49 protein-coding genes and 1 pseudogene (1 of these 50 only partly in view) are annotated in these 57671 nt (G+C 44.7%); 18 read left to right on the top strand and 32 right to left on the bottom strand.

The genetic code is table 11. The annotated features are described in order from the left end of the window. On the top strand, nt 1-233 hold the end of the coding sequence (gene msrA / locus ACE04G_RS30465) for a peptide-methionine (S)-S-oxide reductase MsrA (protein WP_036614455.1). The gene continues 730 nt to the left of window position 1, outside the view; the window shows 233 of its 963 coding nt (coding positions 731-963); its start codon lies off the left edge, out of view; its stop codon occupies nt 231-233. Nucleotides 234-336: 103 nt separating this feature from the next. Here msrA and ACE04G_RS30460 read toward each other — a convergent pair whose 3' ends face one another. The 3 genes from ACE04G_RS30460 to ACE04G_RS30450 form a co-directional block, all read right to left on the bottom strand. Continuing rightward, the gene (locus tag ACE04G_RS30460; RefSeq protein ID WP_339304882.1) at nt 337-1572 is read right to left on the bottom strand and encodes an MFS transporter; all 1236 of its coding nucleotides are present in this window, start codon (nt 1570-1572) and stop codon (nt 337-339) included. 80 nt (nt 1573-1652) lie between these two features. After that, nucleotides 1653-2261 carry a TetR/AcrR family transcriptional regulator gene (locus ACE04G_RS30455; protein ID WP_339304884.1) on the bottom strand — a complete coding sequence of 203 codons (609 nt, stop codon included), beginning with the start codon at nt 2259-2261 and terminating at the stop codon, nt 1653-1655. Between the two features lie 136 nt (nt 2262-2397). Next, a complete protein-coding gene (locus tag ACE04G_RS30450) occupies nt 2398-3198 on the bottom strand; it encodes a lipid II flippase Amj family protein (protein WP_339304886.1) in 801 nt (266 codons plus the stop codon). Nucleotides 3199-3589: 391 nt separating this feature from the next. Here ACE04G_RS30450 and ACE04G_RS30445 point away from each other — a divergent pair, with 391 nt between their 5' ends. Then, entirely contained in the window at nt 3590-4060 is a 471-nt protein-coding gene (locus ACE04G_RS30445; RefSeq protein WP_339304888.1) for a DUF2188 domain-containing protein, read from the top strand. 125 nt (nt 4061-4185) lie between these two features. Here the strand turns inward: ACE04G_RS30445 and ACE04G_RS30440 are convergent, their stop codons facing one another. Beyond that, nucleotides 4186-4920, bottom strand: coding sequence for a YitT family protein (locus ACE04G_RS30440; protein ID WP_036614465.1), 735 nt, complete (start codon nt 4918-4920; stop codon nt 4186-4188). 952 nt (nt 4921-5872) lie between these two features. Between ACE04G_RS30440 and ACE04G_RS30435 the strand changes: the two genes are divergently transcribed. Then, nucleotides 5873-6910 carry a nucleotide-binding protein gene (locus ACE04G_RS30435; protein WP_051447360.1) on the top strand — a complete coding sequence of 346 codons (1038 nt, stop codon included), beginning with the start codon at nt 5873-5875 and terminating at the stop codon, nt 6908-6910. After that, complete coding sequence (locus ACE04G_RS30430; protein ID WP_017687536.1) at nt 6907-7140, top strand: hypothetical protein; 234 nt, start codon at nt 6907-6909, stop codon at nt 7138-7140. Before ACE04G_RS30435 ends, ACE04G_RS30430 begins: the two co-directional genes overlap by 4 nt. A gap of 555 nt (nt 7141-7695) precedes the next feature. Here the strand turns inward: ACE04G_RS30430 and ACE04G_RS30425 are convergent. Then, complete coding sequence (locus ACE04G_RS30425) at nt 7696-11259, bottom strand: S-layer homology domain-containing protein (protein ID WP_221822197.1); 3564 nt, start codon at nt 11257-11259, stop codon at nt 7696-7698. Between the two features lie 450 nt (nt 11260-11709). On the opposite strand from ACE04G_RS30425, the gene ACE04G_RS30420 reads away from it, so the two are divergent. Together ACE04G_RS30420 and cysK are read left to right on the top strand one after the other, a co-directional pair. Beyond that, entirely contained in the window at nt 11710-12099 is a 390-nt protein-coding gene (locus ACE04G_RS30420) for a YhjD family protein (RefSeq protein WP_221822199.1), read from the top strand. Between the two features lie 132 nt (nt 12100-12231). Then, the gene (gene cysK / locus ACE04G_RS30415; protein ID WP_221822201.1) at nt 12232-13188 is read left to right on the top strand and encodes a cysteine synthase A; all 957 of its coding nucleotides are present in this window, start codon (nt 12232-12234) and stop codon (nt 13186-13188) included. A 485-nt stretch (nt 13189-13673) separates the two neighbouring features. Here cysK and ACE04G_RS30410 read toward each other — a convergent pair whose 3' ends face one another. Continuing rightward, nucleotides 13674-15656 carry an ATP-dependent DNA helicase gene (locus ACE04G_RS30410; protein WP_221822202.1) on the bottom strand — a complete coding sequence of 661 codons (1983 nt, stop codon included), beginning with the start codon at nt 15654-15656 and terminating at the stop codon, nt 13674-13676. Nucleotides 15657-15845: 189 nt separating this feature from the next. Here ACE04G_RS30410 and ACE04G_RS30405 point away from each other — a divergent pair, with 189 nt between their 5' ends. Then, a complete protein-coding gene (locus ACE04G_RS30405) occupies nt 15846-17438 on the top strand; it encodes a catalase (protein ID WP_445252478.1) in 1593 nt (530 codons plus the stop codon). 560 nt (nt 17439-17998) lie between these two features. Then, complete coding sequence (locus tag ACE04G_RS30400) at nt 17999-19360, top strand: right-handed parallel beta-helix repeat-containing protein (protein WP_449005385.1); 1362 nt, start codon at nt 17999-18001, stop codon at nt 19358-19360. A gap of 142 nt (nt 19361-19502) precedes the next feature. On the opposite strand, the gene ACE04G_RS30395 is transcribed toward ACE04G_RS30400, so the two are convergent. From ACE04G_RS30395 to ACE04G_RS30380, 4 genes are all read right to left on the bottom strand, one after another. Further along, entirely contained in the window at nt 19503-19784 is a 282-nt protein-coding gene (locus ACE04G_RS30395) for a DUF6809 family protein (protein WP_421886212.1), read from the bottom strand. 267 nt (nt 19785-20051) lie between these two features. Next, nucleotides 20052-20789, bottom strand: coding sequence for a hypothetical protein (locus ACE04G_RS30390; RefSeq protein WP_449005384.1), 738 nt, complete (start codon nt 20787-20789; stop codon nt 20052-20054). Next, nucleotides 20786-21211 (bottom strand): hypothetical protein, encoded by a 426-nt coding sequence (locus ACE04G_RS30385; protein ID WP_192134064.1) that lies wholly within the window; start codon nt 21209-21211, stop codon nt 20786-20788. The genes ACE04G_RS30390 and ACE04G_RS30385 overlap by 4 nt, the downstream gene beginning before the upstream one ends. Next, on the bottom strand, nt 21195-22238 hold the full coding sequence (locus ACE04G_RS30380; RefSeq protein WP_076333288.1) for a ParA family protein: 1044 nt from the start codon (nt 22236-22238) through the stop codon (nt 21195-21197). Before ACE04G_RS30380 ends, ACE04G_RS30385 begins: the two co-directional genes overlap by 17 nt. A 252-nt stretch (nt 22239-22490) precedes the next feature. Here ACE04G_RS30380 and ACE04G_RS30375 point away from each other — a divergent pair, with 252 nt between their 5' ends. From ACE04G_RS30375 to ACE04G_RS30365, 3 genes are all read left to right on the top strand, one after another. Further along, complete coding sequence (locus ACE04G_RS30375) at nt 22491-23084, top strand: hypothetical protein (protein WP_449005383.1); 594 nt, start codon at nt 22491-22493, stop codon at nt 23082-23084. A gap of 890 nt (nt 23085-23974) precedes the next feature. Continuing rightward, complete coding sequence (locus ACE04G_RS30370; protein WP_449005382.1) at nt 23975-24496, top strand: GNAT family N-acetyltransferase; 522 nt, start codon at nt 23975-23977, stop codon at nt 24494-24496. Nucleotides 24497-25017: 521 nt separating this feature from the next. Next, nucleotides 25018-25581 (top strand): DUF4879 domain-containing protein, encoded by a 564-nt coding sequence (locus ACE04G_RS30365; protein ID WP_449005381.1) that lies wholly within the window; start codon nt 25018-25020, stop codon nt 25579-25581. A gap of 206 nt (nt 25582-25787) precedes the next feature. Here ACE04G_RS30365 and yaaA read toward each other — a convergent pair whose 3' ends face one another. The 6 genes from yaaA to ACE04G_RS30335 all read right to left on the bottom strand — a co-directional run bounded on the left by yaaA (nt 25788) and on the right by ACE04G_RS30335 (nt 29636). Then, on the bottom strand, nt 25788-26540 hold the full coding sequence (gene yaaA, locus ACE04G_RS30360; RefSeq protein WP_449005380.1) for a peroxide stress protein YaaA: 753 nt from the start codon (nt 26538-26540) through the stop codon (nt 25788-25790). Nucleotides 26541-26754: 214 nt separating this feature from the next. Next, a complete protein-coding gene (locus ACE04G_RS30355; RefSeq protein WP_449005379.1) occupies nt 26755-27633 on the bottom strand; it encodes a prohibitin family protein in 879 nt (292 codons plus the stop codon). After that, the gene (locus ACE04G_RS30350) at nt 27611-27769 is read right to left on the bottom strand and encodes a hypothetical protein (protein ID WP_486095458.1); all 159 of its coding nucleotides are present in this window, start codon (nt 27767-27769) and stop codon (nt 27611-27613) included. Before ACE04G_RS30350 ends, ACE04G_RS30355 begins: the two co-directional genes overlap by 23 nt. A gap of 160 nt (nt 27770-27929) precedes the next feature. Continuing rightward, entirely contained in the window at nt 27930-28370 is a 441-nt protein-coding gene (locus tag ACE04G_RS30345) for a hypothetical protein (protein WP_449005378.1), read from the bottom strand. 105 nt (nt 28371-28475) lie between these two features. Then, a complete protein-coding gene (locus ACE04G_RS30340) occupies nt 28476-28757 on the bottom strand; it encodes a hypothetical protein (protein ID WP_449005377.1) in 282 nt (93 codons plus the stop codon). Between the two features lie 204 nt (nt 28758-28961). Continuing rightward, nucleotides 28962-29636 carry a hypothetical protein gene (locus ACE04G_RS30335; RefSeq protein ID WP_449005376.1) on the bottom strand — a complete coding sequence of 225 codons (675 nt, stop codon included), beginning with the start codon at nt 29634-29636 and terminating at the stop codon, nt 28962-28964. Nucleotides 29637-30036: 400 nt separating this feature from the next. Here ACE04G_RS30335 and ACE04G_RS30330 point away from each other — a divergent pair, with 400 nt between their 5' ends. From ACE04G_RS30330 to ACE04G_RS30315, 4 genes and pseudogenes are all read left to right on the top strand, one after another. After that, nucleotides 30037-30807 carry a hypothetical protein gene (locus tag ACE04G_RS30330; protein ID WP_253501702.1) on the top strand — a complete coding sequence of 257 codons (771 nt, stop codon included), beginning with the start codon at nt 30037-30039 and terminating at the stop codon, nt 30805-30807. 321 nt (nt 30808-31128) lie between these two features. Beyond that, on the top strand, nt 31129-32064 hold the full coding sequence (locus tag ACE04G_RS30325) for a LytTR family transcriptional regulator DNA-binding domain-containing protein (RefSeq protein ID WP_449005375.1): 936 nt from the start codon (nt 31129-31131) through the stop codon (nt 32062-32064). 138 nt (nt 32065-32202) lie between these two features. Next, nucleotides 32203-33049: pseudogene (locus ACE04G_RS30320) on the top strand (ABC transporter ATP-binding protein). Beyond that, nucleotides 33046-33756, top strand: coding sequence for an ABC transporter permease (locus tag ACE04G_RS30315; RefSeq protein WP_449005374.1), 711 nt, complete (start codon nt 33046-33048; stop codon nt 33754-33756). Before ACE04G_RS30320 ends, ACE04G_RS30315 begins: the two are co-directional and overlap by 4 nt. A 122-nt stretch (nt 33757-33878) precedes the next feature. On the opposite strand, the gene ACE04G_RS30310 is transcribed toward ACE04G_RS30315, so the two are convergent. The 6 genes from ACE04G_RS30310 to ACE04G_RS30285 form a co-directional block, all read right to left on the bottom strand. Next, on the bottom strand, nt 33879-34766 hold the full coding sequence (locus tag ACE04G_RS30310; protein ID WP_336763640.1) for a cell wall hydrolase: 888 nt from the start codon (nt 34764-34766) through the stop codon (nt 33879-33881). 277 nt (nt 34767-35043) lie between these two features. Then, nucleotides 35044-36261, bottom strand: coding sequence for an MFS transporter (locus tag ACE04G_RS30305; RefSeq protein WP_036614537.1), 1218 nt, complete (start codon nt 36259-36261; stop codon nt 35044-35046). Between the two features lie 113 nt (nt 36262-36374). Further along, a complete protein-coding gene (locus ACE04G_RS30300; RefSeq protein ID WP_336763637.1) occupies nt 36375-37190 on the bottom strand; it encodes a carbohydrate ABC transporter permease in 816 nt (271 codons plus the stop codon). 49 nt (nt 37191-37239) lie between these two features. Then, nucleotides 37240-38112 (bottom strand): carbohydrate ABC transporter permease, encoded by an 873-nt coding sequence (locus tag ACE04G_RS30295; RefSeq protein ID WP_336763635.1) that lies wholly within the window; start codon nt 38110-38112, stop codon nt 37240-37242. 3 nt (nt 38113-38115) lie between these two features. After that, complete coding sequence (locus tag ACE04G_RS30290) at nt 38116-39390, bottom strand: ABC transporter substrate-binding protein (RefSeq protein ID WP_449005373.1); 1275 nt, start codon at nt 39388-39390, stop codon at nt 38116-38118. Between the two features lie 222 nt (nt 39391-39612). After that, complete coding sequence (locus ACE04G_RS30285; protein WP_449005372.1) at nt 39613-40797, bottom strand: LLM class flavin-dependent oxidoreductase; 1185 nt, start codon at nt 40795-40797, stop codon at nt 39613-39615. A gap of 551 nt (nt 40798-41348) precedes the next feature. Here ACE04G_RS30285 and ACE04G_RS30280 point away from each other — a divergent pair. Continuing rightward, entirely contained in the window at nt 41349-42221 is an 873-nt protein-coding gene (locus ACE04G_RS30280; protein WP_449005371.1) for a helix-turn-helix transcriptional regulator, read from the top strand. Between the two features lie 453 nt (nt 42222-42674). Here the strand turns inward: ACE04G_RS30280 and ACE04G_RS30275 are convergent, their stop codons facing one another. The 6 genes from ACE04G_RS30275 to ACE04G_RS30250 all read right to left on the bottom strand — a co-directional run bounded on the left by ACE04G_RS30275 (nt 42675) and on the right by ACE04G_RS30250 (nt 51042). Continuing rightward, a complete protein-coding gene (locus ACE04G_RS30275; protein WP_047843664.1) occupies nt 42675-43598 on the bottom strand; it encodes a hypothetical protein in 924 nt (307 codons plus the stop codon). Between the two features lie 8 nt (nt 43599-43606). Next, nucleotides 43607-44974, bottom strand: a complete 1368-nt coding sequence (locus ACE04G_RS30270; RefSeq protein ID WP_221825275.1) for a nucleotide sugar dehydrogenase — start codon at nt 44972-44974, stop codon at nt 43607-43609. 142 nt (nt 44975-45116) lie between these two features. Next, complete coding sequence (locus ACE04G_RS30265) at nt 45117-45920, bottom strand: response regulator transcription factor (RefSeq protein ID WP_307416816.1); 804 nt, start codon at nt 45918-45920, stop codon at nt 45117-45119. A gap of 238 nt (nt 45921-46158) precedes the next feature. Beyond that, nucleotides 46159-47559 carry a glycosyltransferase family 2 protein gene (locus ACE04G_RS30260; protein WP_017687480.1) on the bottom strand — a complete coding sequence of 467 codons (1401 nt, stop codon included), beginning with the start codon at nt 47557-47559 and terminating at the stop codon, nt 46159-46161. A 22-nt stretch (nt 47560-47581) separates the two neighbouring features. Next, nucleotides 47582-48790, bottom strand: a complete 1209-nt coding sequence (locus tag ACE04G_RS30255; protein WP_091018251.1) for a HEAT repeat domain-containing protein — start codon at nt 48788-48790, stop codon at nt 47582-47584. Between the two features lie 26 nt (nt 48791-48816). Then, nucleotides 48817-51042, bottom strand: coding sequence for a hypothetical protein (locus tag ACE04G_RS30250; RefSeq protein ID WP_449005370.1), 2226 nt, complete (start codon nt 51040-51042; stop codon nt 48817-48819). A gap of 864 nt (nt 51043-51906) precedes the next feature. Here ACE04G_RS30250 and ACE04G_RS30245 point away from each other — a divergent pair. Next, nucleotides 51907-53151: a DNA polymerase IV gene (locus ACE04G_RS30245; RefSeq protein WP_339177784.1), complete on the top strand. Its 1245-nt coding sequence runs from the start codon at nt 51907-51909 to the stop codon at nt 53149-53151. Continuing rightward, nucleotides 53148-53489 carry a YolD-like family protein gene (locus ACE04G_RS30240; RefSeq protein WP_339177785.1) on the top strand — a complete coding sequence of 114 codons (342 nt, stop codon included), beginning with the start codon at nt 53148-53150 and terminating at the stop codon, nt 53487-53489. The genes ACE04G_RS30245 and ACE04G_RS30240 overlap by 4 nt, the downstream gene beginning before the upstream one ends. Nucleotides 53490-53704: 215 nt before the next feature. On the opposite strand, the gene glsA is transcribed toward ACE04G_RS30240, so the two are convergent. The 4 genes from glsA to ACE04G_RS30220 all read right to left on the bottom strand — a co-directional run bounded on the left by glsA (nt 53705) and on the right by ACE04G_RS30220 (nt 57667). Continuing rightward, complete coding sequence (gene glsA / locus ACE04G_RS30235) at nt 53705-54646, bottom strand: glutaminase A (protein WP_221825291.1); 942 nt, start codon at nt 54644-54646, stop codon at nt 53705-53707. Nucleotides 54647-54706: 60 nt separating this feature from the next. After that, nucleotides 54707-55189: a GNAT family N-acetyltransferase gene (locus ACE04G_RS30230; RefSeq protein ID WP_339177788.1), complete on the bottom strand. Its 483-nt coding sequence runs from the start codon at nt 55187-55189 to the stop codon at nt 54707-54709. A gap of 261 nt (nt 55190-55450) precedes the next feature. Continuing rightward, nucleotides 55451-56686 (bottom strand): L-lactate MFS transporter, encoded by a 1236-nt coding sequence (locus ACE04G_RS30225; protein WP_036675050.1) that lies wholly within the window; start codon nt 56684-56686, stop codon nt 55451-55453. 180 nt (nt 56687-56866) lie between these two features. Further along, on the bottom strand, nt 56867-57667 hold the full coding sequence (locus tag ACE04G_RS30220) for a LytR/AlgR family response regulator transcription factor (RefSeq protein ID WP_221825295.1): 801 nt from the start codon (nt 57665-57667) through the stop codon (nt 56867-56869). Between the last annotated feature and the right edge of the window lie 4 nt (nt 57668-57671).

Raw genomic sequence — 57671 nt, 5'->3', positions numbered from 1 at the left:
CACGTCCATTGCGTGACCACAACGTGAAAGAAAAAACCGATCTCAGCCACTTCATGATTCGTACCGAAGTGAGAAGTCGTGAGGGCGATTCCCATCTAGGTCACCTGTTCAACGATGGTCCTGCCGAAGCAGGTGGAATGCGTTATTGCATCAACTCTGCGGCACTTCGTTTTGTACCCAAAGAAGACTTGCAAAAAGAAGGATACGGTGAGTACGCCGTCCTTTTCCAATAAAGTTATAATACTAATACAAAAAGCAGTGGGATGATCCCGCTGCTTTTTTGTTGTACATTCTTGTTTTTCATAGACGAACTATTGTTGCACGAGAATGCACTGGTTAGGTTTGGCTCGAAGAGATTTCCGAAGTCAAATGGCTGGCAGGAGCCGTCTGATCATTACGAAATTGAATACGCATCGCTGGAACAATACCCATGATCATCACGGTAACCGAAATTGCGTAGACAATAAAAATGGATGTGCTGTTCATCAGTACACCTGCCATGGAAGATCCAAGAAGCATGCTTCCTATGAATAAAGGTGTGATGGTGCCATTCACTCTTCCGATCAAGTGCTCATCTATCCGGGTGACCAGGTACGTGGAGATGATGACGTTGATAAATGCCAAACTGATTGAGCTCAAGAAGCTGATCAAAAGGGTCAGCCAGAACCAACTGGATAACACTTCCCCCATCGTGGCTACAGCCAGACACAGCACACCTACGATTAGAGTTAAAGTCTGATTCAACTTGCCACTTACAGCAGCCGCAATCCCTCCTCCAATCAATAAACCTAATCCGGACGCTCCAGAGAGGAACTGTAACGACGTTGCTTCAAGTCCCAGACGTTGGGTGATCAGAAATATTCCAAGTGGGCTGATGAGACCCGCAGAAAGCCCTATACAGATGAATACCAGACTAAGCATTTTTAACGAGCGAGATCGAGCAACATATTGCCAGCCCTCTTTGATATCCGCTAATAATGAGGTATTTGTTTCCCGCTGGGTGGCGTCTTTAGGCAGAAATGTGAGTAGAAGCGCAGAGGTAAGGAATAGAATGAGTAATGCGTACATGGATGCCTGAATTCCCATTGCAGTGTATATAAACGTTCCGACGATTGGTCCGAGAATTAAAAACAACGATTGACCACTCTGTGTAATCGCAATTGCAGATTGCAAATGTTCTCCCTTTACATTTCGCCTCACAATCTTTAGAGAGGATGGTTGAGAAAACTGGCTAACGACAGAGGATACAAACGTGGCTACGTATAGAATCTGCCAATACCCGGAAGATAAGACGGCAATAATCATGACAATGGACAACGCACTCAGAATATCCCCCAGTATCATCGTACGTTTGGGATTCCAGCGATCAGCAAGTGCACCGCCAATGATGGAGAAAACAAAAATCGGGGCATATTCAAGTACGGTAATCAGCGAGACGGCTATTGGACTTCCCTGAGTTTGATCCATCACATAATAGAGGATCGCCATATTCCGGATCCATATCGCCAGATTTTGCAACAAATCAGACCCTGTAACGATTAAAAAAGCTTTGTTCCTGAACAATGTGTTCATTCTCCATCTCCCCTTTTAAACCGACTGTCCGGTTTATTAATATTCAAAAGAAAAACTGACGTTACATCAGCTTTTCATGGTTAACGTTGATGAATGCCTGCCAGCAGACTGGCCATGCCTTTGTGGTAAATACGACGAATATCCGTCAGGTCCTTCTCGTAATAAAGTGTAGTCAATCCGCTAAACAGACCGTAGATAATGTGCATTACATCCTGTGGGTCATCCTGTTTTAACTCCCCATCTTCCATCCCTTTAGTAATAATGGACTCGTATGTCGCATACGGAATTCGGATCAGGGAAAGCATCTCATCAAGCATCTCTTGACTGACGACCTGACCCGAGACAAACTCGTTAATGGCGTGATTCAGCGGGTTAGCCAAATCATCCACGTAATGGTCAGCAAGTCCGTAAAGTTTGTCTATGGCGGTCTTATACCCTGATTCTTTGTCCAGCCAAGCATTCATCCAATCTTCATTGTTAAGCTTGATTAGATACATGAATAACTCTTCTTTGCTTTTGAAATGATAATAGATGCTGCCTTTACTCCGATTGTTAATCGTACATATGTCTTCCATGGAAGTTGCACTATATCCCTTTTGGGCAAACAGTTCCTTGGTATTACGTGCAATGTCTTTCTTTATCTGGGTAACATCTTTTCTTCGTTTGACTTCGATTGGAAAAACCTCCATAAAATAAACCGACTATTCGGTCTAATAGTATCACAGCACAAATAACCCGTCAATTCAATTTGCACAGGCACCCTCTCATTTGCTACTTCAAAAGATGTACAAGAGAGTGCCTGGCGACAATTCAGGAGAGAAGTCGTCACATCATACTTACGATCCAACCGATCCAATACGCAAATGGAATTAATAGCAACTGTGCCAACAGAGTACCAAACAAACGAGATACAAGCATGCAGCCATAAATCTGATTCATGCGATCCAAACGGATCTCGCCACGTAATGATTTGTCACTGAGCAGGGAAATCCGCGGATCAATCAGGATGGTTAGCAAAATAGTCGCTATTCCGTTAATTAGCCCGGTTGATTGAGATGCAGCTACAGCCTGCCCTGGGTAAAGATAAGCTGCGTACAAGCTGGACAGGACACCCGTGGTGTAGATTGCGGTTACCGCTACATTAAGCAGCATTAACCGTCTTGGCATCCCATGTTGTACCAATCGTTTGGCCATCTTCCAGGATGGCGGGGTGATGTAATACGTTACATTTCTAATCTTGCTTCGCTTCAGCATACCGCGAACCATCGCAGGGATAGAGCCGGCTGCTTCAAAATGTACTACCATTCTCGATGAGAGCTTCACCATGGTTGGAAAACACAATATGGCTAATGCCGTTCCTATTGTTGCCGCACCCATTAACCAGTGCAGCTGCGCTGCAAAGTGTGGATTGGCTCCACGTGTTGCGGTATCCACCAGATTACCTACCATCGGACCTTGGGCCATATTCGAGGTTCGAGAAACCAGCAGCAAGATACCTGCCAAAGAAATGGCCAGTGCAATTCTGCGGGTGCGTAAACCACCAAGGCGTAGCGCGTATGATAAGCTGTCTGCGGCATGAATCAGCATGGTGAACAGCATAGGGATTGCCAGGCTAAGACTAAACATATGTATGTACTCCTTTATATTCCTGTTATTGAACTTATTTCTTTCATGGACAGCATTATACTCCTCTGGCTTGCAAAAGTATAGGAACGAGATCCTTTTATATAAGTTGAAATAAATAATGTTTACACTGGACACTCCGATGACAGAACAACCTTCCGATCGCTGTTATCCCCAGATTTTTTTGATTCCTTTTATAAAGGGATAAATCCGGGGATAAAGGCGAACACTTCGTTTCTTCAGGTTTTTTCTGTCCTCTCCGTTTCGTGTAAATGTTTATTTCAATTTATATAGATCATCGGTAAATGCACTTACGGCCTCGGCTGTTCATCGTTTATCCCTCCCCTCAGAGGGTAATATACAACTAATCCATAATTCTACAGGAGGGGTTCATATGCCTTGGAACAAACATGACTATCCGGTATCCATGAAGAACCTGGAACCACGTGTCAGACACAAAGCAATTGAGATTGCCAATGCTCTGCTCGACGACGGGTATGAGGAAGGACGCTCGATTGCCATAGCGACAGCAAAGGCAGAAGAATGGGATGAAAATCATCCCGCACCGGAAAGTTCGAAATCGGACTCCACATCTTCTTCCGATAATTCCAACCCTAAAAAGTCGTCTTCCACGGATCGTCGTCATTCCGAGCCCGTTTCTTCGTCCAAAAGTCATGACAACATCCATGTCGTGCCTACCGACTCCGGTTGGGCGATCAAAGAAGAAGGAAAGTCTACCTATCTGTCCACATATGATACTAAGGCAGAAGCTGTAGATAAGGCCAAAGAACTGAGTGGCAAACAAAATATTCGAGCGATTATCCATAATCAGGATGGTCAGATTGCTTCTTCGATCAAACCCTGAATGAATCGGAAAACAATAAAATCCCTTTTGCTGCTGAAGAGCAGTCAAAAGGGATTTTGTATGAACTTTAACTATCAAGACCTGAATGTGATGTATACAGGTTATGGTTGTTCTGAAACGTATGGTTAATTGGATACCCCTCTAGCCACCGTAGTCCGTTGTGAAATAGCAGCAGCGTTAACTGCCTTGGCTGCAGCCGATGGCATCGGCAATTTCACAGCCGAAGTTGTAACCACGGTTCCGCGAGCCGGAACACTAACGACGTACGTAATGACTTTACTGGCAATCCATACGGCCAGAATCGTATATAAAGTTTCTTTTACCGGAAGAAAGAAAAGCGACAATCCCAATACAAAAGCATCACTGACAAAGAAAACTGTTCCCAGCTTCCATCCCTTCCAGCGGCTAACCAGTACGGCAAGAATGTCATCTCCGCCTGTCGCTCCACCGAATCGAAGCACAATCCCAGCGCCTACCCCTGTCAATATACCGGATAGAACTGCCGGAATCCACAGATTTCCGTTAAACGACAATACCAGTGTGGAGTATCGTTCAAAGCCGTCATAGAATAGGGAAAATGCACCGACGCCAAGCAATGCCTGAATCATGAATTTCCAGCCTTTGAGGAACCAAGCCAGGATCATGACCGGAATGTCCAGTAACAACATACCGATAGCAGGTGATAAGCCTGTTGCGTATTTTCCGAGCAGGGCCAGACCAACAAATCCGCCCTCCGATAAATGATTCTGAAAGTTAATGTGATAATAAGCAAAAGCTAAAATAAATGTACCGAGCAGCATAATGGCGAATTTGATCGCCTCTGTTTTAACGTGTTGTAAGGTTAACGATGTTCTCTTCATTCAGGTTCCCTCGCAGTTTGTAGGTTGGTTTTTTAGACCGACCGTACTCTGCAAAAGGTAAGCCTGGAAGAAATCATCGTGTACGTCCTTCGAATATTCATTCCAATCCCCTCTTTCGCAGAGTCAGCCGTTTTTTTGAAACCGGTTGGTGTACTCTACAAGGGGCGCTATGTGTATGAGAGATCGTAACGTTTCCAGATCGTCCTTGGGGAGATTGTCCTTCGGGAACTCATGGTATCCTGATCCTTTCTGTTCTGTTGTGGTTAGCTGTGCTCAGTTAAACTGAAAAATAACTACAATGCATAAGCTTGAACATTTAATTGTACACTTACACTTGGATTACAGTACCCTCTTTCGATCGCGGTTATCCCCGAATTTTTGGAATTCCATTTTTCCCTCTGGGGAAAATCCGGTGATAGCCTATGCTTCCGAAGCTGCTTTCATTCAAAAAGCTTTCAGGCGAACGCTTCGCTTCTACAGATGGGTTCTGCACTCTTCGTTCCTGTGTAAATTGTAAATCCAACTTACAGCCGTTGCAAGTTCATTCAGTTTAAACACCAAAGCTAACTTGCTTGTTCTTCTATTATATAACACCAACGTGACCGGGTCTAAACAGCAGACCCCTCAAAAACAGGCATAAAGCAGCCTTTGGACTGCTCCAGCAGTCATACGGCAACACCAGGATAAGCAATGCTTGCTAATGGTGCAACCTGCTCCTTTATTCTATGACCAAAGCTTCCAAAAATAACTGTCAGTCACCCAACTGTGACAAATTGGGGCCTTTTTTTATTTTCTTGCGCTTTTTAAAGGAATCATTTTCCTTTCACACATACACTATAGCAAAACGTAATCGGCTTATTCTTTGTCCAGTTCAGACGTTTCCAGACTTACTCTGCTGTTTATGGTATAATATAACAATTGAATCCCACTACCGTTTAAGCGAGGCGGATTGATGAAAACGTTAAAGCCAAGAGTCTTTATTGGCTGCTCGCTGGAAGCGAAGCCGATTGCAGCCGCAGTACACGAAAACTTACGTTTTTCAGCCGAAGTTACCCCTTGGTATTCCGGGGTTTTTAATCCAAGCAGCTATACCATGGACGATCTGGAAGTAGAGGTCCGCACGACTGACTTTGCCATTTTTATTTTTCATCCGGATGATATATCCAAAATTCGCGGAAAGTACTACGCGTCAGTCCGGGATAATACAATGCTGGAAATGGGTCTGTTTATGGGTCGTCTGGGACGAAAACGTATTTTTTTCATTCTTCCTGAGGATATTACAGACATCAAGGACACAACCAAGGTCGAAGGATTGCGTATGCCCACAGATCTGCTGGGGTTAAATCCACTCGTATATGAAATCCGTTCTGACGGAAAGTGGGCACCAGCCGTGTCCGTGGCATGTTCCAAAATCGCAGACAGTATTGAGGAACAAGGACGCTGGAGTGATCCAGAATTGGAGAACATCATTGAGAAGCATAAACGCACTGAGGGAGAAGCGAGGTTACAACTGCTTAAGTTGCTGCGGTTCTTTAGGGAATTGCTACGTACCCGCAAAGCAGATGCCAAGATGCTGGAGCGAATGAGCGATGCCTTGCGTACTGCCTTTGTCTCTCATCCTCCATTCGCTGTACGTGGCACAGCCATATACCGTACAGATGACAGTGGTTATATTGAGCAATTATGTGGTAATGTTGGAGAACCGGGGAGAAAGTATGACTTGTCCGCTAATGACGACAAACAACCGGATGATCCCAAGCGCATCCTGGTTATTGATTCTTACCGGGAGAATAAAATCAAGATCAACCTGTATGATGATTACCTTGAGAAAGAGTATCTGCTATGCTATCCTGTAGCCAAGAGGTATGTAATCACCGTTCACATTATTGGACATATTGAAGCGGATGAGGCGGTATTTCAGCAGATTGACCTACAGAATCGTCAACTGTTCAACGCCATCAACGATTTGTTAGGAGGCGAACCGGAATGAAACCGGAAACGAAAAAAATAAGCAAGCGCTGGGGCAGCGAAAAAAAGGTACGCCTCAGTTCTGCGCCCGAATCATCACGACCGGTTCCGGAACCCAAGGAAGAAGATCGTTTCCACAAGCCGGCCGTACCGCTAACTACCATTGGGCCCTCCCTGAAGGGCAAGGAAAGACCTTATAAGGTCATCCTTGAAAAAGAGGCGTTCTACGAAAAACCTCAATATCTTGCTTAATTTCTGAACACATCATCAAACCTGCCGTTGAATCGGCAGTATTCCATAGGCCCCGCCGCCCAAGGCAGGGGCTTTTTTGTTGCTCATTTTCGCTAAAATAAAGCTGCTTCCACTCGTTGACCTGGTGCCATCGTGTTAAGGCAAGGCATCCTTGAATCATTATTATTACAATTCATTGCAGTAATTCATTGCTTGTAATCACTTCTGTAGCAGACTGCATTGCATAAGGCTTATTTGGTTTATGGCCTTAGGTTTCCTGCAAAACCCATAAATTATACCTTATTTTGGAGCAGGCTTGTCCTGTTTGTTGCTTTCAGCAAACTAAAGAAAACGAGTAATGATCGTAATAGTTCACGTCTTTCCTACTACTTGCTATTTTCAATTATAATATAAGAACATATGTTCTGTAAATAAAAAAGAAAAATATATTTTGACCTATACGAATTTCAATAAAAGTTGAGTAGACTTTAATTTCATACACAAAAAAACAGGCAACGCATAACCTCGCGCTGCCTGTTTCATTAGTCATTATTTCGTACTATAAGTTGGAGATGTCTAAATCAGACCAGACTGTTGAAGCAATCTGCGTATAATCACAGCTGTTTCGGCACGGGTAATCAATTGATTCGGAGCAATGGTATCTTTTCCACGTCCGGACACCAGTCCAGTGGAGATGCTCGATGCTACTGCTTCCTTCGCCCAACTTGCTACTTGCTCAGCATCTGCGTAATCAGACCATTGCTGAACGTTCCCGGCAGACGCAGCTGGTTCCATTCCAGTCACTGTCATAGCCCGTGCTATGAGCGCCATCGCTTCCTGACGAGTAATCTGTGCCTGTGGACGGAATGTTCCATCTTCATATCCATCGATCAGGCCATAGCTGGACGCTGTGTTCACAGCACCCGCGTACCACTGGCTTCCACTTACGTCGTTAAAGGAGTTAAGCAGTTCTCCAGGTTTTAATCCTAATCCACGTACCAGGATAGCAGCGAACTCTGCACGTGTAACACCGCGGTTCGGTTCAAATGTGGTGTCCGTGATTCCCTCGATAACCATACGTGAACCCATATCATTCACTTCTGTCTTGGCCCAGTGTTGGGCTACATCAGTAAAGGTATGCGGGTGCCAAATAACGGCATACACACTGTTGGTCAAGCTGTTAATCTGCGCATGGTATACCCCATTAACCTGTGTAATTTTTGTGGGTACATGGCGCACAGTTCCTTCTGCATCCACTACAACACCTGTGGTGATCTGATTTGGATCAACGTTCGCTGCTAATGCAATCGTACGCGATACATAACTATTGAACTTATCCACGCTCACGGATTTGCCATCGAAGGTGGCTGTTACTTTGAAATCAACTGGTGATCCCAGAAGAGTATATCCATTTTGCTGAGCTGCTGATTGTGCTGTCTGTATGACTGCTTCTGTCGGCTGTGTAATTTCAATTTGCAGTTTGATGTTCTCCAAGGAATTGTCAGAATTCATACCCAGTTGTTGCACGAGCTTCTCAATATTAACCTGCTGTGCAGGTAACGTGTACGAAGCAATATCCGTTTGAAGCACCAATACGGCTTGTTTGTCAGCCATCAGTTTGACTGTCTGCCCCGTCAGTTCACCAATAACCAGATCTCCTTGGCCATTACCTGTCACAGGGATCGTCACAATGGCGTTGTTCCCCTCGGTTTGAAGTTTCTGTGCAATGAGAGCTGCGTCCACTGAAAGGGTTACAACCTTTCGTCCGTTCACTTCAGTAGTCGCTAAACTTCCAGCGTTCTCGGCTTTACCGTTCACAAGTACCTGAGCACCTGTGGATGGCGGAGTTACGATGGGATTAGTCACTGGTGCACCTGCACTACTTCCACCAGAACCGGAACCTCCGGAGTTTCCATTGCCAGCCGACCCGCCTGAACTATCAGTATTGCGCTTGATGTTCAGCGTATATGTTTTCTTGCTTACTCCATCCAATGCAGTCACTTCGATCGTAATTGTGTTCATACCACTGACTAATTGCAAGACTGTACTGTTACCGCTGATACCATTAATTTTCACTGTGGTTCCCGTTTGATCGGGTTTAACGCTAATTTCAGTCGTGCTAACGGAACTACTGACCGTCGCTTCATAAATTTCTACATCTGGATTGAATGTTGGAGTTAACGTGATCGACGGTAGAGTTATTTCACTCAGCTTGGCATTGGTGATGTCAATTCGATTGATGTTAAGTTTATAGTCGTTACTCGTACCGTCCTCCGCCTGAACATTAATCTTTACAAGGTTTGAGCCGTATACTAGATCCGTAACTGTGTATGTGTATATACCATCCGTCACGGTTTCATCTGTAACACCTGTTACCTGTACTACTTGTCCGTCATTTGCTTTGCCCAAGGACACGTTTAGACTTGTCACATCAGATTCCACATCTACGCGATAATCGAGTTCATCTGCAGAGAAATCAGGTGTCAACTGACCCGAACTCACTACCAGACTGGAAAGTGTTGCTGTCGATGATTTCCACTTCGCATACAGTGTAATATTTTGCGTCAGATTCGTATTGAAGTCAAAGGCTTGAAGCAGTTGGCTATCCTGATACCAGCCCGAGAACGTATATCCTGCTTTTTCCGGAATATCCGGATTTACTGCTGGGCTGTTATAGTCCACCTTTTGAGCAGCAACCTCCGATCCACCATTGGATTCAAAACCAATATTCACATAAAGCGGTTGCCACTGTGCATATAACGTAACGTCACTATCATTCATGGAGAATGTGTCTGCTGCGCTGTAGCTGGTTCCACTGCCGTCTGCGGATGTATTCCATCCGATGAACTGATAATCTTCCTTTTCAAGCACTCCTGTGTTATCTAGCACTGTCACCGCTGTATCTTTTTCATATTTCTGATTATCCACCGGAACACTACCCGTGATCGTACCATTGGCATTGTAAGTCACCGAATGTTCCGTAGAGAGTGTCATGACAGTCATTTTATTCCCTTGACTGCCATCCGCATAAGCAACATAAGGCATTCCATTCGGTCCAAAGGCAAGGGAAGATTCGTTAATCGAACCTGCGGAATACGGCTTTCCGCCAACAACATTCCATTGATTCCCGTCCAGCTTCATCATCACACCTTGTGGCTCCATGCTAAAATTAACAAGATTTTTAAAAGCCGTGTAAGGCACACCTTGTGGGTCAAAAGCTAAAGACATACTGTTGAGTGTTCCAGATGAGAATCCCGCAGTCCCTACCACTTCCCACTGGCTACCATTCAGTTTCATTACAGTTGCTTTATAACTCTTAGAACCGTCTTGAAATGCAACATAAGGTACATTGTTCGGACCAAACGCTAGGGACGGATAAGATGCTGAGTCTGCTGTAAATGCTGCATTTCCTACATTTTTCCATGAGCCACCTGCAAACTGCATGACAGTCAATTTATTATTTGTTGAATCTTTAAAAGCAAAATAAGGAATTCCGTTAGCGTCAAAAATAAGTTTGGACATCTCTAGTGCAACACCTGTCGTAAAGCCGGCCGTTCCAACGGTCTCCCACTGATTTCCATTCAATTTTTTCACCGTCACTTTAGTACTTGCAGCATGATCCCGGTAACCAACGTAAGGGGTATCATCAGGACTAAAAGCAAGTGTAACGTAAACTGCAGCTCCTGCAGAAAAACCAACACTACCCACAATCTCCCATTGTTCTCCGCTAAATTTCATAACTGTTGCTTTACTTCCATTATCACCATCCTGATAAGCTGCGTATGGAGTATTATGAGAATCAAATGCGAGCGATGAGGTGTTATGTATCTCGCCAGTAGAGAAACCTGCAGGACCTAAGGATTGCCATGCTCCAGAAACATATTTTAGAACCGTTGCTTTCCCGCCTTTGGTTCCATCCTTAAATACGGTATACGGCGTACCCTCCCGATCAAAAACCAACGTAATATTCTCCGCCTGCCCTAATGTTAAGCCAGCCTCTCCTACATTTGTCCACGTTCCACTTGCTGCATGGGCTTGTTCTACGCCCAACGTCTGAAATCCTGGAAATCCTCCAAATAATAAAGCAACCACAATTAACATCGTTATCAGTTTTTTAGGCTGCAGTAAGCGCTTGTTCATCACTATCATCCTTCCGTTCGTTCCTATTTAAATGCGATACTCTGCTTCATCCAGCTCGATTCCCGTCGCAACCTACATATCTATTTGAGAGCTAATCTACTACTTTGGTCGTATTTTCATCCAACGTACACTTGTTGAATATGTATTTTTTAAAATATTAGTACTCCTTTCAATGTGGTTTGAAATTTTAAAGATATTATAACGAGCTACTATAAACAAACTCTAAACATGGTGAGTAACTTCTCCTTCATGTTTTGCATTTCGATAATGTGAAATTGCGTATATTCCTTATCCCATAAGGGCTTTCAAATGATTCAAACTACCTTTAAGAGAGAATGTAAATATTTTCAGGTTGAAACCTGCATGGTTCAAGAATATGCTGACTATAATATAAACAGGAACATTTGTTCCGGAATAGAACGATATATTTATGTTTAAGGAAGTGAACATATGGCCTCCTCTTCCACTTCAGCCCCAACTCCTGCGGATGAAGATCATCGTCTGATCAAGGGGATGGTTGTGCGTACGCTTTTGCTGGATGTACTGGAACGGGATATTCGAACTCTGGATACCCTGCTTCTAAAAATGCCTGAGGTCTATATTCTGTCGCTCACCCGCATTCAGAACGAAGTACTTAAGGAGATGCTGGGACTACGCAAACAGATGAAAACCCGTGGAGTAAAAGTTCTGGAGGAAACGCGGGGAAAGGATGGCATCGAAACCGTTTATTTGTGCAGGGGATACATGCAACGGTTCTATATGCTCTGGACATTTGCACGCAATGAGGTCAAAAAAGAGCTGAGTCTCCATCTGCAGATGGATTTGACACAACAGGTTTGACAATTGAACGGGTTGACCACAGAAGGTTACGTTCATTAAGATGGAGAAGAGATATCCAACCATCCAATAAGGCATGAAATAATTCAAACTGGATATACTCTCAACGTCTTATCAATCAAGGAGCTGTACTTCATGGAATTGAATACACATTCGATTAAACAAACACCCGCACATACAGGCATTGCCGCAGATGTAACCGAACTGATCGGCCAGACACCTGCCGTTAAACTGAACAGACTCACAGGCAGCGACTCCGCTGACGTATACGTGAAACTGGAATACTTCAACCCGAGTGGCAGCGTCAAAGACCGTGCCGCCTACAACCTGATCGTTCAGGCTGAACGTGCGGGACACTTGCTCCCTGGTGCTACCATTATTGAACCGACGAGCGGCAATACCGGGATTGGTCTTGCGATGAATGCCGCCGCCAAAGGATATAAAGCCATTCTGATCATGCCGGACAATATGTCCAAGGAGCGCATCAACATTCTGAAAGCCTACGGCGCAGATGTGGTGCTCACCCCTGCTGCGGAACGGATGCCTGGTGCGATTCGCAAAGCGAAAGAACTTCAGGCAGATATTCCTGGAAGTTTCATTCCGCAGCAATTCGAGAATCAGGCGAACCCGGACATTCACCGGATCACAACGGCTCCCGAGATTATTCAGCAGATGGATGGCAAGCTGGACGCCTTCATCGCTACGGCGGGAACCGGCGGAACCATTACCGGGACGGGAGAAGAACTGCGCAAGCAGTTACCCGATATCCGCATCTATGCGGTGGAGCCCAAAGGCTCTCCGGTGTTGTCCGGTGGCGAGCCCGGACCACACAAGCTCGTCGGTACAAGTCCGGGGTTCATTCCGGACATCCTGAATACCGACGTGTGGGATGCCATCATCCAGGTGTCCGATGAGGACGCACTGGATACGATGCGGCAGCTTGCTGCCCGGGAAGGGCTGTTGCTCGGCCCTTCCTCTGGCGCTTCGGTGTGGGCCTCCCTTCGCATCGCGAAGGAACTGGGGCCGGGGCACCGGGTGCTCTGCATTGCGCCGGATACCGGGGAACGGTATCTGAGCATGGATATTTTTTAACACAGCAAACATCTATACACATCAAAAAGGGGCCTCCATGTCACATAAGTCATGAGCATGACAGAGGTCCTCCCTTATTAACGCTCCTTGGTCATTGGTTCTAGTGAACCTGACACACGCTATTCGCTCCTACTTGCGCAGGTCTGATGTGTAACGAATCACAGCGACGTTATTTCTCCAAATTCGGTCGATTTCCAGGCTTAAAAGCTATTTTCGGCGGGATAACGTTACTGAGATTCGTTAGAATTTACATCTCTTCATTATCAGCCTAATAAGATGCGCTAGGTTCGTTAGAATGTTGGAGCGATTGGGAGCGAGGGAAACCCCTCGAAAAAAAGGGGAAGAGAAGTACATTGAAGGAACCATCAAAATAAATAAATAAGCTCTTGCTCACATACGGATGGTGAATCCGCAGAGAACAAGAACTTATTATGGCAAGAAACCTTATCATCAAAAATAAAGCAAGAACATTTAACCTAAGCTGGTTAGTGTGTCAGGGTTGTCCATTTCACACCTTCGGGAAGCAGGGCCGCAATGCGGTCTTTAGCTTCCTTTTTGGTATACAGCGATTCATCGAGAATAACCGCGGAACCGGAATCCGTGCTTGTCCGAATCAGACGTCCGAGACCTTGCTTCACACGCAAGAGCATATACGGAAGATCAATCTCTTCGTATGGTGCTGCCGACGCACTGCGTTTTGCATTGAAGACAGGGTCCTGTGGTGGATACGGAAGCGACCAGATCATGACATTGGATAATGACGGACCTGGGACGTCCAGTCCTTCCCACAGATTAACGGAGCACAGTACACTCTCCTCATCCTGCTGGAACGCCGCGATCAGATCACTGATCTCCCGGTCGCCCTCATACATAAAGCGCAAACCTTCTGCTTCAGGTACATGAACGATGTCCTGTTTGAACGCGCGTAATTCTTCCATCGTACGGAACAGAATCAGCGCACGTCCTCCACTCTCCTGAAGTAACGACACCGCATCACGCAAGCGATTTTCGTTCTCCGGGTGACCCGGTATGGCTTCATCGGTAATCTTCATCTTCATTTTGTCCGCATAATCATACGGGGAAGCCACCGAGAATGATACAAAATCATCAATGCCCAGGCTGTCCGCTACATAGCGGAATGAACTGTCCACAGATAACGTGGCGGAGGAGAACACGATTGGAATGCCTGTGTTGAACACACGCTCGTTCAGCATTTCCTTCACGGTACGCGGCATGATCGATAAGGTCGTCTCATCCTCGCTCTCTTCCGCCCAACAGATGTAACCATCTTCCTTGCGGAACAAGGCAAGCGCAGACTGAATCATATCGAGATGTTCTTCCACGACACGCATCTGGTAACCATCCAGCGAGAACAATCCGCTCTCAAATACCAATTCTTCGCCGATCGCATCCAACACACTGGTCAGACGTTCAATCTCACGCAACAGTGGCGGCTCTACCCGAACTTCCTTCCGTTCCGATCCCGGAATCGCCACCGTGTAGGTATCCAGCAACGCAAACAGTCGCTCACTGCTCTCAATCGCTTCATCCACACGCTCCGCGAGGGACTCTCGAATCTCTCCTTCAAGCAGACGAGTCACGAGTTCCTCGAAGATACGGTGTTTCAGTTTGTAACTCAGTGCATTCAGGGCTGCTTCTTCCAGCAAATGACCTTCATCAAATACAACTGAGCTGTGATCAGGCAGCAGGGGCAATTGTCCCTCGCGTTTGCGCGCATCATAGGTCCACACATGCTCCATGTAGTAATCATGGGAACAGATGATGATGTCCTTGGAACGGCGGTAATGGTCACGCGACAGCGTTAGGCCGCAGCGTTGTCTTTTAGGACAAACGAAGCAATCCTGGAACGGGTCCCAGTTAATTTTGTTCCACTGGCGATCATTCAGATGCGGATATTGTTTGCGATCACCATACGGATGGAAAGCCTGAAGTGTACCCGGCGTATTCACAAAATCCGGAAGGCTCTCATGTACCTCTTCGATAACAGGGGCATCCTCATCCGCGAATCGCACCGCACTTAATTTGTTCAGACAGACGTATTGGTCGGGTGATTTGCCCAAACGTGCGTCCACTTCCAAGTCCAGATGTGCAGCCAGCTTCGCGATATCTCCGCCGGGCTTCACAAGTTGTTCAATCAAAGACTCATCGGCACAGGCGATCACTGCCGGTTTGCCCGTATAACGTGCATAACAGACCGCGTAGAGCAGATAGACTAACGTCTTGCCTGTTCCGACACCGGCCTCCGCCATAATGGTCTTTTTATCTCCATAGGCCCGTTCGAGCTGGTACGCCATAAAAATCTGTTCATCCCGTACCTCGAAGCCGAACTCTGGCAAAATATCGTAAAAAACATCAGCAACCCACTCTCCCAGACGGGATACAAAAGGTTCAGCCGGATCATATGCAAAAGGATAACGTTGTGTAGACAATCCTAGGTCAGCCTCCATTCTTAGACGCGGTCCTCTTTCATTTTTCCGTTCAAAAAAGGCCGCAGGGCAAAAGTTAATTATCTCACGCAGTAAGGTTCGTGACAAGCTTTTTTTTGTTAGGTTATTTGCGAGGTTGAATGTATAGAACCAATTTTCAGGGAAAATATATACAGGAATCTACTTTAAGGAAAGGCGGTGCTCCAACCCATGAATCATCAGTCTTCACAACCAGAGCATTCCTCAGACAAATCAGCTGAGACATTAACGGATCGACAAGGTCATCCGATCACGGACAATCAGAATGTACGAACCGTTGGCAGCCGCGGACCGACTACGCTGGAGAACTATCATTTTCTCGAAAAGATTACTCACTTCGACCGTGAACGTATTCCAGAACGGGTGGTTCATGCCCGCGGCGCTGGCGCTCATGGCGTATTTGAAGCGTATGGAACGGCCGGGGATGAACCGGTATCGAAGTACACACGTGCACGTCTGTTCCAGGAAAAAGGCAAACAAACGCCCGTATTTGTGCGCTTCTCCACCGTTATACATGGCGGACATTCACCGGAGACACTGCGGGACCCGCGCGGATTTGCTGTAAAATTCTATACCGAAGATGGCAACTGGGATCTGGTGGGTAACAATCTGAAAATCTTTTTCATTCGCGACCCGCTCAAATTCCCGGATATGGTACACGCCTTCAAACCCGACCCGTTAACCAATGCACAGGATATGGAGCGGTTTTTCGATTTTGTCTCGCTGAGCCCTGAAGCTACCCATATGGTGACATTCCTCTTCTCTCCATGGGGAATTCCGGCCAATTATCGGCAGATGCAAGGCTCGGGCGTTAATACATACAAATGGGTCAATCAGGAAGGCACGGGCGTGCTCATCAAATATCACTGGGAACCGCTCAATCAAGGGATACGCAACCTGCTGCAAAAAGACGCGACCGAGATTCAGGGACTGAACTTCAATCATGCGACGTTGGATCTCTATCACGCTATTGAACAAGGTGACTATCCCGAATGGGAACTGTGCGTTCAGGTGATGGAAGATGGCGAACATCCAGAGCTGGACTTTGACCCACTCGACCCAACCAAGTTGTGGCCGCAGGACCAGTTTCCTTTTCTACCTGTGGGCAAAATGACGTTGAACCGTAATCCCGAGGATTATTTCAATGAAGTGGAGCAAGCGGCGTTCGGGACAGGTGTCCTGGTGGACGGGCTGGATTTCTCAGATGACAAACTGCTGCAAGGGCGCACCTTCTCCTATTCAGATACCCAGCGTCACCGGGTGGGTGCAAACTACCTGCAATTGCCTGTGAATGCACCGAAGAACCGGGTAGCGACGAATCAGAGCGGTGGGCAGATGCAGTATCAAGTGGATCGTGCACCGGGTCAGAATCCGCATGTGAACTACGAACCTTCGTCGCTTGGTGGCTTAAAGGAAGCAACCCCTCGTGGCAAGGAACATGAACCATTGGTGGAAGGTCGACTTGTCCGCGAGAAGATTGAACGTACGAATGACTTTGGTCAGGCAGGAGATACGTACCGGGCATTCGAGGATTGGGAGCGGGATGAACTGATCAGCAATATGGTTGGCGCATTGGCGCAATGCAAACCGGATATCCGGGAGCGCATGATCTCTTACTTCACCCAAGCGGATGCGGATTACGGTCGGCGCGTCTCTGAAGGGTTAGCCTCTGTTCCAACCGATGATAGTGCAACGGTCCAACCGAAACATGAACCAAGTGTCGAGCAAGCAGAGAAACGCAGTCGTGAGACGGACGGTTATTAAGGTAGATTGACAGCGTTTAGACTGATGATTGATGAGTCTGACAACGTTAGTATATGTGAGTATTTTGGATATGCAGATTACGTTCTGGATTAAGCATAGCCCTGATCGTCAAGTTGCCGGTTGCAACTGCCATCAGGGCTTTTTCATGACTAGCTTGAGTGTAATCTCCACTTCAGGATGCATGCAGCTATGTATTTTAAATTAAAAGAAGTTCATATGAGTGGATCGAAGGTAAGACTTGTGCTCGTGGGATGGAAAAGTGTACTTCTATACGTTCATTTCAGATGATTCTTCGTTAAATGAGAGCTATCACCCAATGGAAAGATTACATAATTCACGTGATATTAAAGGCATTGGAAGCTTGCAGGCCTGACCTGCCTGCATGTACCTCCATCTGATCAGATGATTATTGATGATAACGCTTACAACATTTACCATAAAGCTGTGTCCTAGAGATTGCATCTAGCCAGCCGGCATGACCTATCTCATGGGTAACGGTCTGGTACACGGCTACCACATGATCTTCATTCTATTCCCAATTAACCAAGGAGGTTTGCGTAATGAAATTATTCCCATCTACATCCACTCATGCATCTGTACGATCCGAACGTTCTCTGAAATCGAAAATGGCCCAGATCTGTCTGAGTGCCGCGTTCCCTCTATTATTGATTGGTGGTGGATCGGCTGGTGCTGAAGAGCTGATCGAGAGCAGCTTGCAAAATCCCTCTGAATCGGTGGCGACTTCGAATCTCGCACTTGCTGCGGGTGATCTGTATGTGTCTCCTAACGGTTCGGCCAGCAATCCGGGTACGATCAACAGCCCTACGTCACTGGCTAACGCATTAACCCAGATCGCCCCAGGCAAGACCATCTATCTGCGCGGCGGTACTTACAGTTTCTCCGAAACCATTACCATTGAGCGTGGCAATAGCGGCACAACGAGCCAGCGCAAAAACCTGGTGGCGTATGGATCGGAAAAACCGGTATTTGATTTCTCAGCCCAGGCCTTCGCTTCCACCAATCGTGGACTGCAAATGTTCGGAGACTACTGGTTCGTCAAAGGGCTTGAGGTGAAGGGTGCTGGCGACAACGGCATCTTCATCGGAGGTAGTTACAACCGTCTGGAGCAGATTGAAGCTCATCACAACCGGGATACGGGTATTCAAATGGGACGTTATGCTTCCACAGCCGCCAAGAGTGAATGGCCTGCATATAATGAAGTGATTCGTTCCTACTCCCACAACAACTATGATCCGGATGACGGCGAGGATGCAGACGGTTTTGCGGCCAAACTGACCGTAGGTCCAGGCAACGTCTTCGACGGTTGTATTGCGGCCTATAACGTGGACGATGGCTGGGATCTGTATAGCAAAACAGATACAGGCGCCATCGGCCCGGTCACGATCCGCAACAGCATCGCCTATGCGAACGGGGCAACATCAGATGGCACCTCTACCTCCAACAGTGATGGCAACGGCTTCAAGCTCGGCGGCGAGAAGATTGCGGTGAATCACATTGTGGAGAACAGCATTGCGTTTAATAACAAAAAGCACGGCTTCACCTACAACAGCAATCCCGGTTCGATTCAGATGAAAAATAACACCTCCTGGAACAACGGGCAAAGCAACTTTGCCTTCGATAAAGGCACCCATATCTTCACCAACAACCTGTCCTTCCAAGGTGGCGCCAGTGACAAAACGAGCGGAACCGACGTCAGCAGCACCAACGTCTGGTGGAAGAACAAAAAAAGCGAGAACGCCAAAGGCCTGCTCGCCAGCGCAGCCGACTTTGTCTCCCTCGTGCCTTCGGTAACACGTAGCGCGGACGGAACACCTGTCTTGGGCAATTTTCTGAATCTTGCGGGTGGCAGTGATTTGGTAGGGTCCGGTACGCCAGCGGGTAAGAATATTGGGGCGCGGTAGGTGGTAAGTAATAAGATAAAAGAATAATTTAAAAGCAAAGTCCCCTCTCCCCATTCCAGCCTGATCGGTGGTAATGGAGGAGGGGATTTTTGAATTGCTTTGTATTGTCTGCCGCTGGCTTATGAGGTAGATAGATAAATACTCACGGCTTGGCTAAAACCTCAATCATCAGTCTGCCGCCTGTGCGAAAACCTTGCTCAAACGCTGCTTCCACATACATAGATGTGGATTGTCCGATTAAGTCTATCAGTTGTTCCAGAGCATCGTACTCGTTCCCCGTAAGCTGTGTTTTGTAGTCCTGCATCAGGTCCGATATCTGGCGATTGATCTCCTGATACTCAGCTTGCTCAGGATGAATCGACTCGTCCAACCTCAGGTTCCCGTGAAACAAATCTTCGATCAGGTTTGACATGTTATCCTTCATGATAAGATCACCTCAGGAAAATTGTACATTAAGAGATGAGGTGAGATGCGAATTTAGCGGGAAAACCGCTAAATTTCTTAGTCTACTGTGGATAGAACTAAAAGCTTATAACTATAATTTTTTAATAACTAAAAATTCATCTCTCAACTTAAGTTGAAAATTATTGCCAGCCGTCTATTGCGGTCATGTTAAGGAGACACTTGCTAAGTTTCTTTCTTTACACACAAATTCCCAGTACATACTTACTAACCTGGAGATTTGAATAAACTAATTATGCTTCACAATCGAAATTAAAGTTTTAGTCCTTTTATCCCCATGTAAAAGATTTAATAAGTTGTAAAGAGAATAGTAATCCCAATTTTGCAGACTCTCACGTAACATAAAATAATTTAATATAAAAATATTATTCAGAACAGAAATAAATAACTCAAAAAACTTATCACTGTCTATAATTGTTTCTTCATGTAGATGGGAAAAATATTCAACACTAATTACAGGTAAGGATTTAGTGCCTGAATGAACAATAGCGCTTAATTCCTTGTATAAAGTTAACCCTCTATCTAGTGAAGTAAAGTACTCTTTAAATTTATTGTCATCTAAACAACGATGTAAATCTTCGGCAAATTTCCTTTTTGTTTCTCCAAATCTGTAATCTAAAGATTCAAATAAGATAGTCGGATCTTTATCTGACATTAACTGCCTTTCTCTTTCCAGTACGAACTTATAATTTGCTTCTTGTGCTGATCTGAGTAAAAGTAGCGCCGCTCGACATTGTCCAGATAAAAGCGCATAGATTGATTCCAATAATAATGAAAATGTCATATGAAACTCAATATTAAAATATCTTTTTGTCTCAGCTTTATTCTTCAGATAATTTAGCACAAAAATATATCCAAAAATCTTCCTCATGAGAACCTTATTTTTTTCAATGAACTCAATCTTCATCCCATCCATTTGTTGTAACTTTTCAAACTCTTGTTCCATTGTACTAATTAAACTACTCAATTTTCATTACTTCCTTTACTAACTGAATTAAACCACCCTACCACATCGTCTTCTATGTTGTTTATAGATTTTTTTCCTCTTAAATCCGAATTATTTTCTGTTTTTTCTTGCTGCAAGTATAATATTACAAGTTTTATAGAAGCTGAAATCATTAACGAGTCATACTGTTCAAACACATGCTTTAGCAACCTAGATGCTAAATATGGCCTAGCTTTAAATAAATACTCGTTAAACTCCGTTTTAAATACTTCTTTTATGAAAGAAGTCAAATCTTTGTTTCTAGGAAAAATCTCTTTGTTTAATATAAGTTCATATAAGATGCCTAAATACAAACTTTGAGTTTGTTGAAGAGAAAACTTGTTTTTGTTAATTACACTCAATTCTCCAATAAAGTCTCTCTTTTTCTCATTTTTCTTCTCCATCTTCTTCCTCCAACTGCAATATCTTTGCTTTTATTTCAACAATTGCTCTTGACACAGAATTTTTCAAAGCCTCGTGTTTACTACCACTTTCATCATATAATGAGAACTTCAAAGGTACTGACGATTGATATGGTATTTCAGTCTCGAAAAAAATTTGAGGTATTGTTCTCTGCAACCTTTCTTTCAGTTTACTGGCTATTGGCATATCATGTGTTAATGTAAACAATACTCCTAACGATCTAATAGTCGTACGATTTAAATCTCTTCTATACATACTGTACATCCTTAAGATGGCTGATTTTTTCTCGTGATTTTCATAAAAAGTTGATTTCACTAAATTTTCTAATAGGCCGATACCTACACTTGAAAATAAGTCTACCTTACTTGGAATTATGTAATAGTCTGAAGCAAACAAACTAGCTTGGGTAAGTATTGTCCAGTTAGGGGGGCAATCAATGATGATATAATCATATACTTCTCTAAGTTTGAAGGCTTGAATGTGATCTTCTAGAACATTGTGTTTTCCACTAGTGTCACCATATAAGGATTCGAACAAATCAAGGTCACCAGGAATTAAATCTAAATTGTTTTTTATACTATAAATTAAAGATGGATTCTGTAGTGGATCAACTATGCCTTCATGAGTAAACAGTGTTCTTACTGTAACTCTTTTTTCCTTTAATCTATTGTATATTAGTTGTGATGATATTTCTTTTTTATAATTCTCATCTTGACTAAGTTGATCATCTGTAGATTCTTCATATGTAGTGTTTGAGATTTCTTCATATTTCTCTTTTAACTCTTCAAGAGTGTCATTTAGTAAACCAGCCTCAATTTCTTTTCTATGATGCCTGAATTGATGATTCAACAAAGCTTGAGTTGCATTAAACTGTGGGTCCATGTCAATAACTAAAACTTTGCTTCCATCTCTCGAAAAAACATCTGCAATATTAATGGCGGTTGAAGTTTTTCCTACGCCACCTTTTAGGTTAATAAATGAAATTATCTGATTCTTACCTGTATTCATTGGTACACTCCTCACTATAATAGTAAATTAAGTTCCTTCAGACATTAAATTCGACAGAATTATGAATGTTCCTCCTAAGTGAGATAAATCATATTTTGCTTACAGTTACTAATTTACCGCTTTAGAACGTTTTAACAATATCAAAGATTGGAAGTCAATTAAAACGTCCTAAAATCTTAATTGGGTTTAAGTTCTTTGAAGTCAAATCCGATATATCTTTTAAAAAGAAAAATTGAAACGTGGTGAATTATATTGTTCGAACCTTTAAAAGATAACTGGTCGTCCATTTTAATTTTTCTTCTTTCTCCAGTAGGTGTTACTTCTTTAATATTATTATTATCATCAAATAAACATGAAAGAATTTTATTTACACCTAAGAAAAATCTTTACCGATTGATAACTAAGATTGTAACCTTGTCAGCAATTGGAACTTTATTGGCTACGTTAATTACTACATTTCTTACTTATCTATTGAATAATAATATCTTCGAGTTTTCAACTTTATATTTTATTATTGTCTTTATTACATATTTTATTTTTATGAGTTCAATTCTTAGTTTTACGGAAAGGAAACACAAAACCTACCATTGGATCTACCTTGAAAAGTATCAATATGAGCCTTTATTGATTCTTAAAATAACTTTTAATAATAAATTACTTGTGTCATCAATTCCAACAATAGGAGATAAATTTAACCAAGGTTATATTATTCTCGAAGATATTTCGATTTTAGAGAATCAAGAAATTTTCTTTATTGGTCCTAAAAATATCAACTGGTTTAAAACTAATCAACCTGGTTTTAATGATTTGTTGATTGCAGTTAATAAATTCAAACCCAGGAGTTAAGAAAGTCCCTATTGTCAGCAACTTTGGAATGCTATTATTCACACCCGATTAGGAATTTCTAATAACACAGTACTCATTGCGATTGTTTTTGATTACCAATCAAAGCTTTTCTGTCTATCCGATAAGAAGTTGCAGTAGGCTTCTCCATGGATCAGCTTCACTTACTTACGCAGTGTGTCACCTTCATCTTTGGGCTTTCTTATTCCGTTCGTTCAGTCTTACCAAGCCTACAAAGTCTCATTTAGAGAATCGGCCCCCTATTTTCGCCAAGATCTTTTAGGGCAGTTGCAGCTCCATTTCTTACTAGAGGTTTCTTAATTTCGTTTAAGGGATTAGTAAAGATTTCCTTATTCGTTATGTTTCTTTGCGGACGTGTCAAGTGTCTCCTTACAGTATGTACATCCAACCCATAATTGTACATATTGTAAGGAGGCTATTTTACTTCTTTTTGTATGAAAACATAAGCACTCCCATCCGATAACTCTTCTCAAAAACCAAAGTTTAACCGATCAAAGCTTCTGACAACCCTCACATCTGTAATCTTATGCTCTGCCATATATTGAGAAACTATTTTCCTGTATAGTTGGGTTAAAACATTTTTCTCTTCCTGCCAATCGGGGCCATACTGTAAAAGCTACTTCCTTTTCTGAGTTGTTTCGTGCTAAAAAACAAGCCTTCGTCACAGGGAATACAGACGATTCAAGGGGCGATGTTGAATAACGAAATAGGATGTTATACTTGATGTACAAAAACTTAATTGCAATAATTTCAATGTTTTTTCGACATATACAAAATGCGGAATTAGAACAATCACATATCGTAGTGCAGATTATAGTTTACATAAGCAATTCGTAGTATTTAGCCTTAAAGTTGATTGGAGGAAAAGATTCATGAATATAGTAATTGAGAAGTTAAAAGATACAGATATTGAAGACTTGTATGAATTCGAAATCGAAAACAGAATTTTTTTCGAAGAAATGGTACCGTCTCGAGGAGATGATTATTACATACCTGAGGTTTTTAAAGTAAGGAATGAATCTCTACTTGATGAACAAGTCAAAGGACTCTCCTTTTTTTATTTAATAAAAGACGAAAATAATTCTATTCTAGGAAGAATAAATTTAGTTGATATTGATGATTCCGATAAAATAGGATTTCTCGGCTATAGAGTGGGACAAATCCACACTGGAAAAGGTGTTGCTAAAAAAGCATTAAAATTATTACTTAATACGATAGTTGATTTAGATATAAAAGAAGTTAAGGCAAAAACAACCACTAACAATATAGCATCTCAAAAAGTTTTAGAACAAAACGGATTCGAGTATACAGAAACTAGTGATAAAGAATTTGAAATGAATGGGCAAATGTTAAAATTCATTACTTATACATGGACAAATAAATCATTATTCTAATCACCAATCGGACGCGGCTGTTTAAGCTGAAGATCATAAGCCAAATTCCTCGTTCAAGATACTGAGGGGTTAGGCTTTTTTTGTCTTTTAATATCTATTTTTGATAAGTAATAGAATTAATTTATAAACTTGACTGTGCCAATGATTAGGTGTACTATATGTTTGTATAAATGGAATATATTACAATTTAAATATTTATTTTGGAATCTTATATTTTCAAGAGGTCTATCCGAGCCTATCATAACTAAGATATCAATGCGTATAAATGAGTTTTACATTTTGTCTGCAACACATAATCATTGGCAGGCATTCATTTTACATATACATTCCTACTTCATAGAGTTTTCTAGCCTGTAGAGTTCTCCCTCCTTTATTTCTTTTTCAGTAAAGAAAAAAGGGGAAGAACCATCTCTTTAAAAGAAAGGAGGGAAAGAGGCTTTAAGCTGCAAGCAGGTCTATTTATCATATCCGCATGTTTTTGTTAAAGAATACCCATAACAAGAAAGGTGGAATTTATTACTATGAGAAAATTGATTAGTTTAGCTCTTATTCTTGTTCTAGTGCTTTCGTTTAATGTAGCTGCCTATGCAGACGGTGATATGACTCAAGCCAAACCTATGACAAAGGAAGGAATTATTAATTCCAAAGAATTCCGTGAAGCTGTGAAAGCGGCTAAAGCTGAATTTGAATCGCAGAAGGCTGATAATGCGGGTGGTCCAGTTCTGTTTGCGCCTGCTCCGAAAGTATCTCACATTAATGTATATGGTGTCGTATCTCCTAATGGCGGTCAAGAAATTTACGGCTTCAATAACAACCCCCTATCCACGACCAATGATCATGGTGGGGCTTGGATTCAGTGTATTACTTTCCAAATCGGTTATGACAGCAGTCACTACGGCACACTCGCCGGCAATACAATGACAAACAACTGGTCTGAAGCTATTGATCTGGACGGTGACCGTGTTGTAGATGCTTGGGCCCATTCTTGGGTTTATGAAGCGCCTAGTACAGGGGGACAATTTGTAGGTACGGTCTATTCCATTAATATTCCAACACAGTGGACCGCTTGGATTAATGTTCGCTAACTGGAAGGATGTAATATGAATATTGGAGGATTTGGCTATCCTGGTTCTATCCTGAGGAATACGGAAAGTAAGCCCAAAAGCTCATCAGCTTTGGACATGGATTTAATAATTCTTGATCAGGCGCAGGGATATACATCCCCTGCGTCTTTTCTCTTTGTGACCTTAAAGGGTCGACTTTTTATAGGAACCCACCGTTGCACTGTAGGCTACTTTCCCTCTGCTTGTATAAAAACAAACGTACTCTCGTCGGATCGTTCTTCTGAAAAAGCGAAATTCAACCGATCAAAGTTTCTTACATCCCTCACATCTGTAATCTTATGCTCTGCCATATAACGTACCATTTCACCTCTGGCCATCTTGGCCCAGGTTGCCTTTTCAACAAGCTTCCCATTGACCATTTGTCCGAATACACAAGTAATGAACCGGGTTTCCTCACTCAGAAAAGGTAAAATATTTTTGCTATACTCTTTGGAAGCTAGATTTAGGATGTAGTTGCTTTCTGATTGAAGCTGATCTGCGAGTTTGCTACCCCAGAATTGATAGAGCGATTTGAAGCCCGGACCTTGCAACTTGCCCTGCATCTCCAACCGATAAGGTGTAACGCCATCCAAAGGCCGTAACATGCCATAAAAACCGGATAATATGCGTAAATGCTGCTGAAGATACTCTAATTCCTCATTTTGAAAAACACCCGGAGCCATATATTGATACTGAATGCCCTCATAGGCATAGATGGCTGGCGTAAGATTTGCTTTTATATTCATATTCTGAATCCGTTCCACGTTCTGTTCGGCGATTGCATCGTTACACTTCCACATCGCTTTGAGTTCGTCATAGGATAACTTTTGAAGCAGACTCAATAGCTGTTCTGACTCGTTTATAAACTGCGGCATCTGTGCGATAGCCATAAGATCGGTATCAATCTTCATCTTTTTAGCTGGTGATATGATAATTCTCATCGTGCTGATCCATCCTTAATCTACCGTTGTTTTTGTCGTTATCCATTGTACAGGATTGGACAGGTGAATCCAATGCCATGGCTTAACTAAATCCCTCATGGTACCTTTGAAAAGACTCAAAATGAACAAGTCAGCCCACGATTGGACCGGCTTGTTCATTAGAATTCAACACATTCAATTGGTGAGAAAGCAAGGCGTGCAACTCAAACCGCTATTAGGGAGATACGCTCCCCGTGCCGCTATTTTGCTCTGTTTTTGTAGTCGGCAATTGAATCATTGGCGTATTTGACCCACTTACATATGGAAGGGCTCCATCCCATTTCTTGATTGTTTCATATTCAACGAGTTGACTTGTTAATGATTGCTGAAGCTCTTTATTTGCTTTAGCTTGACCTTCTGCTTCGATCAATAGTTTGTCTGCATTACCCTGTGCTTCCACACGCTTACGATCTGCTTCTTTCTTGGCGATCTCCAGTTCAGTCGTTTTACGTTCCAGTTCTTGAGAAGCTTCAACACGCTTATCGATTGCTTCTTGAGTCTTAGCGTCAGGCTGAGGAACACCTACGGTAACGTTGGATACAATAAAGCCTAACTCTTTAACATCATCAGAAAAACGTTGTTCGACGTCTACGCCTGCTTCGGATGACTTTTCACCATAAACATCAATGACTGTAAACTTGGAAATACCTTTACGAGCTGCATCACGGAAACGTGTTTTGAGATATGTATCCTCAATTTCTTGAATGCTAATTGGCCCAAATGTATTAAAGATCGAAGATACTTTACTTGGTTCTACTTGGTAGTTGTAAGCAAAATCGATTGTGATGTTTTTCCCGTCAGAAGTAGCGATCTGAATATCTCTGTATTCCACCGTTTGAATTCGGATAGGATATTTTGTCACTTTATCAAACGCTCCAACGAGTTTCCACCCTTGACTCAGTGTACTATCTTTTACGCCTCCATTTGGTGAATACACGACCCCAACATATCCATTAGGAATTCGTGTTAAAAAGAAGGTCACCAGTAACACTCCCACAATAATAACGGATGCAACCGCAATCGCCCCTACTCTAAACGTCTTTGAATTTTTCATCACCATTCTCCTCTTGTTTGAATTTATTGTATTGCTTCAACACTCTACTACCTATTTTATTGAATAGCGGGAACATTAATGACCATAGAATAAATGCTAGGATAAAGATTAAAATGATTCCCCCAATAAATGGCATATCCGTCCTCCCCTCTATGGATATAACCGAGTACAAATTCATAAATGGTAACTAATTATATCCTTCTTTATATATACTTTGTAAATTCGTATTAGGTTTCAAGGATCTTCAGTGCTTGAACTGCTAATAATTTATATCATAGCTTACTACTTCTTATCATTTACAACTCATTTTTAGGTGAGTTTAATCTTTCTAAATCATAATATGGATTTGAAATATGATCTCCAACCTCCATAATTGTCTCTTTAATCTCGTTTAAAATTATTAAATCTATACTATCTTCTTCACTTATAGACTCTTTAATTTTAATAAAACAATTCTTTAAACCAAGGTTAACAACAATAGAGAGTATGATGTCTACATCTTCGTAGGAATTAGTATTCCATAACTTTCTCATTAAGACATCCATTTCATTTCTAGTTCTATCCTCTAAAAGCTCATAAGTCATGATTTGTCGATCTGTTAATTCGGATAGGATTAACAAAAAAACTTTTTTATCAAGAATCTTATTTTTAAAATCTTTTAAAACATTCCTGAACAAAGACAGTAAAACTTCTGTAGGTAACCTATCTGGTAATTTCTCAATATCTCCTATATTCATTTAATCCGTATATGAATATAATCCAAAGATTGATTTTTTGTCTAAACTCCATCCGGACGTAACACTCCATAAAACCGGACAATATCAGAACATACCATTGAAGAATTATGGATCAGGCCATAGTTGCATCCATTGCTCTTCTCTGTAGGTGTATACAAATTCCTGTGGATTGTCCTTTAATTTGACGACTACAGGATACTGTGGCATTTTACTGCGACGAGCAGTGATGCTAATGATATCATTTTCATCCATACCCTTTTCAACGATTAAATACGTTCTTAAACCATCTTCAAGCTCCTTCATATCCTTTTTATATGAGCCATACGATGTGAAAGAAGCTATGACTACTAATGCAAGTACAATCAATGATCCCTTTAGAAACTTCATCTCTATTCACCCTTACGTTATTCAATATTTCCAAAATCTTTGGTACCCTCAATCTTTAAATCAAAATCGCAATCATATTGAAATACTCTTTCGTGTAAAGTTTGGTTAATGTAATCGCCTATACTGCCTACGTGCTGAAAAATCGCTTATAAATTGTGTTCAGAGGAAATGTCGCACTTGGTTTGACAATCTCTCTAAAGCCATTTATAACACTCCGTTCAAGCCACCGAATAACCGCCCTAGAACATCAAAATATATTATGATGAAAGACAATATTATAGATATTGGTAGTATAATCAAAGATTTAAGTCTTTTCGTAGGAACAATAAATAATAAAATAATGACCATGATTAGATATATTCCCATAAGTATTGGGATCAAATAGTAATGAGTATGCTCGGGCAAGTAAGCGTCCCGCAATTGATACCCTTCGGACAGTAGAGCTGTGATTGGAAGGGATAACACTAGACTAGATACAGTTCCATTGCCTCGTGCATACCACATCACATAAGCACACATCGGAGATACTACTGCACACATCCCCCAAAAAATAATTTCTTTCATTGGAACGAAATGTAGAAAAAACACGGTGTATAGATAATAAACAGTTAGTAACGACACAAAAAAGAAGAATACCTTAACTGCTGCTAGTTTAGGAGAATAACTAATAACCGATATGAGTGTGGCAACAAAAATCCAAATACCTAGACGCCCACCAATATCGTCAAATATGGGGTTAATCCCCTGAGCATCCACAAGCTTTGCCGCTAAACCTAAAATCACTCCGATCGTTATCGCACTTACAATTGAAAGGACATCTTGTTTTGTAGTGGATTGGTTTTCAGCTCTAATTTGACTTAACTCTTTATGTATTCCCACTTCAATCCTCCAACTTCCATAATTCCTATATTCTAACACAACCGATCCAGCCTGTAGAATCTGTTCGATCTGTTCCTACGATAAATTTCATTTTTATTCTTCTGAAATGGTTCTATGTATCCACTCATAACCGACCCTGGTCCTTACCGAACAGAAATCCCCACTTTGTCGCATGGGTCCTTATATCTAAATCACTATATCCACTCGTCAATCTTCTATTACCTGAAGTTAGGTCGTTATTCTCATTATCTCAATGCTCCATTTTGCTATGATTATTATTACTTTGACCGTAAATCTATTCCACCAATACCATATCAGGCCATATTATACTCAGATAACAACTAGGTGGGTTGATGATCTTATTTAATTATATTGTTAGAGAGAAAGGGTGTCTCATCCTATGTTTATTGTTCAATTACTGCTCGCTATCGCACTTCTGGGTAGCTCAGGCAGCTCAAATCATGCCACTTCTACACAACTAGAAATCAATCAAATACAGCCTATGGATGCTTCTCCTGGACAAGTCATGGAAACCGGTTTAGAACCTTTCCGGTCCGAACGCAATTATAATGGATGGGAGCCAGAACTCGATCAATTCGAGCAGGCCGCCAGCAGTCTTCAGAACAGGCTATTTGAAAGTGTTGTGTCACCGATCCTATCCAAACCTGGCGATACAGGAATATTTGATTATGGCGGGAATCTGAAATTACTAAAGTCTGTGCCTCTGAATACACGTTTTGAACGTGGCCCACTAACCATTCATATTGTTCATGCCCAATTATTAGAGGCCAGTGACATTCCTGAGGATTCACAGAAAAACATTTCCATTCTAAATCGGGAAGATATCGGTTCCAAGATCACTTATATCAATATCCTCTACACTGTGGAAAATACAACCGATCAGAATATCGGTTTTTACGGCTTAAACTCCGTTCATCCAAACACAGGAAAGCCGATCTCCGCAGATCGCAATTTTATGAGAAAATCATATGTCTATAATCAGTATGATGGCGTAGTTATTGATAATACCAATTACGGTTTGGTATATACTGATGACCCTGATAAGTTGGAATCCATTGAACTTGTGTTCAACAAAGTCTATGACTACGATACTGGAAAAACCATTGTAGAGCCCACTTCGTTGAACATTCCTTTTGCTGTTCAAGAGTAGTGTCAACTAGCTCCATCGCTCATTATGACAAAACTACTACTCTAAAAACCACCCTAATCCATTGAACTGCACCTCCAATTGGTAGTTGTGTCTAACAATTGGAGTGCAGTTCATTCATTTGGAGTGGTTTTTTGTTTATATATCCATGGTATCCAATCTCTTTTCGTATGCAATGCTGCTACGTCCAACCGATTTCTGGAGGCTCATTATTCATATGCCTGATCGAGGATCTAAATTATTTCAATTGAAGCTGACAAAAAATTACTTCAAAATTATAATTGTTACATATTATCCAAAAGAAGTGATGACCAGGAGGGCAAGATGCAATTTCAACCAGTGTATCATGATGGGGAACTATTTTTACCCAAAATCGAATTAAATATGGCATGTAACCAATCGATTGGCATTATAACAGACTTGAAGCGAAAACAGATTTTAATGAATCAACTGCAGGATCGTTCCCAATATTACATACTTCGAGCTCAACAAAACGAGTATACACAATTAACGGTGGAAGAATTAATCACTTTTCTAATCAACGTAACAGAGCGGAATGATCGTGCCACTATGTTATTGGATTATTTCGCTTTGAAAGAAGAACAGAAGGTAAAAATCAAGCATCTAAGCCCATCAAAAAGAATGTATGTGACGTTGCTGCGCGTTTATTTTGCACATCAGCCTACACTCGTACTGGAGGAACCCTATTTTTATTTGGAAGAACAAGATCGTCGCCAGTTTAAACGGATTTTAGATGATCTTTCGAAACAAATACAGATTTTAATTTTAACTTCTAATTTAGAGGATGCTATGATTTCCTGTGATTCAATTTATCGTCTGAATGAATCCGGATTTCATCTGTTGGATATTCGTGATTCAGAAGAGGACAAGCAAACAGTGCAGGAACAAGATCGAGCCAATATAACCCTGCAGAAGATTTATACGAAAAAAAATGACAAAGTGATTTTATTTAATCCGCCTGAAATTGATTACATAGAAAGTATGGATGGTTCAGTTCTTGTCCATGTAGGTGGAGAAAGTTTTATCTGTGCGCTGACGCTGACCGAGCTCGAGCAGAAATTGTTTAACTTCGGATTTTTTAGATGTCATCGATCGTATATTGTTAATCTACAGAAGGTAAGAGAGATTATTACATGGACGAAGAATAGCTACAGCTTGCGATTAAATACAGGCCAAGATGCGATTGTTCCGTTATCTCGTTCAAAATTACAAGAATTAAAAACACATCTTAACATTTGATTTCCAGGGAAATATCGATTCAATTCAGCAACTAATGGTACCGTTCAGCCGTTGACAGCTACATTTCGGCGGATTTCGATGGTTGGAGGCATGTAATCTTTATATGCTTAAGTCATCAACTCCAAGGAAGTGATATGCATGGATGTTATCCGAGTAGAACGTATTCGAAAAAGATTTAAAAATAAGAATGCATTATCAGAAGTATCTTTTTCAATTCCAAAAGGTGAAATTTTAGGTTTCCTGGGTCCAAGTGGTTCTGGAAAAACAACTTTAATTAAGATTTTAACTGCGCAATTAAATCCGACAAGTGGACAGGCAACTGTATTTAACCAGCCAGTGGAGATGATGCATCAGTCTGCACAGAAGATGCGCTTTGGTATTTTGTCAGATAACAGTGGTCTATATGAAAGATTATCGATAGATGAAAATCTAGAGTTGTATCGCCAATTATATGACCTTCCTAAAACTTCGATCGATACAGTATTGCAGTTTGTAAACTTAAGCGAAGAACGCAAAAAGAAAGTCATCCACTTATCGAAAGGGATGCGTCAGCGTGTTATGCTGGCATGCGCAATTATCCATGAGCCAGAATTATTATTTTTAGATGAACCTACTTCAGCTTTGGATCCGGTAAACTCCACACATATTTATAAAGGGCTACGCTACTTAAATGAGAAAGGGACAACAATTTTTCTAACGACACACGATATGTCAGAAGCAGAATTGTTATGTGACCGTGTAGCGATTTTGTATCAAGGAGAAATCCAAGCTATTGGCTCGCCTAAGGCGCTTAGAAAACAGCATCGGGAAAACGTCGTTTGTGTAGAATTGGTAAACGGGGAAACCTACGAGCTCCCGATGAATGAAGGAACGGCTGAGCAAATTGCCGATTGGATGAAGCGAGGCTTAAATCGAGCGATTGGAATCGAAAGAGCCAAGTTTAGGCGATATCTTTATTAAAGTGACAGGAGGTGAACTGTTATGAGTATCTCGTTAAAACGTGCGCGAGCAATATTTGTAAAGGACTACAAAGAGTTTTCACGCAATTATGGCATTTCCATCATGTTGCTTGTTCCGATTCTATTCGCATTTCTTTTTCGCACTGCAGGCCCTTCTTTCCCTGGGGCAATAGGTTTTCTTCTAAATATTTCGTTTGTGCTCTTAACCTCTTTCGCACAAGCATGTTTGATCGCGGAAGAAAAGGAACGTAACACCTTACGATCATTAATGATGACTCCAGCCACAACGATGGATGTATTAGTTGGTAAAAGCACCTTAGTCTTTGTCATGTCTGCTATTGTTCTGGCTATTGCTACGTATATATTAGGCTATGAGCCACCTAGTATATGGGCATTTGCAATTGCAATCATTCTTTCAATAATTCTATACACAGCAGTAGGAACGATATGTGGTTTATTCTCTAAAACGGTCCTTGAAGCTTCATTATCAATCATTCCTGCAGCAATGGTATTTTCTGCTCCTCCTGTTGCAACAATCTTGTTTGGAGATTTCCCGATTTTTAAAATGCTGGATTATACACCAAGCATTCAACTTGTGACTTTGCTAAATATACCCCATACAGGCTTTACAATTGGAGACCTCTTAAAACCTCTCCTCATTATTTTGATATGGACGGTTGTATTAACAATTGTGTCTGTTATTTTGTATCAACGGAGGTTAAAGGATGAGTAGCCACTCCTCGCCTACACAACCAAAATATAAAACAAACCCCGGTACACGTCTGCATTCAGCAGCGTACAGCCGAGGTTCACCATTATCATTTCAAATATTACACTACATATCTCTACTTAAACTCATCTTGTAAAATCATGCTGCCCAATAGTCAGCAACGTCGGCCTGCTCTTACTCCACACTGAAGTGGCAATCTTCGGATTGTAATAATACAGCGCTCCGTTCGTCGGATCAGCCCCATTCAAAGCCTTGCGAGCAGCCCTGTAAGAGGTCTGGGTTGGCTTGGTATTAAACTGGCCATCGTCTATAGCCGTGAATTGTCCTTTCTGGAAAATAACCTTCGAAATAGACGACGGGAATTCACTCGAATGTACCCGATTCAACACAACCGCTCCTACAGCGACTTGCCCTTCAAAAGATTCTCCGCGCGCTTCACCATGGATCAGCTTCGCCAACTGGCGTAACGTCTCGCCTTCGGCTTTGGCCTTTTTGTTCAGCCTATTCAGCGTCGCTGGACCTGCAACGCCGTCTGCACTCAGTCCCTGCGCCTGCTGGAACTTGCGGACAGCACCTTTGGTGATGGTACCGTAATATCCAGTCATTCCGGCGTCAAAGTACCCCAGATCGCTTAATTGCTCCTGCAATTGCAGTACATGCTCGCTGCGAACGCCCTGTTCCAGCTTCTGTGCTCCCGCTGAAGGAGCTGCCACGGTTAATCCCAGAGTCAATGCGCAGGCACCGAGAAGCATGCTGACCCTCCCTGCTCTTTTGCCAGCCGTGTTCCCCTTCCCATGAGTGACTTTCCGACTGACAGTGATAGGTTCCATGTTGTCAGCAAACGTTAATTGATCCAACCCCTCATTTGTGCTATCAACTGTAGTCCGTTCATTACTGTTCATATGGCTTCCCACCTTCATCTCTTTCATCTCACTCACGCTATCTAATTCACTTATCATATTCTTTTCATTGATTTCATTCGCCTGATCCATTTCAATGTTGTTCTTCATCATTCCATTAACCTCCACTTTTCTGAATCCAGATCCCACTTCTTTCCCCGAATCCTCACGGTTGGACATCCCGAGTGTCATTATAGGATATAGAAAAAATGAAGTCTATCGGACCGATGACGCAGTGAAAAAACGACGCTGAACATAACAAAAAGAGGCATGAGCCCATGGTCACACCATGGTCATACCCCTTCTTGTATCAACCAAATACCGCTTGTCCAACCCGTTATTTCCGTAGGCAGGCAGACCCGTACAAAAGTTGCGTTGTATTTATTGACAATTACTCGGCCAGTTCCTGACCCTTCGTTTCCCGGCCCCAGAACAGTACAGCCGCTGCGCCAATGAGGATTGTCACGAAGAAAATCGTGAAAATCAGGCTGATTGCCACTTCGCGCTGAACCAGCATACCGACCATTAATGGAGCAAGTACACCACCGATTCGGCCAACCGATGTGGCAAGTCCAACACCTGTCGAACGAACGGAAGTCGGATACAATTCGGGGCTGTAGGCGTACAGACCACCCCAGGCTCCCAGATTGAAGAAGGAAAGACAGATCCCCGCAGTCAGGATTGTCGCTTCCGTTGTTGCCAGTCCAAACGCAATCGCACTGAATGCAGTTAAGGTAAGATACACAACCAGTACGAACTTGCGACCGTAACGTTCAATGAAGTACGCCGCGGTGAAGTAACCTGGCAGCTGTGCGATCGTCATGATCAGCACGTATTGGAAGCTTTTAACCAACGTGAATCCTTTTGCCATCACAACCGAAGGTAACCACAGGAACATACCATAATAAGAGAAAATGACGGTAAACCACAAAATCCAGAGCATCAACGTTGTACGGCGATGTGGTGCTGACCAGACGGTAGCCACTTTTTCGCGGAACGTGATTTTATGAAGTTTGGTATGATTCTTGTACCGCGGCGGGTCCTGAATGGCACGACGCAGATACAGTGCATAGAACGCCGGAAGTGCACCAATGGCAAAAGCAATTCTCCATCCGTACTCCGGGATAACAAAGTTTGCAATCAGCGCGGATACAATCCAGCCCCCTGCCCAGAAACTTTCCAATAATACAACGGCACGTCCCCGTTCCGCTGTAGGCATCGACTCCGATACCAGTGTGGATGCAACGGGCAGCTCTCCGCCAAGTCCGATACCTGCAACCAGACGTAGTGCACACAATACAGCAAATCCGGTCGCAAGTGCAGATAGACCGCTTGCAATCGTAAAGATTAGCAAGGTCCACATCAGAATAGCTTTCCGTCCAAATCGGTCCGCAAGTGCACCTGCAAGCAAAGCACCTAGCGCCATACCGATGGAGTTAATACTCGTAAGCACGCCGACTTGTCCGGGACTGAGACTCCATTCCTTGGCGAGTGCAGCCACGATAAAGGAGATCATACCAACTTCCATCGCATCAAACAGCCAGCTCATGCCGGCACTGAACAGCAGCTTGCGCTGCTTGGGATTCCGCAATACTTCCAGTTTGCTCATCACTTATAGCTCCCTTGATCTCTATGTAGTCATTCTGACACTAAATCATTATTATGCAGAATGCTCCAGAAATCAATGCAAAATAAGCTTTTCCTTCCGATTTCTGCGATACCTCACCCCTTGAGTGAACCCGCTGTCAGACCTGCTACAAAGTAACGCTGGAGTATAAGGAACAGCGCAATCATCGGAATGGTCGTTACCAGTACACCCGTAAGCATCATCGGATAGTTCGTCACGTATTCTCCGCGGAACTGCATAAGCGCGAGTGGTAACGTTAGCTTGGACTTACTGCTGAGCATTAACATCGGAATAAGCAAGTCATTCCAGACCATGACGAGCAGGAACGTAGCCGTTGCCGCCAGTGAAGGTGCAGCGAGTGGCAGTGCAATCCGGGTATAGAGTCTCCATTCACTTGCTCCATCCATACTACCCGCTTCCAGAATCTCCGAATTGAGCATGCGCATGAAACCTGTCAGCATAAATACAGAGACAGGCATCAGCATCGCGGCAGATACCACAATCAATCCCGTGAGACTGTCCGACCACCCGAGTGTACGTGTGAGAGAATAGATCGGCAGCATACTCACTTGAGAAGGAACGATCAACCCTGCTACGAACAGAGCAAACACGATTTTTCCTACACTTCCACCCCAGCGGACAATGGCGTAAGCAATCATGCTACTCAGCAACAACTCAATGGCAACCGTACCAAGCGTCACGACCAGACTGTTCCCGAAATATTGCCACATCGGCTGATTGCGGAACATGCCAGTGATGTTATCCCACGTAAACGGGTCCGGCCAGCTGAATGGACTGGTGAAGAAGTTGCTGCTTGTTTTGAACGAGGATACAAATACAAAGTACAGCGGCACCAGAATCAGCAGCGCGTACACTAATAGGATCAGGCGATTGAACCATTTTAAAAACATGTGAACTCCCTTCTGCCTCGGTTGCAGGATGAATGCTCCAACATCAACCTCAATAACTTACCCGGTCGGCACGCAGTGCCTTGAACTGCAACAGCGTCAAGAGCGCGAGCAACACCAGGAAGATCATGGAACCGGCAGAAGCCAGACCAAATGAATAGCTGCCAAAGGCGGTATGATAGATATATGTTGTCAAAATTTCAGTTGCGTAGTTCGGGCCTCCGTCCGTCATTGTGAAAATGAGGTCAAATGCCTTGAACGACTGAATGGTCGTATAGGCCACAACAATCGTTGCCGAAGGTGCCAGCAGTGGCCAGGTCACGGTACGAAATACCTGCCATTTGCTGCCGCCGTCCATACGAGCCGCTTCATACAGTTCTGCCGGAATACCTTGCAGACCTGCGATGAATACAATCATCATCTGTCCGGCATGGGCCCATACCTGTACCGCAGCGATGGAATAGATGGCGATCTTGGGATCTCCAATCCAGTTACGAGCAATGCTGCTCATCCCAGCTTCATTCAGTCCATAGTTGATCAATCCAATGGATGGATCATACATAAATGCCCAGATCAGTCCAACCGATACGGAGGACAGAATCGCAGGCAGGAAATACAATGCCCGAAGCACAATGCGTGTCTTGGTATTACGTACCAAGAGCAGAGCCAGGACAAGTGAAATAAAGGTTTGTGCAATAACAACCGTTAACATGAACTCCACGTTGTTACCAAAGGCTTTGCGGAATACGATGCTGCTGAGACTGTCCTTGTAATTATCCAGCCCTACAAATGCATACGACGGGGATACCCCATCCCAGTCCGTAAAGGAATAGAACAGCCCCGTCAATGTAGGAAGTACGAACAATCCAACGTACAGCAGCAATCCGGGGATCAGAAACAGGGATAGCTGAAGACGGTTTTTCATCGTTTATTTCCCGATATGCTGATCAATGATCGCTTGTGCCTGCTGTGCTGCTTCTTCCGGAGAAGTGCCGCTTAGTACAGCCTGGATGGAGTTAGTTACTGCTTTTTGATTATCTCCGTTCAGGATGGTGAACCGTGGCTGGAACACGGTCTTTTTGGTTGCCCATTCTCCGGCTACCTGAAGCTCAGGCGTATCGTACTTCACACCATTCACCGTTACATTCTGTCCCGTTTGGTTGGCATAGTTACTCGCTACATCGGGATTGCTAAGGAATTCGAGGAACTTCTTCGCTTCTTCTGGATGTTTTGATTTGCTGTTCACGGCGAGCATGAATGTGGTCGTATGCACTCCTTCATACTTCGCTTGATCGGCACTTACGGTAATCGGTGCAAGTAGTTTTTGCTCCAGATTTGGATTCTGCTGCTTATTCTGAGCCAATTGATATGATCCACTTGCCAGCATCGCTGCTTTCTCTTGAATAAACAGTGCGCCCGCCGCAGGGTCTTTGGTACCCAGTGCATCCTGCTGGAAGTAACCTTTATCGTTCAGTTCCTTGATTTGAGTCAACGTTTTCACCCAGAACTCATCCGTCAGTTTGGCTTCGCCCGCTTCTACTTTGGTAAAAATGTCGTCACTCGGTGCATTGTTCATCACCATTGTATTCATGAATTGTCCTGGACCAATGTCCGCTCCGGCAAAGGCAATCGGAATGATGCCATTGTCTTTCAGCTTCTGGCAAAGTGCCAGGAAGCCTTCCCAATCGGTCGGCGGCGTCAAGCCATATTGTTCAAACAGTTTTACGTTAAAGATTGGATCGTTATATACGAGTTGATACGGGATCGCATATTGCTTGCCATCGTGCTGTCCTGATTCAATCAGCTTTGAATTGTAGGCAGTCAGAAACGATGATCCGGTCAGATCCGTGAACAAGCCGGCTTTGGTGAATGCTTCAAACTGTGCACCTGGGAAGGATGCAAATACATCCCCTACCGAACCGTCGCTGATTTTGGATTGAACGGTGGATTGGTATTGATCGGAGGGCAGCGTCTGCATCTCCACGTTGATGTTCGGATTTGCTGTCTCAAAAGCGTCAATGGTTTTATTCAGTGCTTCCACATCTTCTCCACGCCAGTGCATGAAGCTGAGGGTCACTTTGCCTGAACCAGAGGAGCCGTTCTCTCCAGATGACGCGTTATCCCCGCCGCCGCAAGCTGACAGCAGGATGGACATCACCAGCATACTGACAAGCGGCAGGATCAATTTCTTATTTTTTTTCATGAAAGACGACCTCCTGAGGATGATTAATATTTTATAAGTTCAACTAAAGAATGTTTATACTGACCACTCCGATGACAGAATAACCTTCCAATCGCTGTTATCCCCAGATTTATTTGATTTCCTTTTATAAAAGGAAAAATCCGGGGATAAAGGCGAACGCTCCGCTTCTTCACGTTATTTCTGTCCTCTCCGTTTTCGTATAAAAAAATTAGTTGAACTTATTTAGTTAGTAGTAATTTGATGCTGCTTCTGTCTTGTTTTCCATTTCTCGCGAATGATCGGCATCACGGTCCGTCCGAAGATTTCTGCCTCTTCCAGATGCGGGTAACCGGACAGAATGAAGGTTGTCACGCCCAGATCTCCATATTCCATCAAACGCTCTGCGACCTGTTCGGCTGTACCTACAATGAGGATCGCACCGCCGGAACGCACAATGGACAAGCCTGTCCACAGGTTGGGACCTACGACAAACTGCTGCTTCTCGGACAGTTCCCGTAACTCATTCTGTCTGCGTTGGTTGGTTGCATCCGTCTCGGCAAAAGTGGCTTTGGCTTTTTCAATCGCTTCTGGTGGTACTTTGCTAATAATCTCCCAAGCTGCTGCCCATGCTTCTTCTTCGGTATCCCGAATGAGTACCTGAGCACGCATGCCGTAACGGAGCTGACGATCTTGTCCGGTTTCCTCTTTCACCTGCTGTCGGATGACCTCAATCTCTTCGATCTGCTCCTGAATCCAGTTATGAGGCTCGCCCCACATCAGGAACGTATCTGCATGTTCAACAGCGACCTTCTTCGCAATTGGTGAACTTCCTCCCAGATAGAATGGTGGATGCGGATTTTGCACCGTCTCCGGCATGCCTACCGGTCCTTTGAAATTGTAATACTGGCCGTTGAATTCAGGATCGGGATTGCTGGGTGCGTCTGCACCAGATTTTGAACCACTTCCGGCAAACTCCGTCAGATTCAATCCTTTCGATTGAGTCCATGAACGTTTCATGACTTCCATATATTCGCTCGCCCGCACATATCGTTCATCATGCGCATGTGCCAGTGGATCGCCGAGTTCCTCCAGATCTCGAACAGAACTGCCTGTCACCACATTGATCATGGCCCGACCACCAGAGAGCTGATCCAGTGCCGCTCCCATGCGTGCAGCGAGTACTGGAGTAACCAAACCCGGGCGAATGGCGACAAGTGGACGCAATGTCTTAGTGTGACTCATCACAGCCGAGCCAACCACCCATGCGTCCAGACAGGCTCCCCCAGTTGGAATCAGTACAAATTCGAATCCTGCCTTCTCCGCCGTCTGTGCCACATCAATCAGATAATCCAGACTCGGCTCCCGCTCCGGGGCAACCCCTACATACTTACCATCTCCTGCTGTAGGCAAAAACCATCCAAACTTCATATCTTCCTGTTCGCTCACAAAAGTCAATCCCTTCTATGAATAAATAAAGTCCCATGTTAAAAAAAGTTACCGTTACGCCTCCTTGACGTTCCCGGTACGAATCGTTCTTCCGATCACTGTTATCCTTGATTTTTTTGATTCTCCTATTTAAAGGTAAAAATTCAAGGATAGCTTATGCTTCCGATGTAGCTTTCTTTCAGAAAGCTTTCAGGCGACCGCTTCGCTTCTTCAGAATCGATTTCGTCCCCTCCACTACGTTGGCATCTCTTGAAACTTATTTTTAAAGTACGCCTAATTTCTGATCATTTTATTCGTATCAAAGCTCCAAATGCCGATTAATTAACTTGGTTTAATAGGTATGGACATCATAACAATTGATTTGTCTGTGAGCAATGTCATTTCGCGGCAACTTCATTTTGTCATTTTGTGGTCTTTTCTCAGATTTAGGTCTTCGTGATCTTGAATATATATAAAACCCACCTGTATAATAGGTTATAAGCGAAAATTTTAGAATGTACAGACTATACTTATACAATAAAGAGGTGTTCCTGATGACCGAGAGCATGAAGGAGGACCACCATGAGTTTTTGGAACTTATTTTCTTCACGCCATCTGAATTCGAGAAAGCTGGTGGCGCCTGGCCGATTCGCATCGGACGAAATATAGCCAAGACCAACTATCATATTGGCCCGCGTACTACGCCTTATCACTATTTGCTATTTGTGCTGGAGGGGGAAGGTACATTCATACAAAACGGACAGCGTCACGCCCTTCGAGCCAGGGATGCGTTCTGTCTATTTCCGCATGTTACCCATGAGTACTGGACGGACCCGGAGGACACGTTGCAGAAAATATTTATTGCCTTTGACGGCGCACATGCAGCCGAGCTACTGTCTCGAATTGGACTTACACCCGACTCACCGTACCGTTCAGGTGTACTTACCCAGGAGACTGCAAGTGCCATGCGCTCGTTCATGGAGGATGTTCGCAAACCGCAGGATGGAGCGAGTGATCTGGGACGACTCACCCGATTTCTAAACCTCTTCGACCGGATCGCCCGGTCTCCCGCAACCAAAGGATTGCAACCGGATTCAGCCACGCCTTGGCTTCAGAAAGGCAAGGAATACATGGACATTCATTTTGCAGGCGGCATCTCCGTGGAAGGTGTGTCCGCTCATGCGGGTGTGGATCGAACCCATTTTGCCAAACAGTTCCGCAAAGCCTATGGTCTGTCCCCTGTGCAATATATCCAACAATTGAAAATGAATCAGGCCAAACGCCTGCTGGTGCAGACGCCGCTAAGCTTAACTGAAGTGGCTCATTCCGTAGGTTACCCGGACTTGTTCTCCTTCTCCAAAGCATTTAAAAAGCAAGTCGGTCTGCCGCCCAATCGCTATCGCACAGCGGAGAGCACGAAAGAATGAGGGAGCGACCTTTCGCTCCCCAGCCTATAATCCTCCATGCCTCATGGACCACGCCTTGTGTACGGTTGTGTACGATACCGCGTCTACCAAATTGCAATAGACTCCTGAGTTTCATATCCTGCACATCCTAGTGTTGCAAAACCCATTACTATATAAATTGAACTAAACATTTACACGAGAACGTAGAGGACAGAAATAACCTGAAGAAGCAGAGCGTTCGCCTTTATCACCAGATTTTCCCCTTTGTAAAGCCGAATATAAAAAATCTGGGAATAACAGCGATCAGAAGGTTGTTCTGTCATCGGAGTGGCAAGTGTAAATTTTCTTAGTTCAATTTATATAAATCCACCACCAAAGAAGGCAAGCCCCCTCTACCCGGGACTTGCCTTCTTTCTATACTATAGTCTTGACGTACGTACCATGAATCAGGAACTTGTTAACATTGACGTAACGCTATTCCTTCTTCTCATCCTTGCGCGCAAGTGGAATACCGTTCTCCTTCGCGTACCATGCTTCATAATGATGCACAGCTACACCTGCAAATGAAGAATGAGAGGTACCGAGATCAAACACCTTTGCCATCTCTTCATTCATATTGCTAACCGGTTTACGGAAAAAGGTCAGGTGATCCCCCTCGTGTGTATCCGCGAGTTCCGCTCCGATCCAGACTTTCTTGCCGAGATCATCCGCTTCGTCCAGTTCTTCCTTGGATAGATCATACATCTGCTGTCCGCTATCCCGGTAAGCCATAATAGCTACCGCATCGAAGTGGGAAATGACCCAGCGACTGAATGTACCCTCACCTTCAGCCGACTGACGGGCATCAAGCCAGAACGGAATGGCAGCGCTCATGTACAGTCCGGCATCCTCGCCTGCTTTTGTCCAAGCCTTCATGTTGTTCTGCCATTCTGCAATGACGCTGCTCTCCTCGTTCTCCCAGCGCTTCAGCTGATACGGCTCCACATCCAGTTGAATGCCTTCGAAGCGTTCATTCTTGGCCGAAGCTGCATTGTATGCTCTTACTCGCTCGATAAAAGCAAGTCCTTCATCCCGCTTCTCCTCATAGGCCCAGTCTGCATGACCGTTAAGTCCATGCACTTCAATCTCAGCCTGTCGGGCAGCCGCAATGAATTTGCGGTATGTTGCATCAGGCACCTCATCCTGGATTTGCAGGAAGATGGTATCCACGCCCTGTTCTTTGGAAAAAGCAATAATCTCAGGTGTCTGCTCTGCAATAATGGACGCGTCCCACAGCCAGGTCGCTTTGTGTTCCTCTGCCGAGAACCATTTGAACATCCAGGACAGAAGCAGCAGGCACAACACCACAGCCAGAATGGCCCATTTCGCCATACCCACCAGTTTGCCCCGTTGCCTCATATATTTCCTCAGACGAGCAACGCTTCACTTGGCTCAAGCACAGGATGCTGTACCGAGTGACCAATCTTGTAGATATGCGGATGTGTGTACGAACGGAACGCATTACGTGTATCCAGAATCGGTACACCCATCTCCGCAATATCAAAGTAAGGCAAATCGCTGTGGTTGGTGATCAGCACGATGCAATCGTACTTTTTGAACTGTTCCAGATTGAACACTTCGCTGTGTACGGTCTCCCCATGCTTGTCCTGGAATGAATCTGCATGTGGGTCGTAGTAGCTTACGTTAGCTCCACTTTCCTTGAACAGTTCATATACTTCCAGTCCTGGTGATTCACGCAGGTCGGCAATATTTGGTTTGTACGACATACCGAGGAGCAGAATATTGGATTTACGTACGGATTTAGCGTATTCGTTCAGAATCGTTGATGTTTTGTTCAATACATAATATGGCATGTTGTCATTGGTGGATTGCGCCAGCTCAATGAACTTGCTATAGAAACGGAAGCCTTTGGCCTTCCAGGACAGGTACATCGGATCAAGCGGAATGCAGTGTCCACCGATGCCTGGGCCTGGATAGAATGGCATGAAACCAAATGGTTTCGTCGCCGCCGCGTCAATAACTTCCCAGATATCAATGCCCATACGGTCGCACATCATCGCCATTTCATTTACAAAGGCAATGTTCACGCTGCGGAATGTGTTCTCCAGCAGTTTGGACATCTCAGCCACTTTTGGTGAAGATACCGGTACTACGGTTTCTACATATTTGCTATATAGCGCTGTTCCAAGTTTCAGGCAGGCTTCGGTTGTGCCCCCGATTACTTTCGGCGTATTAAATGTTGTGAAACGTCCATTGGACGGGTCCACACGTTCAGGCGAGAAGCAGAGGAAATAGTCTTTACCTGCTTCTTGTCCGATCTTGTCCAGCTGCTGCTGGATCAGTTCTTCGGTTGTACCTGGATAAGTGGTACTTTCCAGCGTAATTAGCATGCCTGGTTTCATATGCAGCTTGATCTGATCTACAACGGTCTCGATGTAAGACGTATCCGGGTCCTGATTCTCACTAAGCGGTGTTGGTACGCAGATACTGAGTGCGTCGATCACGCGCAGCATGCTATAATCTGTCGTTGGCTGGAAACGACCGCTTTGCATTACTTTTTTCAACTCATCGGACGAAATATCGTGAATATAGGAATCTCCTTGATAGATACTGTCTACTTTGGACGCATCCAGATCAATTCCGATTACCGTGAAACCTTGATTGACCATTTCCACGGCAAGTGGAAGTCCTACGTAACCGAGCCCGACAACGCCGAGTACAGCTTCTTTATTTTCAATCGCATTCAGTAATGTGTGGAATTGTTGATTCTCCATGATATTCCCTCCGGGCAGTGTATTTTGGTGGTGTTTAAAATCCATATAAATAGATGAGTGTCTATGCTCTAATCTATCTGATTCATAGTGTAAAAAAGCTCTTTCTTTGCACTTCACACAATCAGCTTATTTAATCCGTCTTCTAATGCAGGCAGCGTCTGATTCGGGCATCCAGCTCTACAGGTGAGAATGGTTTGGTCATGTAATCATCCACGCCGCTGCGGAAGCATTGGCTGATCGTCTGCTCGACACGTTGCTCGGTCAACACGACAATTTTGGGCGGATGCTCCATCTCCAGGTTCTGAATATGATGGATGAACGGCAGACCGTCGATGCCATACAGATTCAGCTCGGTGAGCACCAGGTCTGGTGTGACTTTCTCGATCAATTCCAGTGCAGCCAGTCCATCGACGGCTTCATAGGTTTCGTAGCCCTGCATCTTCAACCGCAATTGCAGGAATTCGCGTACCGTAGGATCGTTGTCCACAATCAAAATTCGTTCCGGCTCGTCCGCCGTATTGTCCAGCGTGTAGATATGAATCTCCGACGAATCTACAAGCTTCGAGGACTCAGCCATATGCTGAATAGTTGCCTTCGAAGGGCGCTCCCCTTCCGGGAAACTGGCCAGTGTAATCTGTGGATCGGCACCGGGTACGGTCTCTTGCAATTCATGCTTGATCCGAAGTCCTTCATAATGAACTTCATCCAGTGACAACCCTGGCAGCAGGACGGCAATCGCCTGAGTGGCACCATCCTTCCACACCTGGAAAGCTGTCCCGCTCGTCTGCTCCAGATGTGTCCTGACCTGCTGCTCAGGTTGAGAGTTTCCTGCACAATGGATGAACATTAAGCCGCATGTTTCGGCACCCGTTTCCTTCAATCCCTGTTCTACACTTCGGTACACATTAACGGCAGCCTCACGCTGCAATGTCGCCGTATTTGGCATGTTCTTTTCCACCCTTCTCCTCGATTATCTATATAAGTCCAAAAAATATTATTTACACTGACACTCCGATGACAGAACAACCTTTCGATCACTGTTATCCCCAGATTTTTTTGATTCCTTTATACAAGGGGAAATCCGGGAATAAAGGTGCACGCTTCGCTTCTTCAGGCTTTTTCTGCCCTCTCCGTTATCGTGTAAATGTCTAGTTGGACATATAATTGCTTTGATTATTCTTTACTTAAGCGGCTTCGCTTGTTTTCTTCTCATCCTCGGACCAGCTTTGACGTGTCATAGTACCCCATGAGTTGTTGTTTTGCATGAACTGCACATGTCCCTGCAATCTCCACAGTACGCCGAGCTGATGGTAACCCACGAATTTCAGCGCGGAGTAGACCAGCATTTTGACCAGATCGGAGAGCTTGTTGTAACGTTTGAAAGCAATCTCCTCCAGGACAAGTGCGCCTACACTCAGCAGATAACCACTCACAAAGTTCAGCAGTCCGAACAGAACCAGAATCGGCCATTGCGTCATATCCAGAAGGACATATCCAGCGAGAGCCAAAAGTCCGGTAATCCGGAAATATGGGTTGAGCGCTTCAAAAAGGACGTTATATGGCATGGTCACCATACCCATAACCTTATATTTTGGATTGAACAACATGCCGCGATTCTCAATCATGTTCTTCAGGTTCCCACGGCCCCAGCGCTTGCGCTGACTGGACAAGATCCGGTAGGAATCCGGTGCCTGCGTCCAGCACACGGCCTCAGGGCAGAAGGCAACGCGATACTTCAATTTGTTTTCCAGCATATAACGGTGAAGTTTGATGATGATGTTCATGTCTTCCCCAGGATAACCATCCCGGTATCCACCCACGGCGATTACAGCATCCTTACGGAACATGCCGAAGGCACCGGAGACAATGATCAGACCGTTCATGTGACTCCAGCCAATCCGTCCGCCCAGGAAGGCTTTGAGATATTCGATCGACTGGAACATGGGCCAGATCTTGCGTGGCAGCGATACATCTTGCACTGCCCCGTTTTCAATTTTGCAGCCATTGGCGATCCTTACATCTCCACCGATGGCTACCGTCTCTTCCGGATTCTCCATATACATGCGTGCCATGCGGATCAGGGCATCCTTCTCCAGCAACGAATCGGCATCGATGGAAGAGATTAGCGGATAATGAGACAGGTTGATCCCGGCATTGAGGGAATCGGCCTTACCGCCGTTTTCCTTGTCAATGACATACAGATCCGGGAACTCCGGGTTATGATAGATCCCACGAATTTTCTGACAGGCGATCTTGCCCCGAATCTTCGTATTGGGTACTGGCTTCAGCCGATATTCCTCCAACAGGATATTCAGCGTGGCATCACTGGAGCCATCATTCACGACGATGACTTCATATGTTGGATAATTCAGCGTCATCAAGCAGTTCACATTTTCAATAATCGTCAGTTCCTCGTTGTATGCCGGTACCAGCAGAGAAACGGAAGGTACCAGTTCCGAGCCTGACAATGTATTGTATTTGGAATAATGCGACCGCCGGAAGATCGTCCAGATATTACGGAATGATAAGGCCAGAATGGAAAAGTAGAGCGTATTGACGAAAACAACATAGTAGATTGCGACCATGCCGTAGATTAATAGTAGATCCCTAAGCAGTGTAATCCCCTCCTACCGTAGCGACACCTGTACGTTTCTTGCTCGTTCTGTTCTCTCGTACAGGGCCAAAATAGCGATCGTACAGCAGTCTTTTTTTGTTATGTGCAATCATCTGCTCTACAGCTCTGTCATCGGTTCTCGTGTGCTGCATGGTACTCTCAATCTGCTGCATCGCAATCTCGCGCTCAGCAACTGTACCTTGCACCGCAGCCTGACACAGCGCTTCGAATCCCGGTTCGCCGAGCTTGCTCAGACTCTCTGCACTGTTATATCGAACTCTCCAGTCTTCATCCCGCAGCGCTTTGCGCAGCAATGGAATGCTGCCAGATGCATGCTTGGAACCAAGCGCTTGTACCACTTCGGCGCGAACTTCCGGGTCGGGGTCCTGGATCAGCTTCAGAATCGTCTCATCCCGGAGCGCCGGACTTGCGCTAAGATACAGTTTCACTGCTTCGGCACGTACATCCTGATGTTCTGCGCCTACCAGTCTGTCGAGTGCAGGCATCACTTCAGGTACAGCTTGTCCCCACATGGCAACCAGTCCGACTTTGACAAAATCAGGATTCCGGTCTTCCAACAATTCGATTAGAATTCTGCTCGTATCCAGACTTGTTTCGAGCAAAATATCTGCTGCCAGATGGTGAATGGACTTACCTTTGGTTAACAGCAACGCGAGCATGTCTTTCAGTTCACCTTGCCGAGTCGTACATCTGGAGATGGAACGACCAATCATAATGGCCATCGGGCCCGGTTTCTCATCCTTCAGCAATTCCATCAAACCCGGAACGGCTTCGGGACAACGCATGCCACCCAAGCGATACGCCGCATCGATCTGGCGACCGTAACGCAGACGGCCCAATTCCTTCAGATCATGCTCTACGAATCCTGCTTCACGGCACAGTGCGATTAATTTGTCGCGATACTCACCTTTGAACTGGTCGATCCATTCAATCAGTCTGTCCTGAATGACTCTGCGTTCCAGCGGAGCCAGCTTACCTGGTGGCAATTTGAGTGGACTATTCTCGGTCAAGGCTGTTTGCAGATAGGTGAAGTAGTCACGCTGCTTCAATTCATAAAACGCCGTCTTGCGTCGTTTGCCATTGTGGGACATTTTCATGGCAAACAATACGATGACGCCTACAACAACAAGTGCGATACAGATGTACAAAAACAGATAGGCCAAAGCCAAACTTGGAAACATGTGAAAAGGTCCTCCTTTATACTCATTTATTCGATCTGAAAACTAGGAATTTTTCCATAACTCTTCTTCATTTTTTCGTAGCTTAGCTTCAGGCGTTCACTATACTGCACTTGCTCCCAAGGCTGCCAGCTATATACCGGCAATGTCTTCAGATCCAGGGTCGTCTGTTCACCCCCAGGCCAAGATACTTTCTTCGTGGCGCGGTCCGTTAACCACGGAATGAGTGCAACGCCTTCCACAGCAACTGTAGAGAACTCACGTCCATTCTTGAGCGGTCCATAGTCGATCGCTTGCAGCGAACTCGGATCACCGAATCCGAGCAGCATCCAGGGAATTCGCATCTCCACCTGATTGCCGTTATACTGCCATGCCGTTAATGAATCCGTATCGGGCTGACCGGGAGCCGTCGTTCCCCGCTTCAATGTTCCGACCTTTTCATTCATGAATGGATGAGCAGATCGGGTATCCGGCGGTGTCATTCTCAAGCTGACTGCCAGATTCCATGGGTGGAACGGATCTGCGGAGTCTGACTGCTGATCTGGTAGCATGTCGTATCCATCGTTGCCATACAGACGCTGATTAAAGTCATAATCCTTGGCAATCTCCACCTGAGATTCTTCATTCTGCCCCAGTGTAATCACCGTCTCAAGACCATCACTGAGCGTCCGGCCCGGGAGTAACTTGTCAGGTTGACTGCCTCCAGCAAGTGTATCTGTGCCAATTCGCAGCACTGTCTTCTCCGGGTCAAAAGGTTGATCCAAGGTCAGCCCAATATACAGATAGGCTTCATCATGGGTCATCTTCATTTCCTGAATGCCGTCCACTTGGCCCTGCCAAGTCGTGACCTCCTCATCCTTCAGGTCATCCCAGTCATCTAGTGATCCATCGATGGTCAACTGTTCCTGTTTACCAGGGTCCATGGCAAGCAGACCAAACATTTTCTCGTTTGTCAGCACGTTCAGCCAATACGCACGGCGATCAGCCGGGATTTCCAGTGGCATCGTGTTCCATGTTTTTTTGAACCATTCATCCTGCCACATGAACACAATCGCTCCCGAGTATCCCTCATCATAGATATCCTGCGTCAGTGACGCGTCAATATCTCCCTGCTCTACTTCGTTATGTCCACCCTGATTCCGGCCTCCCATACCCAGATGGGAAATACCAAGAGAAGAGGGTACGCCATACTCTGTAATCATTACAGGCATATCGGAAAACTCGGCTTTTAGCTTGCGCAGATAACTTTTGTACGTGTTGTACTCACCGTTCTCATCCTTGATCGTTTGGAGTGTTTTATCGATATGGAACAGATCCGGGTAATACGGGTACACATGGTAGGCTGCAAAATAACCTCCCTGCCACGCCTCCGGCTGAATATGTCGGGCATCCACACTGACGAGATCCTCTTCATACAGTGGCTCGCCGGGATGATCCAGCACATCGGTGGTTACCCAGTTGGTGAAGGTCATCGGATGTTCCCATCCATACTTCTTCTCCAGGACCGCCGTATGATCCAGCAGCTCTGCGAGCCAGTTCTCGAACGGTGACGCTTCTGGACTCGCCGAGAAATGAACTCCCTTGTACTGCGGCACGTCCGCATGTTTTGCGTTTGTGTTGTCTACCATCGCCGGGTCCCATTCCGTCCCTACATGCCAGGCCATCAGGTATTTTCCTGCATTCGTTTTGTATTTGCCGCTGGACTCTCCCTGCTTGGCAGGAATGTCCGCATCGCCATAGACAGCAGATACGGCCTTTTCAATCTCCTGTTTGAACGTCTGCTCAATATGAACCGCATAGGCATCCTGCTTCTCAATTAACTCTTCTTCAGGTGACCATATGCCCTGTATAAAATATAACGGTTGCTCCCGGCCGCGGTTATATTCGACCAATGCGGAGTAGAAAATCGGTTCGTGAACCGTGTATACCCGAATTACATTGGCTCCCAGATCCTCGATCTGCTGGAACCACCGCAAGTAATCCTCTTTGGTCAGCGGGAATTCTCCCGGGTAATGCCCCGGTGAAGTTGCGCCCAGGTTGACACCTTTGACGAACATCTCCCTCCACGTTCCATCTGGCCCGTATTCCATGAACCGGTCTCCATCGGTCTTGAATTTCATCTCCGTGCCGTTCTCCGCTGTGTACGTAACGAGCTTGGGTTGCATATAGTGCCACCCGGCAAATATCCCGCCAGTCACCACCACTGCTCCTGTCAACACCGTTAATAACCAGCGTCTTCGTCTTTGTCTGCTCATGTCTTTAGATTGCTCACCTCTCTATTATGCATCCTGCTTCAACACCGAATGGTCCAACATGAAGCATAGGAATCATTCCGCTTCGGATGTCCGCTTGGTAGAGATGTCAGCGGTGTAGTTCTCACTATAGCGCTAAGACTCTGCATTTGTAACTAGGCTGATGGAAGCAAACATGAAATGGAACATTCTGCCCATGATTCGTAAAAAGGTCCATCAACTACCACTCGGAAGCCTCTGGGATACCTCTGATTCCCAAACACTAATATTTGCTCGAATTGCATGGATTAGATGCCTGCTGATCTTGCACTTCTGGAACCTTTATTGTTATGTGCAACGCGGGTACAGGCATCGTTTTCCGTTTGAACACATACCCCATTAAACGCGAGTCATATGTTAAAGTTGCGGACCTTTTTACAGTATTAACCATAAAGATTACAAAATTGATACTATAGTCCGATAACGCATCAGCGATATTCCGCGTCACATCAAGGTTTTCTGAAAAATGCAGAAAATCAAAAAAGGACGTCAGTCCCCCTCTATAGGACTGTGCCCATTTATAACCCTTTTACAAAAACCTAAATGAACGCCCGGTCATCACCCAGAGGTCACAGATCTCTCACATTAAATGTAAAAAAGCACATCTTATTTCCTAATTTCAGCCTCTAATATAGCTAATCCATAATTGTGTCCAATTTGCAAAATAATTCCGGTTGCCGCATTTCGAATTGTCAGATATGCTTATAAAACAAGAACACTTGTTCCATACTGTAAATAAACTGTTAATTATCGATGTTCAAATGAACAAATGAAGATAATGAATGCTTAACAGAAGAGCTTAGCATCACGGATAAGGAGAGAAGTCTTATGCCCCGCCAAGACAGACGTGTCATCATGCTGGCAGACTGCCAGTCATTCTATGCCAGTGTGGAGAAGTCTGCACATCCCGAATACAATGACCGCCCCCTCGTTGTTGCGGGAGATCCGGCTCGCCGTTCGGGTATTATTCTTGCGGCCTGCCCACTCGCCAAGTCCTATGGAATTACGACAGCAGAACGACTGGGCGAAGCGCTCGCCAAATGTCCGGATGTTGTTGTTGTTCGCCCCCGGATGGCCGAGTACATTCGGGTGTCCCTTCATATTACGCGTATCCTTCAGTCTTACACCGATCTGGTGGAACCCTATAGTATTGATGAACAGTTCCTCGATGTCACCGGAAGCCTGGATCTGTTTGGCAGTCCCGAGACGATTGCACGCAGCATTCAATCCAGAGTGATGGATGAGACGGGTGTATACATTCGGATCGGCATCAGTGATACCAAGGTTGTTAGCAAGATGGCCTGTGATCTGTACGCCAAGAAAGTCCCCGGGGGCATCTGCACGCTGCCTCGCAAAGATCTGCCTTCAACCATCTGGAAGAAGCCTGTGCGAGACATGTTCATGGTTGGTTCCCGCATGGCGCAGCATCTCTATAAGATGGGGGTCCATACGATCGGTGATCTGGCCCAGACCCCACTGTCCCGACTAAGAGAACGTTGGGGGGTGAATGGCGAGGTACTGTGGCGTATTGCCCGTGGTATCGACGATTCTCCGGTCAAACCCGGGACATATGCTCATCAGCAGCAGGGGATCGGACATCAGATGACGCTGCCCCGGGACTATGACTCCTGGGAAGATATCAAAGTGGTACTGCTTGAACTGGCGGAACTCGTCAGCCGACGTTCCCGGGACAAATCACTCATGGGCCATGTGGTCTCGGTTGGATGTCGCGGACAGGATTATGATCGGCCAACCGGTTTCTCCCGCCAGATGAAGGTGAATGAACCCACCAACATTACGGATGAAGTATATGATGCGGCCGCAGCTCTGTTCCTGCGCCATTGGGACGGATTACCCATCCGCCGTATCAGCGTGTCACTGACCGGACTTGTACCCGATTCCGAAGTACAGCTGTCCTGGTTTGATGACCGCGAACGTAAAAGAGAACTGGAACGTGCCACGGATGATATCAAGCGCAGGTACGGAGAAACCGCCATCATGCGGGCATCCTCCCTCTGCTCGTCCGCGCAAGCCCATGAACGTTCTCATAAAATTGGAGGTCATTATAAATGAGTAAAAAATTGCAGCAAAACGGTATCTTCGAGTCCTCGCGCATGATGCTCCCCGAACACCGGGAAGCCTACACTCTTCATCAGGAACAACTTGCTCCTCGTACCCGCCCCTCCCTGGATGCCCAGGCCGCGGAAGAAATGTCCCGTTTGCTCAGCAACTCGATGATGCTTGGAGATAAGGTCACTATTACGTTGTTTCACGAACATGACGATATCCGTTACACGGGGCAGGTGCTTCGGCTGGACCGTCCTGCCCGGACCCTCAGACTACTGATGGAAGATGGGTCCCGGGATATTCAGATGAACCTCATTACAGATGTGGCCCTAGCCGATGACTGAAGGGAGATATACCCACCCCGATGTTGTGGATATTCCATGATAGATGCAGCATAGCCGTTGTCATGCAGGACTGTCTTCCTACACTTCCAGGTGAATACCAAAAGTAGCCGACGAGACATATCCAGACCATTCACTTCGTTCTAAAGAAGCAAAATATCAGATACGTGATTCATCGGCTACATATAAGGGTAAAGCTTCTTTTTTCTGAAAAACTTTTAGAAAAAGCTCCAGTCAAATTCCTTCGACAGACGCTCGAGCAGATGCACGCCGGCAATACTGTTGCCTTTGCGGTTCAGAGCCGGGCCAACAAGACCTATGCCGAATTGTCCCGGTACAAGGGTCAGTATCCCTCCAGATACTCCACTTTTGGCGGGCAATCCGACCTCGATGGCAAATTCGCCTGATGCATTATACATACCACAGGTGGTCATGAAGGTTTTGGCAATCTGAACATAGCGACGAGGGATGAGTTCTTCTCCCGTAATTGGATCTGTTCCATTATAGGCCAGAACGAGTGACATTCGAGACAAATCTGCACACGTCACTTCAATGGAGCAATGACGGAAATACACGGCAAGCACGTCTTCAACGTCATCCTTAATGACTCCGTTGTGCTTCAAAAAGTAGCCAAGTGAACGATTCATATGACCACTCTCCGATTCGGACTGGAATACCTCTTCGTTATAGCCCAGGCGATCATTGTGTGCCAGTTTGCGGAAAAACTCCAGAATGCGGCGTGATTTCTCTTCCTTACAGTCTCCTCCAACAAGCGAGGACACCGTAATCGCACCCGCATTAATCAAGGGATTAAACGGAATACCGGGTTCGACTAGTTCAAGCTTAACCATCGAATCGTAATCGTCGCCTGTGGGTTCTTTTCCTACATTAAAGAAGACAGCTTCTTCTCCATGATCCATTAAAGCCAGAATAAGGGTAAATACTTTGGAGATACTTTGCATCGTAAATGGGACACCGCAATCCCCTGCCGACACATAGTTCCCTTCAGCGTCCATGATATGTATACCAAGCTCATCCTGAGAGGCTTTGACAAGCTCTGGAATATAAGAAGCCACCTTACCCTGCCCGGTGTGCAAACGACTGGTCTCCAGCCACTCCGGCAGCAATGCATTCAGACGTTCCATGGTTGAATTGCTCATATGTCATCTCCTCCACATCTCTATATAAGCTAGCATCTGATTACCCTCAGAACAGTTCCTTTACCGATTTATTTGAAGGTTCAACTCCAAAATCTCACCAGGAAGACCATCGTAATCGCCTATCCAGGTGGATACAAAGTTCTGTCTGGTCAAGATCCGGCGGGAAGCAGCGTTACCTGGATCGATAACTGCATAGAGTGATCCCATCCCTGCGGCTTGTGCCTGTATAATCAACCGTGACGCTATGGATGTGCCTTGACCTTTGCCCCAATGTTCAGGCAGGATCATGTAACCTATCTCAGCCCTGGTCGGGTCCTCCTGATCCGGAATCAATTTGGCATACGCTACACCGGCCCCATCTTCACTGAATACCCGGTAATGTCCGCAAGTGGAACGCTCATTAAACTCCAGCATGGACTCGAATTGTGTTCTCGCCTCTTGCTCAGGTATTGCACGTTCTGTAATCTGTTTCATTACTTCCATATTGGAAACCAATGCATAATAATCATCAAAATCAGGTTGTGTGTATTTAATGAACTTCATGATATGCCTCCTCTGGGGTACATAACTTGGTCTTAGTCTTGATGAATTCACCTAGAGTATAACAGATGCGAATGATGGAATGCACACAAGGCACCACGCTTGCAGGCAGCCAGATGGTCCGATAGGCTAACAGTCCGGCAATCTGACAACTGTAGATACCAAAAAGCGGCCTCATCTGGAGACCGCTTTGTTTACTTTATTTTTTAATTTGCTTTTTAAGATGAAGAAATATTCTCTGTTCCGTACTTCCCGTGCATGTTGTTAGCTTGCCCGTGATGAAGGGTTAAGATTCATCTGTTTTTCACGTTGACGTGCACGACGACCTTCACCTGGAGGGGTAATGATCAGTGCGAGCAACAACGAGACAGCGCAGAGTACAGCAATCACGATGAAGGTTAGATGGAATCCGCCCAGCAGGGCGCTGATGAATGATCCTGCCAAAGCACCAAATCCAAATCCCTGATAGATGACACCATAGTTTTTGCTCTGATTTTTCAGTCCGAAGTAATCGGCCACAATCGCCGGGAATACCGTAATGTTACCGCCAAAGCAGAATGCAACGGCCGCCACACATGCGAAGAAGATCCCGAAGGTCAGTGGAACCAGACTAAGTGTCATGACCGCTACGGCTGTAACCAGCAGCGCACCAGCGATGACTTTCATTCGTCCTACTTTATCCGACAGCGCACCGAGAATAATACGTCCTGCCGTGTTAAAGATCGCAACCATGGCCACTGCGTTCGCAGCGGTAGCTACATCAAGACCTGCAAGCTGTACACCGATATCTTTGACAATACCGATCAGATACAAACCGCTCATACACGCCGTGAAGAAAATAACAAACAGCATGTACGCTTCTTTTGTACGCAGCATCTCTTTCACCGTGTAATCATGACGTGCCACGACTTGTTTGGATCCTTCCTTGCTTGCCGGAGCCTGTTCACGAACAACCGCTTCACGGATCAGGAATGATCCCGCAACGACCAGAACCAGAACGATAATGCCCCAGTACATAAATGCCTGAGCAGGACCAACGGCACCAATCAATGCCGTGTTCACATATTTGAACAATAAACTACCAGTACCAAAGGCTCCGACCGAGATCCCCGAGATCAGACCTTTACGCTCCGGGAACCATTTGATCAGATTAGACAGCGACGTAATGTACGCCGTACCATCTGCAAAACCAACGACAAATCCAGCCAAAATGTACAGCAGTGTTAACGAGGTTACTTGGGAACTCAGAATAAGACCCAGCCCAAGCACAACCCCGGCTACACGGATCAGACGCTGAAGACCCCAACGTTCCTGCAACCGGCCTGCAAACAATGTGGCAAAAGCCAAAGCAAAACTGGTAATTGAAAAAGTTATCGCGACCGAGCTGACGTCCCATCCGAAACGATCAGACAACGGTTGATTAAATAAACTCCAAGTATAGATGGTTCCAAGACCCATTTGTACAATGATGGTCCCCAAAACAATAAGCCAGCGGTTCATTTTTGTAGGTGCAGATGTTGATTCAGGTGTTGATGAAACGGATGAAATTGTTGCTTTCATCGTGATCTCCCCTTTGCCGATGTCATATACATGAATGCGTTCACAAGCTAATCATACATGAAAGGGGATTCATCACACCGTTTTGAGCATGAGTTGCATCAGATGCGGAATGAAATGCTTCTAGATGCGCATGAGTTGCCTGAATTCTTTGACCTTCCCGCGACTCACGGGCACTTCAGCTTCCAAATCGCGCAGACGGAGCAGATACGTATTGTTAAACCAAGGTACAATTTCACGGATTTGCGACAGATTTACGACGTACGAACGGTGGCAGCGAAAGAACATATCCTGTGGCAGACGGCTGTGAAAATCCGATATGCTCACTGGCATGGTGAACTCCCCATTTTTGGTATATACCTTCGTCACCTTCTCTTGCGCTTCCGCATAGTAGATGTCTGCCGTATCCGTAACAATAATATTGTCATTCCGCAGCAGATTAATTCTTCTGTCTGTATGGGAATTCGTATCTCGTTCTCGTAACAGATCTCCCTGTGCAGCAGATCCGTCCACCATAGTAGCTGGTCCATCCTCAACATGTTGCTCCACCGGCGTATGATCACGTTTGAATGCGAGCTCCAGCTTATGGAGCATTGCAGCAATTCGTTTCTCGTCATACGGCTTCAGAATATAATCAAACGCCTCCAACTCAAAGGCTTCCGCTGCATGTTCCTTATACGCCGTAGTAAATACAATGTAGGGTTTCGTTGCAAACTTCCCAATATGATGTGCAAGCATCATACCGTCCAGCGAGGGAATATTGATATCGAGAAAAATAACATCTACTTCTTGTTCCTGCAAAAACTTAAGTACATCCAGCCCGTCTTCAAGGCGATCCACCACCTCAATCTGACTATGTTCCTGGATTAAATAATTCAATTCCTCACTTGCCAGAATCTCGTCTTCCACAATAAGAGCTCTCATTGAT

The organism is Paenibacillus sp. AGC31 (assembly GCF_057334655.1).
This window is presented reverse-complemented; position numbering and strand designations above follow the sequence as displayed.

Bases quoted from the DNA above. Each gene is read 5' to 3' on its own strand.
- ACE04G_RS30460 (WP_339304882.1), bottom strand. From the start codon at position 1,572: ATGAACACATTGTTCAGGAACAAAGCTTTTTTAATCGTTACAGGGTCT.
- ACE04G_RS30455 (WP_339304884.1), bottom strand. From the start codon at position 2,261: ATGGAGGTTTTTCCAATCGAAGTCAAACGAAGAAAAGATGTTACCCAG.
- ACE04G_RS30450 (WP_339304886.1), bottom strand. From the start codon at position 3,198: ATGTTTAGTCTTAGCCTGGCAATCCCTATGCTGTTCACCATGCTGATT.
- ACE04G_RS30445 (WP_339304888.1), top strand. From the start codon at position 3,590: ATGCCTTGGAACAAACATGACTATCCGGTATCCATGAAGAACCTGGAA.
- ACE04G_RS30440 (WP_036614465.1), bottom strand. From the start codon at position 4,920: ATGAAGAGAACATCGTTAACCTTACAACACGTTAAAACAGAGGCGATC.
- ACE04G_RS30435 (WP_051447360.1), top strand. From the start codon at position 5,873: ATGAAAACGTTAAAGCCAAGAGTCTTTATTGGCTGCTCGCTGGAAGCG.
- ACE04G_RS30430 (WP_017687536.1), top strand. From the start codon at position 6,907: ATGAAACCGGAAACGAAAAAAATAAGCAAGCGCTGGGGCAGCGAAAAA.
- ACE04G_RS30425 (WP_221822197.1), bottom strand. From the start codon at position 11,259: ATGAACAAGCGCTTACTGCAGCCTAAAAAACTGATAACGATGTTAATT.
- ACE04G_RS30420 (WP_221822199.1), top strand. From the start codon at position 11,710: ATGGCCTCCTCTTCCACTTCAGCCCCAACTCCTGCGGATGAAGATCAT.
- cysK (WP_221822201.1), top strand. From the start codon at position 12,232: ATGGAATTGAATACACATTCGATTAAACAAACACCCGCACATACAGGC.
- ACE04G_RS30410 (WP_221822202.1), bottom strand. From the start codon at position 15,656: ATGGAGGCTGACCTAGGATTGTCTACACAACGTTATCCTTTTGCATAT.
- ACE04G_RS30405 (WP_445252478.1), top strand. From the start codon at position 15,846: ATGAATCATCAGTCTTCACAACCAGAGCATTCCTCAGACAAATCAGCT.
- ACE04G_RS30400 (WP_449005385.1), top strand. From the start codon at position 17,999: ATGAAATTATTCCCATCTACATCCACTCATGCATCTGTACGATCCGAA.
- ACE04G_RS30395 (WP_421886212.1), bottom strand. From the start codon at position 19,784: ATGAAGGATAACATGTCAAACCTGATCGAAGATTTGTTTCACGGGAAC.
- ACE04G_RS30385 (WP_192134064.1), bottom strand. From the start codon at position 21,211: ATGGAGAAGAAAAATGAGAAAAAGAGAGACTTTATTGGAGAATTGAGT.
- ACE04G_RS30380 (WP_076333288.1), bottom strand. From the start codon at position 22,238: ATGAATACAGGTAAGAATCAGATAATTTCATTTATTAACCTAAAAGGT.
- ACE04G_RS30370 (WP_449005382.1), top strand. From the start codon at position 23,975: ATGAATATAGTAATTGAGAAGTTAAAAGATACAGATATTGAAGACTTG.
- ACE04G_RS30365 (WP_449005381.1), top strand. From the start codon at position 25,018: ATGAGAAAATTGATTAGTTTAGCTCTTATTCTTGTTCTAGTGCTTTCG.
- yaaA (WP_449005380.1), bottom strand. From the start codon at position 26,540: ATGAGAATTATCATATCACCAGCTAAAAAGATGAAGATTGATACCGAT.
- ACE04G_RS30355 (WP_449005379.1), bottom strand. From the start codon at position 27,633: ATGAAAAATTCAAAGACGTTTAGAGTAGGGGCGATTGCGGTTGCATCC.
- ACE04G_RS30350 (WP_486095458.1), bottom strand. From the start codon at position 27,769: ATGCCATTTATTGGGGGAATCATTTTAATCTTTATCCTAGCATTTATT.
- ACE04G_RS30345 (WP_449005378.1), bottom strand. From the start codon at position 28,370: ATGAATATAGGAGATATTGAGAAATTACCAGATAGGTTACCTACAGAA.
- ACE04G_RS30340 (WP_449005377.1), bottom strand. From the start codon at position 28,757: ATGAAGTTTCTAAAGGGATCATTGATTGTACTTGCATTAGTAGTCATA.
- ACE04G_RS30330 (WP_253501702.1), top strand. From the start codon at position 30,037: ATGTTTATTGTTCAATTACTGCTCGCTATCGCACTTCTGGGTAGCTCA.
- ACE04G_RS30325 (WP_449005375.1), top strand. From the start codon at position 31,129: ATGCAATTTCAACCAGTGTATCATGATGGGGAACTATTTTTACCCAAA.
- ACE04G_RS30315 (WP_449005374.1), top strand. From the start codon at position 33,046: ATGAGTATCTCGTTAAAACGTGCGCGAGCAATATTTGTAAAGGACTAC.
- ACE04G_RS30310 (WP_336763640.1), bottom strand. From the start codon at position 34,766: ATGATGAAGAACAACATTGAAATGGATCAGGCGAATGAAATCAATGAA.
- ACE04G_RS30305 (WP_036614537.1), bottom strand. From the start codon at position 36,261: ATGAGCAAACTGGAAGTATTGCGGAATCCCAAGCAGCGCAAGCTGCTG.
- ACE04G_RS30300 (WP_336763637.1), bottom strand. From the start codon at position 37,190: ATGTTTTTAAAATGGTTCAATCGCCTGATCCTATTAGTGTACGCGCTG.
- ACE04G_RS30295 (WP_336763635.1), bottom strand. From the start codon at position 38,112: ATGAAAAACCGTCTTCAGCTATCCCTGTTTCTGATCCCCGGATTGCTG.
- ACE04G_RS30290 (WP_449005373.1), bottom strand. From the start codon at position 39,390: ATGAAAAAAAATAAGAAATTGATCCTGCCGCTTGTCAGTATGCTGGTG.
- ACE04G_RS30285 (WP_449005372.1), bottom strand. From the start codon at position 40,797: ATGAAGTTTGGATGGTTTTTGCCTACAGCAGGAGATGGTAAGTATGTA.
- ACE04G_RS30280 (WP_449005371.1), top strand. From the start codon at position 41,349: ATGACCGAGAGCATGAAGGAGGACCACCATGAGTTTTTGGAACTTATT.
- ACE04G_RS30275 (WP_047843664.1), bottom strand. From the start codon at position 43,598: ATGAGGCAACGGGGCAAACTGGTGGGTATGGCGAAATGGGCCATTCTG.
- ACE04G_RS30270 (WP_221825275.1), bottom strand. From the start codon at position 44,974: ATGGAGAATCAACAATTCCACACATTACTGAATGCGATTGAAAATAAA.
- ACE04G_RS30265 (WP_307416816.1), bottom strand. From the start codon at position 45,920: ATGCCAAATACGGCGACATTGCAGCGTGAGGCTGCCGTTAATGTGTAC.
- ACE04G_RS30260 (WP_017687480.1), bottom strand. From the start codon at position 47,559: ATGGTCGCAATCTACTATGTTGTTTTCGTCAATACGCTCTACTTTTCC.
- ACE04G_RS30255 (WP_091018251.1), bottom strand. From the start codon at position 48,790: ATGTTTCCAAGTTTGGCTTTGGCCTATCTGTTTTTGTACATCTGTATC.
- ACE04G_RS30250 (WP_449005370.1), bottom strand. From the start codon at position 51,042: ATGAGCAGACAAAGACGAAGACGCTGGTTATTAACGGTGTTGACAGGA.
- ACE04G_RS30245 (WP_339177784.1), top strand. From the start codon at position 51,907: ATGCCCCGCCAAGACAGACGTGTCATCATGCTGGCAGACTGCCAGTCA.
- ACE04G_RS30240 (WP_339177785.1), top strand. From the start codon at position 53,148: ATGAGTAAAAAATTGCAGCAAAACGGTATCTTCGAGTCCTCGCGCATG.
- glsA (WP_221825291.1), bottom strand. From the start codon at position 54,646: ATGAGCAATTCAACCATGGAACGTCTGAATGCATTGCTGCCGGAGTGG.
- ACE04G_RS30230 (WP_339177788.1), bottom strand. From the start codon at position 55,189: ATGAAGTTCATTAAATACACACAACCTGATTTTGATGATTATTATGCA.
- ACE04G_RS30225 (WP_036675050.1), bottom strand. From the start codon at position 56,686: ATGAACCGCTGGCTTATTGTTTTGGGGACCATCATTGTACAAATGGGT.
- ACE04G_RS30220 (WP_221825295.1), bottom strand. From the start codon at position 57,667: ATGAGAGCTCTTATTGTGGAAGACGAGATTCTGGCAAGTGAGGAATTG.